Here is a 57,080-nt window from a genome sequence, read left to right on the forward strand (position 1 = left end):
ATCGACATAGCGCCCCCCGGTCAGGCGCTCGGCCAGTGACGAAGTCACTCCCGGAATGCCCTTGGCGACCTGCTCGACTTGGGCAGCGATCCCGTCGATCACCTTCAGGTCGTTGCCGGTCACCTTGACCCCGATGGGACTCTTGATGCCGGTGGCCAGCATGTCAATCCGGTTGCGGATGGGTGGAATCCAGATGTTGGACAGGCCAGGAATCTTGACGGCCTTGTCCAGCTCCTCGATCAGACCCTCGGGCGTCATTCCTGGACGCCATTGGTCTCTGGGCTTGAGCTTCACCGTGGTCTCGAACATTTCCAGAGGCGCTGGATCGGTGGCGGTCTCGGCCCGGCCCGCCTTGCCAAAGACGCGCTCAACCTCGGGAACCGTCTTGATCATGCGGTTGCTCAGTTGCAGCAGTTCGGTGGCCCGCTGTGCCGAAAGGCCCGGGAGCGCCGAAGGCATGTACAGCAGATCGCCTTCGTCCAGCCTGGGTAAGAACTCGCCGCCTAGCCGGGAGAGCGGCCAAATCGTGGTCGCCAGCGCCAGCACGGCGATAGCCAAGGTGGATTTGGGACGATGCAAGACCCACTCCAGGCAAGGTCGGTACACGACGATCAGCGCACGCGTGATGGGGTTTTTCTGCTCGTCAGGGATACGCCCCCGGATCCAGTAGCCCATGAGGACCGGGATCAGCGTGACCGAGAGTGCCGCAGCTGCGGCCATCGCGTAGGTCTTCGTGAACGCCAGCGGTCCAAACAAGCGGCCTTCCTGTGCTTCCAGCGTAAAAACGGGCACAAAGGACAACGTGATGATGAGCAGCGAGAAGAAAAGCGCAGGCCCAACTTCCTCGGCAGCTTCGGTGATCACTTTCCAGCGCTCTTCACCGACCAACTGCTGGTCGGGATGCTTGTGCTGCCAGGCCTCCAGCTTCTTGTGGGCGTTCTCGATCATCACCACAGCTGCATCGACCATGGCGCCCACGGCGATTGCAATCCCGCCCAGGGACATGATGTTGGCGTTGATGCCCTGGTAGCGCATCACCAGAAACGCCGCCATGATCCCCAGCGGCAGAGAAATGATGGCGACCAGCGCAGAACGCAGGTGCCAGAGGAACAAGACACAGACCACCGCCACCACAATGAACTCCTCTACGAGTTTGGTGCTGAGGTTCTGGATCGCCCGCTCGATGAGTGCGCTGCGGTCGTAGGTGGTGACGATCTCCACGCCCTGGGGCAGGCTGCTTTGCAGCTCGCTGAGTTTGGCCTTTACGGCCTGGATCGTTTCCTGGGCGTTCTTGCCAGATCGCAGCACGACCACGCCTCCAGCCACTTCCCCCTCGCCGTCGAGTTCAGCGATGCCGCGCCGCATTTCCGGCCCGATCTGGACGGTGGCGACATCCCCCAGGCGCACAGGCACCCCTGCGCGCGACACCAACGGGATGGCGCGGAAGTCGTCCAGCGTCTTGAGATAGCCGCTGGCGCGCACCATGTACTCGGCGCCGGACAGTTCCAGCACCGATCCACCCGTTTCCTGGTTGGCATTCATGATGGCCTCGCGCACCTGCCCCTGAGTGAGGCCTTGGGACGCAAGCTTGATGGGGTCGAGCACGACCTGGTACTGCTTGACCATGCCCCGACCGATGCCACCTCGGCCACGTTGGGTAAGCTCTTGAGTTCGAACTTCAGGAACCAGTCCTGCAAGGCGCGAAGCTGGGCCAGGTCGTTTTTGCCGGTGCGATCTACCAGGGCGTACTGGAAGATCCAGCCCACCCCGGTGGCATCTGGGCCCAACGACGACTTGGCCGTAGCGGGTAGACGTCCCTGCACCTGGTTCATGTACTCCAGTACCCGCGAACGCGCCCAGTACAGGTCCGTGCCATCCTCGAACAGGATGTAGACGAATGAGTCGCCGAAGAACGAGAAACCTCGCACCGTCTTGGCGCCCGGGACGGACAGCATGGTGGTGGCCAGCGGGTACGTCACCTGGTTTTCCACGATCTGCGGCGCCTGGCCGGGATAGGAGGTGCGGATGATGACCTGGACATCCGACAAATCGGGAAGTGCATCCACGGGGGTGCTGCGCACGCCCCACACGCCCCAGGCCGTGAGCATCACGGTCGCCAGCAGAACCAGGAGTCGGTTCGCCACCGACCAGCGGATCAGGCGCGCGATCATGGCTTGATCCTTTCCACGGCAGTGATCACGAAGTCCTTGCCTTGCTGCTGGAAGGTGAACCTGACCTGCTGCTCGGGTTTCAATGTCGTGGCCAATTCAGGACTCGCCAGCTTGAAGGGCATGGTCATGCCAGGCCACTTCAGTTCAGGCACGGCATCATGGGTCAGAGTCAGCTCAGTCGGTGTGACCTCATCGACCACTCCCCGCACGGTAAAGCTTTTGGACGCCGGAGCAGCAGAGGTCGAAGGACCCTGTTCACTGATTGGTTGTGCGCTGCTGCCTTGAGACTGTGCAGGCAAGATTCCTCGCAGGCTGGCTTCCGAGTCGATCAGGAACTGTGCCGAGGCGACCACCTGTTGTCCTGCGGTCAGCCCGCCTTGAACGACGAGGCGGTCATCGATTTCCGCGCCGAGTTGGACCTCGACGGGGTGGTACTTGCCGGGGCCATCCACCACGTAGACCAGCGCCCGCTTGCCGGTGCGGATCACCGCTTCGCTGGGCACCAGCAGCGCTGGTTGTGTCCGTCCGGCCAGAACGATCTGTCCGGACATGCCCGCCTTCAGCCGCTGGGTGGGGTTGGGTAGCTCCAGCCGCACACGCACCGTGCGGGTGTCCCGATTGGCTTCTGGGAGGATGCTCACAATCCGGGCTTTGAGGGTTTCGCCTGGAAACGCGGCCAGGCGGACCTGGGCATCCTGCCCCAGTTGCAGGGGACCGCTTTGGGCCTCGGGAACGGCCGCTTCGATCCAGACGCTGGCCAGACCGTTTACGCGGACCAGGTTGGCCCCCGCAGAGACCGTCATGCCTTGGCGCACCATCAGTTCGGCCACCATCCCAGCCTGCGGGAAGGTCACCGTGTAGCGGCCTTGAGGTTCGCCCGTGCGCTCCACCTGGGCCACCAGCGAGGCCGGCATACCCAGCAGCAACAACCGCTGGCGCGCCGCTGCCGTCAACGATTCGTCCTTGAGCGCCCGGACCGCGAGAAACTCGCGCTGCGCAGCCAACCATTCGGGCAGCAGCAGGTCGGCCAATGGCGCGCCTGCGGCCACCACGTCGCCCGGGGCGCGGGCGTAGACCCGTTCCACAAACCCAGCTGAGCGCGCCTGAACGATGCTCACATCCCGGTCATTCAGCTGGACCGTGCCCAGCACGTCCACGTCGGCCCCAATGTCGCGTTGCTCCACCGCGGCGGTGCGCAGGCCGAGGGCTTGCACCGCCTGGGCGGAGACATTCAAACCGGTGCCTTGTTGTGTGTCCTCATCGGCGTACTTGGGGACCAGCGCCATGTCCATGTAGGGCGACTTGCCGGGCTTGTCGAACTTCTGCGTCGGCGACATCGGGTCGTACCAGTACAGCACCTTGCGGTCGGCTTTTGCTGCTTCTGTCGATGCGGGACTGGCTCCCAGTGCGTGGTTGTTCGCGGTGCGCCATTGGGAGACGGTCCAGCCGAGGGCGATGCCTGCAGCCACCAGTGCTACGGCCACAGCGGTCTTCTTGAAAACGTTATTGGTCATGTGGTTCTCCCTTCAGTCGGCGATCAGGCTGTTCAAGCGGGCAATCACGGTGTCCCGCTGTGCCTGCAGATCAATGAGCCGCCAGTGCGTCTCCCGCACTTGGGCCCAAGCCGCCAGCACGGCGCTCAAGTCGCCTTTGGCGGACTGGTAGTTGGCCAGCGCGAGTTCAGCGCGCCCCTGTGCCAGGCCCATACCAGCCGACTGCAGCCGCTCGATCTGGCTGTTCAGTGACGCCAGCTCTGAGGCGCTGTCCTCCAGCTCCTGCAGGTGCCTGCGGGTCACGTCTTCCTGCTCAGCTTCCAGGCGCTGCAGCTCCAGCTGCTTGGCCTTGATCTGGGGTCCCTGGCGCCGCTCCTGTTGCCAGGGAAGGTCAAAGGTCACCTGGAAAGACACCATGTCGCCCCAGCGACGGTCGCGGCGGCTGTAGGCGACTTCCCAGGACCAATCACCCTTGGTTTCTGCCTGGGCTTCGCGCGTTTCCGCTAAGGCTATCGCCTGCATGGCCGGGTACTGCGCCAGTTCCGCGTGGCGGTGTACCTCAGAGCGCAGCTGATCCAAAGGGCGGCTCAGCGGCCCGGGAGTTCCCTGCAGCGCCTCGTCGGCTCGGGCTCCGACCCACCGCCGCAGCATCGCCCTGGCCTTGGAGCGGTCCCGCTGCAGTTCGTCCCTGCGGTCCGACAGCGCAAGCGCTTCCTGCTTGGCCATGAGAAGATCGCCCGCCTGGGCCGTCCCCCCCGCGATGCGGGCAAGCAGGCTGTCCTGCAGGCGCTGGTTCTCACTCAGTAGACCGGCGAGCACCTGGGCGCGCTGTTCAATGGCCTGGGCCATGATCCACGCTTGGCTCAGCTCCTGCCGGATCTGCAGGCGCTGGACGCCCAGGGCGGCGCGTTCGCGTTCCACCTTGGCCTCGGCGCCGGCGATCTGGGCATCCCGTTTGGCGCGGTTGGGCACCTCCTGCATCAGCGCCAGGCGCTGCATGGTCATGGACTCGCGTGTGAGGCTGAAGCGGTCCATGCCGCTGATGGGAAAGTTCTCGATACCGACCGAGAGCTTTGGATCAGGGAGTGTTCCTGCGGCCTTCAGGGTGCTGCTGGCAGCGTCAATCTGCAGCCGCTGGGCCGTGATGCGGGGACTGTGCTGCTCCGCCAGATCCAAGGCCTCGGTAAAACCCAGGGCGTGGGCCTGGTTGCCAGCCAAGCCGATGCCGGCCAGCAGGAACCCGAGAGCGCCCAGGCGCTGATGGTGGAGGTTGCGCACCTGGATGCGCTGCGAGATGGGACGAATGCGCTGGTGCGCAGACAGGCGCTCGCAGGGAGCGCCGAAGGAGATGTTGGGCATGATGGTCCTCGAAATGAAGGGGCACGAAGTCAGACTTGCGCAAACGCTGCAAGGCAGCGCGCAAGACGTGCACGATCAATTCCGAAAGACCTGATGGGTTAAGTAGATGGGGGGAGAGCCCGCTCGACTGTCCAGCTCTGCGTAGACAGCCCGAGGGTCAATATGGCGCTCGGAGTCCAGGATCACAGGCAGCACATAGGCAACCCAGATAGCGTGCGCCGCGATCGCCTGCAGATCGAGACCTTGGAGCGAGGGGGAGGACAAGCTGTCGCCGTCACAATGGGCTCGGCACAGCTGAGGATCCTGCTCATCCATGGTGCCCGCCATCGCGTGGCAATCGGGCATGGAGGGCATGCCGACGGCATCTCCCATGGCCATGCCCGCTTTTTGCATCGATGCCGCATGGGCTGCGGAGTCCAGCTTGGGACAGGCATAGGCCGCCAACGCGAACTGCATCAGAAGCAACACCGCGACCAGAACGCTGGTTATCCAGCGTCTTTGGCGCAACACGGTGTTCCTGACAGCGATCATGGTGCGAATGGTATCCAGAATGCCAGTCACGGACTTAACCCAGATCAAGTCCGTGCAAGCGGCCCCTCCTCAGCCCTTGCGCAGCCGCAGCGCGTTGGTGATCACCGACGCAGAACTCAGGCTCATCGCCAGGGCCGCAATCATTGGCGACAGCAGCCATCCGGTGAAGGGATACAGCAGCCCTGCGGCGATCGGGATGCCCAGCGCGTTGTAGAGGAAGGCAAACATCAGGTTCTGCTTCATATTGCCCACCGTCGCCTCCGACAATTCCCGCGCAGTGGAAATCCCTCGCAGATCGCCCTTGACCAGGGTGACCTGTGCGCTGTTCATCGCCACGTCGGTGCCGGTGCCCATCGCGATCCCCACATCCGCCTTGGCAAGGGCGGGCGCGTCGTTGATCCCGTCCCCCGCCATGGCGACAACACGGCCTTCGGCCTGCAGCCGCGACACCAGGGCCAGCTTGTCCGCAGGCTTGACTTCGCCATGGACCTCATCAATCCCCAGTTTGGCCCCCACCGCCTTGGCGGTGGTCATGCCGTCGCCCGTGGCCATGACAATGCGCAGTCCCGCCGCATGCAAGGTCGCCAGCGCTTCCGGCGTGCTGGCCTTGATGGCATCCGAGACCGCCAGCAGGCCTTGAAGCTGGCCATCGGCCGCCAGGTACATCACGCTGGCGCCTGTGGCGCGCAAGGCCTCTGCCTGCGCAAGCAGCGGGTTCGCTGAAACCCCAACTTGCTCCATGAGGACCGTGTTGCCCAGGGCGAGCTGGCGTCCAGCGACCTGTCCGCGCACCCCGATGCCCGAGCCGGACTCAAAGTCCTCGGGCTTGTCCAGGGCGAGCCCCTTGGCGCGAGCTGCCTGGACAATGGCATCGGCCAGCGGATGCTCGCTGCCTTGGTCCAGACTGGCCGCCAGGCGCAGAACCTCATCCTCGGACAGACCGGGCATGGCCACTACACGTTCGAAGGAGGGCTTGCCTTCGGTGAGCGTGCCTGTTTTGTCCACGATCAGCGTGTCCACCTTGCGCAGGTTCTCGATGGCTGCCGCGTCCCTGAACAGCACGCCGCTGGTCGCCCCCCGGCCTGTGGCCACCATGATGGACATGGGAGTTGCCAGGCCCAACGCACAAGGGCACGCGATGATCAGCACCGCAACTGCATTGACCAGGCCGTAGACCCAGCGTGGCTCCGGACCGAACAGGCCCCACGCGAAGAGTGTGAGCAACGCGATACCCACCACAGCCATCACGAAGTAGCCCGCCACCTGGTCGGCCATGCGCTGCATGGGGGCCCGTGAGCGCTGTGCCTGCGCAACCATTTGAACGATCTGCGACAGCATGGTGGCGGAGCCCACCCGCTCGGACCGGATCACCAGTGCCCCGTTGGTATTGAGCGTGGCACCGATGACGGCATCACCAGGCCCTTTGACGATGGGCACCGGCTCGCCAGTGAGCATGGCTTCGTCCACCGCGCTGCTCCCCTCGACCACCACACCATCCACAGGAACCTTCTCGCCAGGCCGCACGCGCAAGAGGTCTCCCACATGGACATGGGACAAGGGAACATCACTCTCCTGACCGTTGGCGTCAATACGCCGCGCGGTCTTGGGGGCCAGGCCCAGCAGCGACTTGATGGCGGCCGAAGTCTGCGAGCGCGCCTTCAGCTCCAGCATCTGACCCAGCAGCGTGAGCGAGATGATGACCGCTGCAGCTTCGAAATACACCGCCACGCGCCCCATGGCCTGGAACGAGGCGGGAAACACCCCCGGCGCCACAGTGGCGACCACGCTGTAGACGAAAGCTGCCCCCGTGCCCAGGCTGATCAGCGTCCACATGTTGGGACTGCGGTTCACGACCGACTGCGCTCCGCGCACAAAGAAGGGCCAACCCGCCCACAGCACGATCGGAACCGTGAGGACCAGCTCGATCCAACTCTGGGTCGCCATCTCGAACCACTGCAACCGGTGCCCCACCATGGCCAGGACAGTGACCACCACGGTGAGGGGCAAGGTCCACCAGAAGCGACGCCGGAAATCCACGAGTTCGGCGTTTTCTCCCTCATCCAGGGTGGGCAGCATGGGCTCCAGCGTCATGCCGCATTTGGGGCAATTGCCAGGATGGTCCTGCTGCACCTCTGGGTGCATCGGGCAGGTGTAGATGGTGCCGGGATGAGTTGCTTCAGGCTCACGCGCAACCTTGTCAACCTCGGAAGGATTGACAGCGTATTTGCCCGGATCGTCCACAAACTTCGTTCGGCACTTGGCACTGCAGAAGTAGTAGAGCCGCCCCTCGTGCTCTGCCGAGTGATGCGATTGTTCCGTCACGTCCATACCGCAGACGGGATCTTTCAGTCCCGTTGCTGGCGACGCATGGGCGTCGTGACCGCCATGATGCCGGTGGTCATGATGGATGTGTTCGTGAGGTTGCGCATTCGACATTGATTGCCTCCCTGAGTGTTGCAGCACTGCGAAGTTATTTTTTGCTTGAATCGCCGTGGTGGGAGCCATGTCCCCCGTGGCCGTGGAATAGGTGCATCAAAGGGCAAGCTAGCAGGAGCAGATACGGCCAATAGCCAGCGATATGCGACCAGTGCTCTCTGAGAAGAAAAAACAAGGCAATCAAAGCGAGCATGACGACGGCACCAATCAGTCTCTTGCTGTTCACTGGAGTGCTGGCTTTGTCCGAATGTCCTACACCGTGGTCATGGTTCATGGTCTTCTCCATAAATAGAGCGTCGAGAAAGTGACGCACCGTATGGAAACAATAAGGCTTAACACGGTGGGAATGTCAAACTGAAAATATACGCTCTTGACCTGAATCAAGTGTCTGAATATCTGTACCGCAGACTGAATCCGAGTGGCGCTGCCCGGACTCGTCGAGCAATGTGCCGAAGAGCCAAGGCAGCAATGCGGAGTACCGAAGGCTATTTGGCAGGTGCTGTGGTTGGCGCGCCATTACGAGCGAGAAACGCATCTAGTACAGCGATCTCTTTCTTCTGCGCAGAAATAATATCCTTCGCCATGCTCAGGAGTTGTGGGTCTTTTCCATCGCGCAATTGGCTCTGTGCCATGTCAATCGCACCTTGATGGTGGATGCGCATCATCCGAGCGAAATCCACATCAGGATTTCCGGACATAGGTACTGAGGCCATCTTGTCGTTGTTTTCCTTCATCATGGATTTCATGTCCATCTTGCCTGGCGGCATTGCCTGATCCATGACAGCGCCTTTCATGCCGGCGTGGGGTGCAGACTGGGCGTGCAGCGACAACGGCATCACCAAAGCGCATGCGAGAAAGGCGATTGCGGGGACGGCTCTAGAGGTTCGGTCAGAATATCTCATAGCGGGACTCCTTGAACGCCATCAAACTGCGGCGGCCATGGCGGCACATTCTTCAGCACATTTGTAGCAAGCAGTGGCACATGCTTGGCAATGCTCGGCTTCATGCCTGGCGCACTCGTCGCCGCAAGCCCTGCAGATCTGAGCGCACATCGCACAAATCGCCTGGGCGTACTCGCTTCGACGCGACATTGCTTCGGCAGCAAAGCTGCAAGCCGCTGCGCAGTCCGCGTCCAGCGCAATGCAGCGCGCCATCATCTTCGCGTCCTCTTCCTTGAGGCAATCTGCGAAACATTGGTTGCAAGCCGTGGCGCACAATCGGCAAGCGTTGATGCAAGACATGTATGGGTTCGGGGTGTGGCTCATCTGGATCTCCTGTTAGGTTGGATAGCTCGCGAAAGTTGCCTTGATCCTTCGCAGCAGGCTGCAAGGAGAATCCATCTTCCGCCGTGAGGGGCCTGCGGCGTTGTAGGCTCGCGCCGACGATTCACTCTGCCTTCGCGCAATTTGCCGCAAAATGAGGTGCAAGATGACGAGAAGTTTTCAGGGTCGTAATCCAGGCGTCATGCTCGCTTCAATCGCCTCCGTCAATTCTCTTGTAACGCTTAGTCAATAGGCCGGCGGATCCAACGCATCAGTGCACACGCATGAAGGGCTCCCAAAAACGCTGGATCGAGCGGCATCGCCAGGGTTTGATCGCGCAGTGAGCATGCGGCCTGCGGCATCGACTTTGACCATACCCAATCTTGGGTGGCTCCAGTAGCGCGTCTTTCCATCCTCCGGCGCCGCTTTGGCGGCCGTCGCCCCGCCGCGCACGTCCTTGTCAGCGGGCGCTGCAAACGCGGCCGCAGTCCCTAGCGACGCAATTGCGATCAACATGGACACAATCATTTCTTTGAACATGGTCTTACTTCCTCATCAGTCATTGAAACGTCAGCTGAGCCGACGGCCACACGCAGCTACAAGACATCAATGTGCAGCGCGGTGACGAGGAGTTTGGGACACATCGACGAACTAGAGGATGAAGCGCGGGTTACGTTTTTGATATGAACGAAGCGCGCGCGGAGCCTTGGATACCCCATCCCGATGAGGTGAAGTAAGCCTCATCTCCAGCTAAATCCTTCTGAATTTTTTTCGTCGCCTCAAACCTGTCAAAAGCGTAATCGGGAGGTCACCGCTTAGTAGGGGTGCGGCTTCTAGACTTCTTTCCGTGGCGCAGAAAAACGCCACCTGGATGGACCATATCGGGCATCCGGCGTCACAGGAGACCATCATGAAAGTTCGTACCGCTATCCTCGCCGCCAGCCTTGCTGCATCCGCTACAGCGTCCTTCGCCACTTCGGTCTACCACGCTAGCCCAAGCCAGGAAGAAGGTGTCAGTCTGGCTCCCGACCACCTGGGCAACGCGGTCAGCCGTCAAGCGGTTGAAAGCACTGTTCTGGCCGCGCAAAAGGACGGGTCGCTGTACTGGATCAGCCGTGGATACCCAGCCACCTATCCGCTCGTCCCCGGTCCCAAGCTCACAAAGACCCGCCAGCAAGTCCTGGATGAGTTGCAGGCCGCCAAACGCAATCCGGTGACCAGCGACGGCATGCGCGACCTGGGAGGCGAGGCAGGTTGGGTCAACGCCCGCCAACTGCCCTGAACCTGAATCCTCCACCGCCCCGCAAACCTCAGAGACCGGCCTGCGGTTGCACCCAAAGGCCACCATTTATCAAGAAGGAAATTCCATCATGAAACTCAAGTCCACCCTTATCGTCCTTTCCCTCATCGCAGCCCCCGCATTTGCTTCGGACCAAGTGGTCAGCAAGACCCGCGAGCAAGTGCTGGCTGAATTGGCGCAGGCTCAGCAAAGCGGCGACATGCTCGCCTCTGGCGAATCGGGTATGACACTCAAACAGATCAATCCTGGTGCCTATCCCGTGGCTACTTCGACTCAGGTCAGCAAATCCCGAGAGCAAGTGCGAGACGAGCTGGAGCAGGCCATCCGTACCGGGGACATCATGGTGGCTGGTGAATTCGGCGTCAAACGCAACGAACTCATGGCAAGCCGCTTTCCCATTGTGACGGGCAAGTCGCTGAAGACACGAGAGCAGGTCAGGAGTGAACTGGCACGAGCCCTTCGCGAGGGCGAAGTCGTCGCAGTGGGCGAAGACGGCCGCAAGCTCAACGAAATCTACCCGGACCGCTATCACGCCGCGCAGCACGATGCCATGGCCGCCACCTCGGACGCATCCTCAAAGGCGGCTCGGTTTCAGTGAGGTTTACCTGGCGGTCGGCGGCTGAGCTGGACGGGCCTTTGGAACGGGCCCGCCTCCAGCGAGACCGCAAGGCGCCTAGACAGTTCTTTCGCCAGGTGCGCGCGGCATCTGCTTTTGTCTCACGACTCGCTCCGAGTATCAGACCTGCATGTTCATCACATCGGTGTAGGCCTGAACAATTCGATTGCGGGTTTGCAAGGTTGCCTGAAACGCAATATTCGATTTGACTCCAGCGAACATCGCTTCTTCCAAACTGACCGTGGGATTGCCCAATGTGACCTCGCGGCTCAGGCGACCAGACGCACTCTGTAACTGGCTTGTGGTTGAAAGCGCCTGCTTCATCGCGTCCAGAAAACCGCCTTCCTGGATGCCCGGTGCTTTGGGTACAGAGTTTCCGAGCGAACTGACAGGCAACAGTGCATCCAATGGCTTTGTCGTGACGTCCATGCCGAGGCTTTCTGGGGGCGAAAAGTTTTAGAAGTTCCGCCTGGACAGCTGTACCGAGGCGAAGCCCAATCGTAGAGATTGGGCTTCGCCCTGTAGCTTTCGCAACGCAAGGCGCGACCCGTCAATCCTGCGGTTCGGGATAACAGGAATTTCATCTTGCCGACATTGCCGCCCGAGGGGCCGAGCCAAGGTGAAGCGCGCCGCATGAATAGCCGTAGCTCACAGCCGTTGCGATATTTCCATCAGCGGCTTGATGCTCGATCCAAAGCGGCTCATCGAAGCGTGGTTCTGTTGCAACTGGCTGTACGGCAGGTATCGGATTCCCAACTCCGACACCCGGGAAAAAGCAGGCCGTTGAAGCTGCTCCACCACCTTGTCTCTGCGATTGTCTGGAGCCACCAGAAACAGCGCACAGTTGCCTGCAACCGGCGTGCCAAGAGCCAGATCGAGCATGCGCACGATGCCCGAATAGATGGACGTGGTGTGCTCCACTTCAAATGCGGCAGCAACCTGTGATGTCAGGGAATCAATCCATACAACATCAATCAGCCGAATCGACTCCAGTCCCCGGTCCACACTGGCGGGCAACTGAGCCAGACATCCATCTCCCAGCAAGCCGTTGCCATGAATGCGCCCCCGATCGTTGGAGGCAATCCAGACATCGAAGCCCAAGGCTCTGCCAAGATCACGCAGCGAGGCTTGGACATCCGTGTGGGTTGCATCGCTCTCCGTAGCCTGCGACAGTTCCTTTTGCAACGCAGTCGATTGCTGTCGCACACGTTCTAAATCCTGTTGCCACAGCACTGCAGCTGCTGCATCCATCGCCAGGGGCGGTGCTACAAGTCTCCCACTGCCGATATCAAACATGAGCCCTGAGATCGCGCCCAAATCGTTCGAGAGCTTCAGGCGGTACTGAGCGTTCAAGCGCAGCAGGCGCTCTCGCATGGAGAGATAGTGGTCCCATCGCCCGAGCTTTACGCGTACGCCAGTCACGGCATTGAACCCATTGACGATGGCTGTATTGAAAGGAGAGACCAGCGTCGGGTGTATGAAGTAGAGCAAGTTGGCGACCGCTGGCCCCAGACCCTTGATGCCAACTGCATCAATTCGCTGAATAGCGGCCACCACGTCTTCCGCGCAGTCGCAGTGATCGCACATGTGAAGAAGGTCTGCAAAGGCGCGCTGATTGCTTGCGTTCTCGTAGATGTCGGGAATCCGCAATTTGGGTTTCCAGAGGAACGCGTGGTCTGCCCCCCTGAAAATCTGGCGCTGCTCCGCCACAGAACCCACGATCGTCTCCAGCGAAGAGCCACGGTAGGCATTGCCAAATGTTCCAGCGCGGATGTCTTCCACCACCTGTGCGATGCCTCGGCGAATCGAACGGAAGTTCTTGATCCGTTGGTCCCACAAGAACCAGGTGTTGTAAGTGCTGCTCGGGTCAGTCTTCCAGCAGTCTATGAGGGTTGCAAGCGGGTCATGCATCTGTCGTGAGGTGCTTGCCAATGCTTTGTGCACTGGGGAAATACATCGAAAAACAAGTCCTGCCATCGGCCGAACTCACGGAAAACCGCCCCCGGTGCGCATGAACAATCGCCTGGGTGATGGACAAGCCCAGGCCCGCGCCGTCCGAGTCCAGCTGCTTGCGCGACTTGTCCGCCCGAAAGAAGCGGTCAAACAGGCGGGGCATGATCTGCGCATCGATGGAGGGTCCAGTGTTGACGACGTCCACGGTGGTTCCGTGCAGATCCCCTTGGATGTCCACGACCACCTGCTCGCCTGGCGGGGTGTAGCGAATGGCGTTGGACAGGAGATTGCTCAGCGCCCGGCGCAGCATCAGTCGGTCGCCGGTGATCTCTGCCGCACCGATCAGCTGCAAATGGACCTGTTTCTCTTCCGCAAGGGCTTCGTAGAAATCAAAGAGAGCTTGGGCTTCAGCATGGACCTCAATCTTCTCTGTGCTGGGAAGAATGAGACCGTGGTCCGCCTTCGCCAGGAACAACATGTCCGCAACCATGCGCGCCAGTCGCTGGTACTCCTCCGCGTTGGACGCGAGGATGTCACGGTACTCGTGCGGGGAGCGTGCCTGGCTGAGGGTGACCTGTGTTTGGGTCATCAGGTTGTTGATGGGTGTGCGCAGTTCATGGGCCAGGTCCGACGAAAACTCGGACAACCGGTCGAACTCCTCCTTCAGGCGCCGGAGCATCTCGTTGAGGGTGGTCGCCAGGTCGGCCATCTCCACCGGAAACTCCTCGGTTGGCATCCGCTCGTCCAGCCGCTGCGCCGTGATCGCCATGGCGCGAGACCGCATGGTCCGAAGTGGGGCCAAGCCATTCTTTGCGGCCCACCAACCCAGTATTCCCGCCACCAGAGTGGCTAACGCCACGTAACCCACTAGCGTCTGAATCAAGGCGTACATGAAGTGCTTGTGGTGGGCAATGTCAACTGCCACCCAAACCTGCAGCGGCGGCTCGGCGGAACCTGGCAATGTCACAGATGCTGACATTCCTCGGTACTCCCGCTCTGCGGTTTTCCAGGATGCAACCCCCAGTCGGGCCTGCTGGGTCTGGGCGATGAGGTCCTCTGGAAACTGGAAATCCGGAGTCGCGTAGAGCGGATCTCTGTCACGGAAAACGCTGACAAAAAGGCCCTCATGGCTGTGCAAAACGTCGTCCAGCCGCATTTTGAGGTCCTGCGGTGACGAGGCTTTTCCTATGACCTCGCGTGTGAGGTGGATCTTGTCGCGCAGTGCATCGCGGTCGAGTTCCACAAAATGCCGGTCAATGGAAATAGCGATGAGAGTCCCCAGGCCAACGAGCACGAGCCCGGACGCCAACGTAAAGAAGGCTGTCAGCCGTGTCGTGAGCGAGTACCGGGATTTCACGCACTCTCCTGCGGCGCCTCAAGCACATACCCCATGCCTCGCACCGTCTGAATCAGTTTGGCGTCATAGGCATCGTCAACTTTGCCCCGAAGCCGGCGCATTGCAACCTCGACTACATTGGAATCGCTGTCGAAATTCATATCCCACACCTGCGACGCAATCAGAGAACGGGGCAAAACTTCCCCTTGGCGACGCATCAGCAGTTCAAGCAGACCGAACTCCTTGGGCGTGAGGTCAATGCGCTTACCGGACCTGCTGACCCGACGCCGAAGAAGGTCCAGCTCAAGATCGGCCACCTGGAGAATCGTCACCTCGGCGCCATTGCGGCCGCGCCTCAGGATCGTCCGCGCCCTTGCCAACAATTCGGCAAATGAAAACGGCTTGACCAAATAGTCGTCTGCGCCCAACTCCAGACCTTTGATGCGGTCCTGAACCTGATCCTTTGCCGTGAGAAATAACACGGGCATCTCAAGGCCACGGCGACGCATATTGGTGAGGACCTGCCAGCCGTCCATCCGAGGGAGCATCACATCCAGGATCACCAGATCGTAGTCTTCCTCTTGAGCCAGACGCAGGCCATCGACACCGTTGTGAACCAGATCTGCGTTGAATCCTGCTTCACGCAAGCCTTGACGCAGGTATTCCCCGGTTTTGAGTTCATCCTCAACGATCAGTATCTTCACAAGACCTCCTTGGCTCTGCAAGAGGTCGCCAGTGTGCCTGCAGATTTCTGCCTTTCTTGAACATGACAAATATGTAATCAAGCCGTTATGTCTTTGGAAGCCAATAACTCACACAATGCGTTGCATCAAAACGCATGGTGAATCTATGAGAAATTCTTGGCTTTCACGACTTAACTCAATCCCCTGGCTGGCCGCAGCACTGCTGGCACCTTCTCTGGCACTTGCTCAGATGCCGGACGGTGCCTCCGAGAAGGTGGATTACCAACTCTCGTACCGTTCAGCTCTCACGGGCTATGAGGTTTACAAGGAGCAATCCGTACAGCCTTGGAAGGCCGCCAACGACAAAGTGGGTGAAATCGGAGGATGGCGGGCCTATGCCAAGGAAATGCGCCAATCCGCACCCGCAGCGGGTCAGGACCAACCAGCCCAAGGCCATGACGCACACCACGGGGGCAAACAATGAGCCGCCCCCTGCGTATGCCCCGCGCCAAACTCGTGATCGCTGTTGCCGCAGTTGCGGTTTTGTCTGGCTGTGCCAGCGTGAACCTGGAGCAAAACATCTCCAGCGCCAACGCAGCAACCAGCAGTTTCACGGACGGCAAACTCACCTTGGCCCGAGCCAAGAATGAGCAAGAGGCCTTGCGCCGGCGTGCCTCGGACTTGTTGGCCAAACCGCTCAGTCAACAGGATGCCGTTCAACTCGCTCTGGTCAATAGCCCGTCCCTGCAAGCCATCGTGGCTCAAAACTGGGCAGATTCTTCTACGGCAGCCCAGTCGGGTCGCATTGCCAACCCCATTCTGAGCCTGGAGCGCGTTCGCCTGGGCAGCGAGACGGAGATCGGCCGCATCCTGTCCTTCGGCCTGCTGGACCTGCTGACCTTGCCGACACGCAAAGGCATCGCCGAGCAGCGCATCAAGCAGACCCAGTTGCGCCTGAGCAGCGACGTAGTGGACCAAGTCACGCAGGTACGTCAGGCCTGGGTCCGGGCTGTCGCCGCGCAACAGACACTGGCATACACCCAACAGGTCGTCGCAAGTGCTCAAGCCAGCGCTGAGTTGGCCAAGCGCATGCAGGCAGTGGGCAATTTCAACAAGCTCGATCGTGTGCGCCAGCAAGCGTTCTACGCCGACACTGCGACCCAGCTGGCCAGTGCGCAGCACCAGGTCACGGCAGCCCGTGAGGAGCTGGTGCGGCTGCTAGGCCTGGACGATAGCCAAGCCCAACAGCTCAAGTTGCCTGAACGCCTTCCCACACTTCCCAAGGAGCCGCTGTCTCCATCGGACGCTGGCCGTCAGGCTTCGAAGGGTCGGCTGGATCTGCAGATCGCGAAGGCCGATTACGACGCAGCCGCACGCGCGCAAGGCTGGAACACGATCACGACCTTCACGGACATTGAACTGGGAGTACGGCGCGACTCTGTCTTCGATGCGGCCGAGAACACCCACTCAACGCGACGAGGCTTTGAGATCAGCCTGCAGTTGCCCATTTTTGATTGGGGAGGTATGCGGCGCGACGCCATGAGCGCGCAGACCCTGGCTGCGGCCAACCGCCTGGAAGCTACCGCCCGCGCGGCGGGATCCAACCTGCGCGAAAGCTACTCAGCCTATCGCACGGCATACGACATCGCGCGCCACCACCGCGACGAAGTGATCCCGCTGCGTAAGAGCATCTCTGAAGAAAACCAGCTTCGCTACAACGGGATGCTGATCAGCGTCTTTGAACTACTTGCCGACTCCCGCGACCAGGTGAACTCGGTAATGGCGGCTCTGAACGCTGAACAACAGTTCTGGCTAGCGGACGCGGCCCTCCAGGCCTCCCTCATTGGCAAGCCAACCAGCACTGGCGTCTCGGGCGGTGGCGCAGCCGCTGCCGAAGCTGGCGCAGGCCACTGATCCCCTCAAGGAAACCAAACATGAATTCAAGAAGAGATTTTTTCCGATTTGCGGGCATCGCCGGAGGGGCCGTGGCCGCAGCGAGTGTGAGCCGAGTGGCGATGGCAGCACTGCCGGAACCCGTGTACCAGACAAGTCCAGACACCATGGCGCCGCTCGTACCCAACTCCGGGCGCCCCTACAACCCGGTGGTCACGCTGAACGGCTGGACGCTGCCCTGGCGCATGAATCAGGGGGTCAAGGAGTTTCACCTGGTGGCAGAACCGGTGGTGCGCGAAATGGCCCCTGGCTTCAAGGCGCACCTTTGGGGGTACAACGGCCAAAGTCCGGGCCCCACCATCGAAGTGGTGGAAGGCGACCGCGTTCGAATTTTTGTGACCAACAAGCTGCCCGAGCACACCAGCATCCACTGGCATGGCCAGCGTTTGCCCAACGGCATGGACGGTGTGGCAGGGCTGAACCAGCCCGCGATTCAGTCGGGCAAAACCTTTGTCTACGAATTCGTGGCGCGCCGTCCAGGTACCTTCATGTACCACCCGCACGCCGACGAGATGACCCAGATGGCCATGGGCATGATGGGCTTCTGGATTACGCATCCGAAGACCAAGCATCCGCTGATTGATGAAGTGAATCGAGACTTTTGCTTCCTGCTCAGTGCCTACGACATTGAGCCCGGCGCCGCCACGCCCAAGGTCGCGGAGATGCTGAACTTCAATCTGTGGACATGGAACAGCCGCATCTTTCCCGGCATCGACTCCTTGAATGTCCGGCTTAACGACAAGGTGCGCATTCGCATCGGCAACCTCACCATGACCAACCACCCGATGCATTTGCACGGTCATGAGTTTTTGGTCACCGGCACGGATGGTGGTCCCACACCCAAGAGTACCCGTCTGTATGAAGTGACCACCGACGTGGCCGTTGGACAGATGCGCCAGATTGAGTTCCTCGCGGACGAAGAAGGCGACTGGGCGTTCCACTGCCACAAGAGCCACCACACCATGAATGCAATGGGTCACGACATTCCCACCATGATTGGCGTGGACCACCGGGGCGTTGCCAAGAAGATCAACAACCTGATTCCCGACTACATGGTCATGGGCGAGCGCGGCATGGCAGACATGACGGAAATGGAGATGCCCATCCCGGACAACACCATTCCCATGATGACCGGAGAAGGCCCGTTCGGCTCGGTCGAAATGGGCGGGATGTTCAGTGTCTTGAAGGTGCGCCGCGACCAGAAACCGGGCGACTACAAGAACCCGGGTTGGTACAAGAACCCTGAGGGCACGGTGGCCTACGAGTACACCGGTCCGATGGCTGAACCGGCCCGCTTCAAGGCCGAGGGCGGGCAGTCCATGCCTCGCAAAGAGAAGTCCAGCTCGGACACTGTCGTCAAGGTCAAAAAGCCGTCTTCACACAGCGGCCACTGATCGCTACGTTCCACATCACTTCAACAACCCAAGGCAACTATGAAACGCACTCTTTCCCTGATCGCAGCCTCCGCCCTGGTGGCTCTGTCCTTTAGCAGCTTTGCAGGTGGCACTCACAGCGGTGGTCACGGCCACGCAAGCGAGGAGTCAGCCATCGGTCAACCCGGCAAGGCTGCCAAGGTGACCCGCACGATCAACGTGGACATGGCTGACACCATGCGCTTCACGCCGGCAGCAATCTCCGTCAAGCAGGGCGAAACCATCAAGTTCGTGATCAAGAACAGTGGCCAGGTCAAGCACGAGTTCAGCCTGGGTACCGAGGCCGAGCTCAAGGAACACTACGAGACCATGAAGAAGTTTCCCGAGATGGAGCATGACGAGCCCAGCAAGATCTCCCTCGCACCAGGCAAACAGGGCGAAATCATCTGGCAATTCACCAAAGCCGGTGATGTGAATTTTGCGTGCCTGTACCCAGGCCACTACGACGCTGGCATGAAGGGCCAGGTCAAGGTCTCCAAGAAGTAAATCCCGGGTTGCTGTGCCAACCCACTGAACAAGGAGCATTTATGAAGAAAACCAACACTACTATCGCCACCGTACTGCTAGCGATGGCCGCGCTGCTGCCGGTCTCGACCATGGCGCAGGTTGCAGCGGATGCCGCCAAGTCGTCCACCGCCGCAGCCTCCATGACCGATGGCGAGGTTCGCAAGATCGATAAGGACACCAGCAAGATCACCATCAAGCACGGGGAGATCAAGCATCTGGAGATGCCGGGCATGACCATGGTGTTCAACGCCAAAGACAAAGCCCTGCTCGACAAGGTACAGGTCGGCGACAAGGTCAGCTTTATGGTGGTCAGCGAGGGCGGAAAGATGGTCGTGACAGCCATCGAGCCAGCCAAGTAAGCCAAGCAATTCAGAGACACAGCCCTCAATCAGAGGGATTTACTCACTCGTGCGGCATTGCCGCGAAAGAAAACCATGAAAACTCTTCTTATTGCCCTCGCACTGACAGCCGCGTCGTCCGCTTTTGCAGCCGGTGATACCCAGGAAGCAACGCCTAATACCAACTCCAAGGCGCAAGCGCATGGAGAGGAACATAAGAAAGCCCGCCCCGCGACCCCCCTCAAGCGCGCCAATGACGGCAGCACCGCCCGGGGAGAAGGCTCTGGAATGGCCACGATGAGCAAGTCCGAATCGCGCGGGCAAGACAAGGCTAACGAGCGTGAAGCCAAGCCTCACAAGGAAACGAGCCAAGGGACCACTCCCAAGTAACGGCAGCGATTCGCTCACCAGTCGACTCCGTGGTAGGCCTGCTAAGTGTTTCGGTGAGCGAAAACTCCAGAGTTGTTGAAACCTCATTTGTTTTTCGGTCAAGCATCAGCACCCGCAAATCGGCTTCCCCATTTGACCAGAATCATCGCTGCTGACGCCTGAAGGCAATGGTGCGCTGAAGGCACTCACCATTGGCCCGCTATACACGGGTGCAAAGCCCCCGTCCACTGTACGGAAGTTGGTGGTCTGTCCTTGATACAAGCGAGCGGCCAACCAAATGACAGATCCCTCATAGGTGTACGCCCGCATATCAAACTTCATAGTCTGTCCGGCACCATCCGCGTTGACCTTGCGCTCACCTGGTGCCACCAACGCCTGCGCAACATACTCCCCGGCCAAGATCTCCCCCCAGACGCGCTTGGTCAGTTTGTCTCCACGATAGGCAGCACGGCTGCCAAACCCAGCAACTGGCTTGAAGAATAAACTCCGCCGCCCCTCCCAGAGGCGTTGTGCGTCTTCAGGCATGACAACTTCAGTGTGGGGCACATGTTCCAGCAGGACTTTCTGCGTCGCATCTGGTACACCCAGCGCGCTCATCCGCAATGCATCGCTGAACAGCGCAAGGTTGCGCTTGTCCGCGTACAGCGCGTGAGCTTGAGGGTTCGGTGTCAAAACCACTCCGTCCTGGATGTGTGCCTCACGCAAGGCCTCGCTGCCGGGCTCTTCAAGGTAGAAGTCCGTCAACCGGTTGTACACGATGTCAATGTCAAGGCCCCGGACAGTCCTCGGAGCACGACGCCACTCAGGCGGGGGGGTACCCGGCTTCGGTCAATGCTTCGGCGAGCGTCGCGCGGTCTTCAGTGCTTTGGACAGTGACGGTGCGCTTTGCCATGTCCACCTGGACCTTGCTCTCCGGGTCAGTCATCTGCAGTGTCTGGCTCACCATTCCAGCACAGTGACCGCAGGTCATGTCGGGAAGTTGGAATTCATGCATTTTTTCACCTCTTGGAGAAAAGTTAAGAGGTGTCCAGTCTCGGGTTTGCCACGGGGGGAAGGTCAAGTCCGTTGGTGGTCCGAAGCCGCGTGTTCGCCACTTGTGTCTCCCACCGTGTCAAGCCTGACAGTTCGACTGCCGGTAACTGCCGGAGCCAAACACTTCTTGGAGTTGACATGAATGCCACAGCCATCGAGGCGCTAACGTCCGCCTCTCTTTCGAACACACAGCTGAATTTCCCTATTTCGGGCATGACTTGCGGCTCCTGTGTTGGGCGGGTCGAAAAGGCTCTCAGAGCCGTGCCGGGTGTCCGTGAGGTGACCGTGAATATCGCTACTGAGCGGGCTTCAGTGGTTGTCGCGTCATCAGTGGAGGTACCCACCCTGGCGGCAGCGGTGCAAAAGGCAGGCTACGCCGTGCCAGAAGAGTTACTGGAGCTCTCGATTGAGGGGATGACGTGCGCGTCGTGCGTCGGCCGGGTCGAAAAAGCGCTGAACTCCGTGCCTGGCGTTAAACATGCGGAGGTCAATCTGGCGACTGAGCGAGCGCAGGTTCGCTTCGATGCGGGAGTCAGGCCCGACCGTTTGGTCGCCGCCGTCGTGAGGGCGGGCTACGAGGCACAGGTGGTGGACGCGAGCACTCCGTCAGAAGCCGGGAAACAGTCTGCGCCCTGGTGGCCCGTTGCACTGGCGGCCGGCCTATCCGCGCCCCTTGTGCTGCCCATGTTGGGCATGCTGTTTGGTCAAGACTGGGCACTCAACGGTTGGATTCAGCTGGCCTTGGCCACACCTGTGCAGTTCTGGCTGGGCGCACGGTTCTACCGTGCCGGCTGGAAGGCCCTGCGCGCCGGTGCCGGAAACATGGATTTGCTGGTTGCATTGGGTACGTCTGCCGGGTACGGATTGAGCTTGTACCTGTTGTTCAAGCATGCAGAACACGGCACACCTCACCTGTACTTCGAGGCCTCAGCCGTCATCGTGACCCTCGTTCTGCTTGGAAAGTGGCTGGAAGCCCGAGCAAAGCACCAAACCACGGAGGCGATCCGGGCGTTGCACGCGCTGCGGCCGGAGATTGCGCGTGTTCGCACGGAGGCTGGCGACTTTGATCTGCCGCTCGCGCGGGTGAAAGTAGGAGATACGGTGGTGATTCGTCCTGGGGAGAGAGTTCCGGTGGACGGATCGGTGATCGAGGGAGCCAGCCAAGTGGATGAGTCGCTGATTACCGGAGAGAGCTTGCCCGTCGCGAAGCATGTCGGTGACAAAGTGACCGGGGGCGCCGTCAACGCAGAAGGCTTGTTGCTGGTTCGAACTACCGCTATTGGGGCCGAGTCCACGTTGTCGCGGATCGTCCGCATGGTCGAGTCGGCGCAAGCAAAGAAGGCACCGATTCAACGGATAGTTGATGAGGTCAGTGCCGTCTTTGTCCCCGTCGTCCTCGGCCTTGCCGCAATCACGCTGGTAGGCTGGGGTGTTGCCACAGGCAATTGGGAACAGGCGATTCTCAATGCCGTCGCGGTGCTGGTCATCGCGTGTCCATGCGCGCTCGGTTTGGCGACTCCCACTGCGATCATGGCAGGCACAGGCGTTGCCGCACGTCACGGCATCTTGATTAAGGATGCGGAGGCACTTGAGGTCGCCCACCGCATCGACACCGTTGCTTTTGATAAGACAGGCACCCTGACTGAAGGCAAGCCCACGTTGGCGGCAGCGATTCCTTCTGATCAGCATGGCGAGCAGCTACTGCCATTTGCTGCGGCCATTCAAAACGGTAGCGAGCACCCGTTGGCAAAGGCGGTGATGGATGCAGCGCGTGCTAAGGGATTGATCGTCCCTCGGGCCACCGAGGTGACTGCCGTTGCTGGCCGGGGTATGTCCGCTACGGTCAAAGGACGCCAGATACGCCTAGGAAGTACCCGTTACATGGATGAGCTGGGCGTGAATACGGCAAACCTGGCGGTGGCGGCAGCACAAATGCAGCAAGAGGGACGCACCGTATCGTGGCTTGCCGATGTGACCGACGCCCCTGCCGTAATGGGTCTGTTAGCGTTCGGAGATACCGTCAAACGCAGCTCGCAACAGGCCATTGCACAGCTGCACAGCCTTGGCATCCAGACCGTTCTGATCACCGGTGACAACAAAGGAAGCGCTGAGGCGGTGGCGCGCGCCTTGGGCATCGATCAGGTCCGCGCCGAGGTGCTGCCGGAAGGCAAGGCAAATATTGTTGTCCAGCTCAAAGCGGGCGGCAGGCACGTTGCAATGGTCGGCGACGGGATCAACGATGCCCCCGCTTTGGCGGCTGCAAACGTGGGCATCGCCATGTCCACGGGTACGGACGTGGCCATGCATGCGGCAGGCATCACTCTCATGCGCGGTGACCCCGCGCTTATCGCCGATGCCATCGATATCTCTCGGCGCACATACGCGAAGATCCGCCAAAACTTGTTTTGGGCATTCGCGTACAACGTTGTCGGAATCCCCTTGGCCGCGTTTGGATTCTTAAACCCCATGGTGGCTGGAGCTGCCATGGCCCTAAGCAGCGTTAGTGTGGTGGGCAACGCTCTACTGCTGCGGTCTTGGAAGAGGTGAACCCAGTTCTCCTGACGCCGAGCCTTGTCGCTCTTCACATTAATGATGCGTTTGTGCAGTTTTCTGAACAAAAGTCAGCGCTTTGATCAAGATGGTGAACAGTCGAAACTGTCCTTTCACCATGCCCGAATCGTTGGATCGATCACACAGTTCGTCTGTCTTGTCTACATGGGACGAGGTCCTGGACGCTGACTGTGTGCCCTTCGGTGGACATGGCCCCAACCGCGGCCGAGTTGGCGTCGCTTGTGTTGGGTGAGCATCGCGGACGGATTGCAGCCCTGCGCTGCAGGAAGCGTGTTGTGCGGAGGTACGCTCCCAAAGAACCAGCGCCCTGAGGCCAGAGACTGCCTGTATATGGCGCACCCCGTCCCGCCCTCAGCGAACTTTGCGCACTGTTTGCGGTTGCTCACAGTCCCATGCGTTGAAGTAAACCTCGTCGCCTACTCCAATGCCAGAGCCCTGGTCAACTTGGGCGAAGTGCCCACGGGTCCGGGTGACTTGTCGCCATCGGATGACTGCAACCTGGTGGGTGGGACCGAGTTCCATCTGCTTGCAGCGCGAGCCGCCCGTCTTCAAGAAGTCGTCCGCCGGGATCAGCTTGGTCACTTTGCCGACCCTCCAGCCTTCGGACCAAGCGTACCGGTCCTCGTAGACAGGTGTGCTGCAGCCGGAGATCGCAAGGAATGTCAGCGCAGCAGCTGACAAGAGCATTGATTTTTTCATCATGAAATTTCCTTAGCCGCTGTCTCGGTACCGCTCAATGAGTCAATGCCTGTGCTGATGGTGCACATCGGGCGCGTGGGGATGGGCATGAGTCACCGGCTCGTGAAAGTGCACATGGCTATGGCTCCCAGTGGGCATCACGTCATGGGAGTGCGTATGGTGTCCATCGTCGTGACGGTGGGCATGCTCATGCTCCAGCGGGTCATGCGCATGTTCATGCCCGTGACTTTCAGCCAAATGCAGCAGCACCCCCGCAAGCATCAGAAGACCACCGAGCAGCATCAGCCACCCCGCAGACCGTTCACCGAAGCCGAACGCTACAGCCGCACCGATGAAAGGTGCAAAGGCGAACACGGAGCCAGTCCGCGCCGCCCCAAAAGCCCGCTGCGCTAGAAGGTAGAACCGAAGACTCAAGCCATACCCCGTGGCCCCCACGGCAAAGAGCCCTAGAGCTGCCGTCAGGGTGGGCAAAGGCTCGCCCCACGCCATGGCAAGACATGCTGTCGCAGCGGCTCCCAGCGAGGCCTTTGCCATTACGACCTGGCTGGGATCGCGCTCGGCCAGTCCCCGGGACAGGGTGTTGTCCACGCCCCAGGCCACCGTCGCCAGTAGCACGGCAAGCAGACCGAGCAGCTGCGTGCCGCCCTGCAGGCCCTGGTCCATGACCAAAGCCATGCCACCGGCCAGCAAAAGAAGCATGGCTGCCCACACACGGCGGTCCATGGTCTCGCTATACAACCACCACGCCAGAGTGGCTGTGAACAGCGCTTCCAGCGTGAGCATGAGCGACGCGCTGGCGCCACTCGTGTGTTGCAGACCCCAGGACAGGGCGACAGGACCTAGGGCAGCGCCAAACCCCGCCATGCCGATGAGGCGCCAGGCGTCGGATCTTTGCAACCTTGCCTCGTGGGCAGCGGTCCGCAGGGACAAGGCACCAACGACAGCAGCCCCTGCATACAGCAGCGCAGCCGTCGTGAACGCCCCCAGCCCAGCACCCAGCCGTTGAACCAGCGGGGTGCTGATGCCAAACAAGGCTGCGGCCAGCAAGGCCAGCAGACCGCCTCGCAGTGCAGGCAAGGACAGAGAGCCGCGCGCCATGGGCCTTACTTCACCGTGAATCGTACAGTGACGGTCTTTTTGCTGTTGGTCGTGATCAGCGCAACCACCTTTGTGCCCTTGACCAACTTCACGCCCTTGGCCTCCAGCTTGTTTGCGCCAGCTGGTTTCAGGGACACTTCGGACTTTTCTGCACCGTTGAGCACCGTCAGTTTGCCGTCGAACCGCGAGGCATCCGAATCTTTGCCGTGGTCCTGGATGTAGATCTCCGCGCCTTCGGCAGTGGCAACCAGCTCAAACGACAAGTCCGCGGCGGTCTGCACAACCCCACCGTGCATGGGGGCGGCAGAACCATGGGCCATTGCCGTAGGAGCGAAGAGTGCAGATGCGGCCAGCATCAAAGCACCCCCAGTCAGATGGGAGAGTTTGGTCTTGATGGTCATTGCGTTTCGTTTGGATGAGAAATTGCGTAATACGGCGCGCTTGGGCAGGCGGCGCACTAATGCCTACGGGAAAGGGTGAGAGTTAAATGGTCGGCGCAGCGTTCAATAGGCCTCCTGGGCCGCAGTGGCTCCCGTGGGTGCCTGGGTATCTCCTGAAGAGATCGCACTTGGGCATCAGCCAGGTCGGCCTCGGTCCTGGAGGCTGCAATGCCCCAGGCAGCTTCTCGCACCAGGCCCGCGAAATGTAGGCGCCCCGCTTGGACGGCAGCTCGGGAGAGTTCTACGTCGGCATCAACGGCGGCGCCGCGTGCATTGCGCTGTCCGGGCAACCACAACGGCCAGACAAGACCGGCCTCGGATTCCCGCCGTCCAGCCGAGGCTTGCCAGCGGTCGTCACGGTAGGACAACTCCAGTGCAGGGGGCGCCGCCCACGGGCTTGAGATAGCCACCCGTTCAGCAGCAGCCCGCTGGGTCTGCCCTTCGGCTTCTCTCGCCTGTGTGGCTCGCTGCCATGCGCCCTCCACGGCTTGCGCAAGCGCTGGGCTCGCGGTTGATACCGTGGCTGAGTGTGATGGGGGGATGTTGGCTTGCGCAAAGGCTGCGCCAACGAGGGCGCAGCTGAAAGCACAGCCAGCGGCGCAACGCACCGCAAGCCTGGAAATGACAAAACTCACGTGATTCCTGACCGATCAAGGCAGTGGTCCAGGATCGTTGACGCATCAGCGCCTGATCGAAAGGACTACCGCACCGATGAACAACCACGCTTTCGTGAAGAAGGCGTGGCGCTAAAGGTGGATCAGGAAATCAGTCGGGGAGGTCGTCGTAAACCGTCCAGATAGGGGGACGGGCTGACGGTTTCAGCGTTTACAGCCGGTGTGGGCGAGCGGTCAGCAGGAAGCGACAGCTCCGGAAAATGGAAAAGTGCTGCCGTCCCTAGACCTGCTTCCGCAAGCATGTGCTGGACCGACTCCTGGGAATTGTCCTGGTGCATCACACCATCTTCGTCATGGTGGTGCGCAGCACCTTCCAAATGCATCTCAGCGTGCTCCACATGAAACCCTCCCTCGTGGTCGTACGCAACCACCTGACGGGCCGTTGCGAAGGCCTGGCAGAAAAAGGAGAGCAACAGGATGACTGCGAGCAGTCGGCGCATGAAATGGGCAGACACTTGAGAAGTGGTCGCATGATAGCCGCAGACTCCCTTCAACCACATAAATCACTTTTTTAGGTCTACCCAGCAACAACAGGCAAATAACGAGAATTCTTCGCACAAGGGAACTGTACCGGAGCAGTATCGATACCGATGACATTAGTGAACACTGGAGTCAATGCTACGCTGATTGATTCGCTCAGTGCTCCAATGCGCGGGCCGTAGCCAGTGGACTAGTCTTGTTTCATTGCCTTTAATAAAACGAAAAGAGATTTCTCGACAGCGACACGGTCCCCATCACTCAGGTGGGCAAGCAAATGCTCTGCGTGGTTATCCAGGGCAGCGTTCCAAGCATTGACTGACTGCAAACCTTCGTCGGTGAGCGTGACCAGCCACTTCCGGGAATCGGCGGCATTGTTCACCTTGACGACTAGACCATGGCCCGCCAAAGCTTCCACGGAACGGGAAACCCAGCTTTTTTCACGCCTGAATCGGACGCCGAGTTCAGACAATGCAAGCGGACCGGAGCGTGCCAGTTCGGCCAGCAGATTGCATTGGCTGTTGGTAGTGGTGTTGCATTGAATCACCACACTCTGCGCTTGTGTGAACAAGCGAACAACCTCGCGAAGAAGTCTTCCCGAATCAGCAGTTCTCATTTTGGTACTTATTGCAACGACTAGCCCAGGAGTTATTGGGCTGCCAACTTCTTTGCTCCAGCGACGTAGCTGCCGACCATAGAGTGCGAAATCGCTTAATGCGAGTGTGCATGTTTCACTGGTTTTGCACTCACCTTCTTATAGGTTGGATCAACTCGCGTCCCCCGAAGCAGGCGCAGCCCATTACCCACCACCAGCAAGCTCGCTCCCATGTCCGCGAAGACGGCCATCCACATCGTTGCGGTGCCTACCACCGCCATGACCAAGAACACGCTCTTGATACCCAAGGCCAGGGTGATGTTTTGCCAGAGCACGGCATGGGTACGTTTGGACAGACGCACTGTCTCTGCGACGCGTTGCAGGTCATCGTTCATGATGACCACATCCGCCGCTTCCATGGCAGTGTCGGTTCCCGCTCCCCCCATGGCAAAGCCAATGTCGGCCTGCGCCAGTGCCGGCGCATCGTTGATCCCATCGCCGGTCATGCCAGTGGTGCCATAGCGCTTTTGCATTTCCTTGATCGCGTCGAGCTTGGCTTCAGGAAGCAGATCGCCGCGTGCATCATCAATACCGGCCTGCGCAGCGATGGCTTTTGCCGTCGCTGTGTTGTCGCCAGTCAGCATCACGGATGTCACACCCAAAGCCTTGAGATCGACGATGGCCTGTTTGGATGTTTCTCGGATGGTGTCTGCTACCGCGAACAACGCCAGGACGCGCGATTCGTCCGCCAGGAGGGTGACCGTGCGGCCTTGTTTTTCATGGGTGGCCAGCTCCGCCTCCAGCTCCGGACCGCACAGTCCTAGCTCATGTATCAGTCGGTGATTGCCCAGCATCAAGCGCACACCATTGACCATGCCTTCGACGCCGCGCCCAGGCAAGGCCTTGAAGCTTTCTGCTTCTGGACCCTTTACATCCAAGCCCTGGACAATCGCCTTGGAAACCGGGTGGTCGGAACGAGCCGCCAGGCTGGCAGCCATCTGCTGGACTGCTGCCTCGTCACCGGCACCCCACACCTTCCACTTCACCAGCTTGGGTTTGCCTTCGGTGATGGTGCCGGTCTTGTCCAGCGCCACCGCCTTCAGAAGCCGGGCATCTTCCAAGTAGGTTCCGCCCTTGATCAAGATCCCACGGCGCGCTCCTGCGGCCAATCCGCTGACCACCGTGACCGGCGTGGAAATGACCAGAGCGCATGGGCAGGCGATCACCAGCAGGACCAGGGCCTTGTAGAGCGCCTCCAGCCAGGTAAGTCCCATCAGGAAAGGAGTGAGGACCGCCACCGCCACGGCAATGGCGAAGACTGCGGGGGTGTAGATGGAGGCGAACCGATCCACAAAGCGCTGCGTCGGAGCGCGCGTGCCCTGCGCCTGCTCAACGGCTTGGATGATCCTGGCCAGGGTGGTGTTGCTCGACAAGGCTGTGACCTCGAACTCCAGCTCACCAGTCTCGTTGATCGTGCCGGCGAACACCTGGTCGCCAGGTGCCTTGTCCACGGGGATGCTCTCGCCAGTCACGGGGGCCTGGTTGATGGCGCCATTGCCCTTGGTCACCTTACCGTCCAGCGGCACGCGTTCGCCCGGCTTGATGCGCACGGTCGCTCCAATGGCCACCGAGGCCACCGGTGTAGCGGTCCATGCTCCGTTGGTGCCCAGTACCAAAGCCTCTTCGGGCGCCAGTTCCAGCAAGCCCTTGATAGCGTTTCGGGCCCGGTCCACTGCCTTGGCTTCGATGAGCTCCGCAATCGCGTACAGAGCCATCACCATCGCGGCTTCTGGCCACTGACCAATGAGGAATGCGCCGGTGACGGCCACCGACATCAGCGCATTGATGTTCAGCTTGCCGCGCAGCAGCGCCGCAAGGCCTTTCTTGTAGGTGTCGATCCCGGCCAGCCAGATAGCCAGCGCGGCGATGGCCATGCCCACCACCTTCCAGGCCATCTGGTCTGGAGCAAAGAACGAGAGGACCTCAGCCCCCGTGGCGAACACCAGCGCGGCCACCAAACGGGAGATGCCGCCTGCAAAACCATGTCCATGGTCGTCGCCTTCGGCTGGTTCGCCCGCCTGTCCGCCCTCGGAGCCATTGGCGCCGGCCACTGGCTGCGGATCGAAGCCCGCTTTGCGGATGGCGTCGAGGGCCAGCGGGTAGGTGCCTTCGTCGGCATCGATCTTCAGCGTCCGCGCACCGAGCTGAAAGCCCAGAGAGCGAATCCCATCCAGAGGCTCCAGCGCCCGGCGAATCTCCGCCTCCTCGGCGCTGCAGTCCATGGTCGCAATGCGAAACACCCGGCCCTGGCTACCCTGGGTGTCTACCGCAGCGACCACCGGCTGTGGATCGAAGCCCGCCTTGCGGATGGCATCGAGCGCCAGGGGCAAGGCGCGATCCTCCGCATCGATCTTCAGCGTGCGCGCGCCGAGTTGGAAGCCCAACGAGCGGATTCCCTCCAGAGGTTCCAGCGCCCGCCGGATCTCCGACTCTTCGGCACTGCAGTCCATGGTGGCGATTCGGAACAGCTTGCCCTGGCCCGGGCGGCTTGTGGCGGCAGGGACCACTGCTGCGGAACTGGAACAGCCCGAGGAGCAGCAGGTGTCAACAGTGGTGGGAGGTATGCTTGTTTCTGATTTCATAGCGCAATTGGAAACCTTGAAGTGACTTTAAAGTCAAGCGGCAATGAAAATATCGCTGCTTCGTCCTACGTAAATCGGATCGCTTGTGACGCGCCGCGCTCCGTGGCCGCGTCACAAGCGATCCCAGTCTGTCGAAATCGCCATCAGTTAGGACGGATTTCGATTCCTACATTTGTCACCCCGTTCTCTGACGATGCGACTGGCTTGCCCTGATGCATGCGTGCAATAGCAGCGACTATGGCCAGCCCGAGGCCATGGTTGCTCTGCCCATGGCTGCGAGCAGGATCTGCACGGAAAAATCGGTCAAACAGCTGCGGGAGTAGCTCGGGATCGATAGTGCTGCCGTAGTTGGTGACACTGATCAACACACGGCCCTCATCGATAGTTCTGAGGTTGACTTGGACGATTGAGCCAGGGTTCGCGTATCGGGTGGCGTTGCCGAGCAAGTTCGACAGGGCCCGACGCAACAACGGCACGTCGAAAGCGCCATGCGCATCGCCGACCACCTTAGCGGTGAGACCAGCCTCGGCCAGTGCCGCTTCGTGGTAATCCAGTACGTCAGCAGCCACCGATGCAAGAGTCGCAACGGGGGCCCGACGTGCTCCCACACCCCGATCCGCCTGGGACAGGAACAGCATGTCATTGACGATGCCCGTCAGGCGGTGCAGCTCCTCCAAATTGGACGCCAGCACCTCGCGAATATCCGCCTGCTCAGGGCGCAGCAAAGCCAGTTCATTATTGGCAATGAGCGTGGCCAAAGGCGTGCACAACTCATGCGCCACGTCCGCATTGAAGCCTTCCATCTGGGAGTAGGCCTTCTCAATGCGAGCTAGGAGCGCGTTGAACTGGTCGATCAGAGGCACGAGCTCAAGGGGCTGCTCGGCGCTGTCGAGACGTTGATGCAGATTGTCAGCCGATACTGCACGCGTCTGGCTGGCCAGTCTTCGGACAGGCGCCAGGCCCAAGTTGACCAGGGAGAATCCGCCCAGCGATACAACGATGGCCCCACCGATGGCTGCGACCAGCAAGGTAAGAGCAAGTCGGTGCAACAACTGGTGGTCGGTTCGAATGTCCAGCGACAGCTGAACGCGCAAGTTCTTTGAGGGAGTCTGGTCCGCAGTCTGTGCTACTTCGAACTGCCGTTGGCGCCATACCGTCTTGGCACTCTGGTTGCGGGCGTGGGCGTAGATAACCATCCCGTCCGCCTGCGCGACTTCGAGCGATAGATCTCCGTGCCCAACAAGGAAGTCATCGAGTTTGTGCGCAAGGTCTTCCGAATCCCCATGCTCCTTGCCATCCTGCAGCAAGTGCCGAATGACGGTTTCTTTTTGTGCCAGCGTTTCCTCTTGCCGATCACGAAAATTGAACTCGGTCACCAGATACACCGCCAGACAGACCACCCCGAGTCCGGCAAAGCTCTGCAGCGCCAGCCACCAAGACAACCGCTGGCGCAATGAGCGATGTTGGGCCAGCTCCTTCATCCGTTGCGGTCCTCCATCACGTATCCCATGCCGCGAATGGTGTGGAGCAGCGCAGTGCCAAACGGAACATCGATCTTGGTACGGAGGCGCCGGATCGCGACTTCCACTACGCTGGTATCGCTATCGAAATTCATGTCCCACACCTGCTCAGCGATCTCAGTGCGAGAAAGCACTTCGCCTTTTCTTCTCAGAAACAGAGTCAGCAGCAGAAACTCCTTCGCAGTCAACTCCAAGCGCTGGCCACACCGGGACGCTTTGCGCCGTACCAGGTCTAATTCCAGGTCGCCCAACCGCAGTTGCGTGGGCTCTGCGGCATCCCGCGCGCTATGGGTCCGCCGCAGCAGCACCTGGATGCGGGCGCTCAGTTCGGAAAACGCAAAGGGCTTGACCAGATAGTCGTCGGCACCGGTCTTGAGTCCCAACACCCGATCCTCGACGCTGACCCTTGCTGTCAACATCAAGACCGGGGTCTGCTTGGTCTTGCGAAAGGCCGTTAGAAGGCTGAAGCCGTCGATCCCTGGGAGCATCGCGTCCAAGACCAGCAGATCGTGCACGCCTTCCAGAGCCATGTGCAGGCCATCCACCCCGTTGTGCGCAATGTCCACCACGTAGCCGGCCTCTCCCAGGCCCTTGCGCAGGTACTCAGCCAGCTTGACTTCGTCTTCGATGAGCAGAATTTTCATGCTGCCATTCTCGAAGAATGCGGTCAGTTCGTAGTTTACAAATTTGTAATCTGGCTGTTGGCGCCGTGTCGCGCGCGGATTTTTACAGTGTCTCCGTGTCGAAAGGCATAGTCCCGGCAGATCGCCGAGGGCTAACTGATATCAAGGGACAACACCATGACTGCTCGCAAACCCCTCGCACTCACTCTGATCGCCTTCGCAATTGCGGCTCCAGGATTTTCATCTGCCTCGTCGCTGTACCATCCGGCTGGTGGCGAAGTGGGCATGACCACACATCCCGACCACATGCAGAGCGCGATGTCCCGTGGCGATGTGCTTCAGGCTGTCGAAGTAGCGCGCAAGGATGGCACGCTGGCAATCCTTTCGCGCGGAGGTGCGCTGCCAGTCAAAGCAACAGGCTCAACAAAGACGCGTGAGCAGGTTCAACAGGAGTTTCTCAACATGTCGGCAGCTGAAAAGAAGGCGCTTCTGGACATGAACGGCGGCGCTCGCTGATTTCCCAACCCAGTGCCCTTCAGCGGCCATCAAAGCCTCAGTGCGCCCTTCATGACGCATGCTAGACTTCAAAAATGCGCCGATTGATCGCCGTTCTTATGCTTGCATTGCTTCCGTTCCAGTTCAGCTGGTCTGCGGTGGCTGCCTATTGCATGCATGAGAGCTCAGCCGCGCAGTCTCAGCACCTTGGGCATCACGAACACAAGCATGAAGCCAAGGGCGGGAATGGTCAGGCCGAAAAGTCCAGCCAGGGAGCCGATGCATTTGATGTTGACTGCTCAGTCTGTCATGGCGCGGGTATCGGGGCCTTGAACTGGTCAGATGCAAAGCCAGTCTTCATCCATGAAAGCCGCGTGGAGCCTCCTTCAGGCAAGCGCCTGCTGGCTGTAACCCCCACGCCCCCAGACCGCCCTCAGTGGTCCGTCCTCGCCTGATCGGCGGGGGCATCTCACTTTTCTTTTTCAGTCTTGTCCGCCATCGCGGCCGAAGCAGTTGCGTGTGTTGCAGCTGGAGTGACTGACGAGTTGCCAGGCAGCTGCACGGTTGCCAGTCCGCCGATTCCCTCGTGTTTTGAAATCACTGGAGAATCGGATGTTCAAGGGTACTTACCTTCAAGAGATGCCGCACGCATGGCGCGGCGGTAGAAAGATCAAGCTCGCGGCAGGCGCCGCAGCTATATGGCTGAGCGCCTCGGGCGGTGCCTTTTCCCAGGGCCTGCCACCAGGGCCAGCCGTTGGCGAACGAGCACCTCAGTCTGCTGCAGCGGCCGCAGCTGAGCCTTTGTCGCTGGCCAAGGCCATCGAACTGGCCCTGGAGGGAAATCCGGAGGTGGCTGCGGCAAAGCGCCAATGGGAGGCAACCGAAGGACAGGTTCTTCAAGGACGCTCGCGCCCCAATCCAGAGCTCGCGTACTCGCTGGAAGACACACGCTCCAAAACACGTACGCAAAGCTGGCAACTCAATCTTCCCGTAGAACTGGGTGGAAAGCGTGCGGCACGCACTAAGGCGGCCGAAAAAACGCGCGAGCAAGCACAAGCCCAACTCGCCGAGCTGCAAGCCACCGTGCGGGCCAATGTCGCTGCCGCTTACTTTGATGTTCTGACTGCGCAGGATCGATTGGTACTGGCCAGAGACAGCGCAGCGCTGGCCAAATCCTCAACGGATACCGTCTCAAAGCGTGTAGCCGCTGGCAAAGTATCCCCTGTGGAAGAGTCCAAGGCCCGGGTTGCAGAAGCCGGCGTTCGCGTCGAACTCGCCCAGGCCGCGAGCGAACAACGCAATGCTCTGTCCCGCCTGTTCGCGCTGTTGGGACGGATCGATGCGCCTTACACCGTGCTGGAGGGCAAGGCCGAGAACCTGCCCTCGGTCCCGAGCATCGCCGATCTCCAGCCCCTGATTTCTTCTGCGCCAGGCGTGGTACTTGCGCGGATCGAGGTGGATCGGCGCAAGGCATTGACCGCCCTGGAACAAAGCAAGCGCGTCCCCGATGTCACCGTCAGCTTCGGCATGCAGCGCAGCAACGAGACGCAGCGCAACGTCCTTCTTTTCGGGGTCTCTGTGCCTCTTCCCGTCTTCGACCGCAACCAAGGCAACCTCCTGGAGGCGCTGAAACTTGAGGACAAGGCCCGCGATGAGCTGCAAGCAGCCACCGTGCGCCTGCACAGCGAAGTGGCGCAGGCACGAGAGCGCCTTTCCACGATCACCGCAGAGGTTCAGTCACTGCAGCAGGAAGTTCTGCCCGGTGCGAAGTCGGCCTATGACGCCGCCACCATTGGGTTCGAGAACGGTAAGTTCAATTTCCTGGAAGTGCTCGATGCCCAACGCACTTACTTCACCGCCAAATCCCAGTACCTCAAAGCCCTTGGCGAAGCACACCGTGCAGCGGCTGATATCGACCGCCTGCTCGGGGCCAGCATGGTTCCCGGCCTGATCGCAACGCAACACTGAGCATGACCATGAACATGAACTCCAGCAAATCCACCATCAGTAAAAAACACCTGATCGCCATTGCAGTAGTCCTCGCAATAGGGGTCGGTGCGGGAACCTTCATCTTGCAAGGTGGCGGCAAGCCCAAAGCCGCAGCCACCGAGGACGATGGCCACGGTCACGGCGGCCACACCGAGGCCAAGGGGCACGGCGACGGCGAGCACCATGGCAAGGGTGGCGAAAAGGGCCACGACGATGACAAGGGGCATGCCGATGGTGAACACCACGAAAAGAGCGAAGCCAAGGGCCCACATGGAGGTACCGTGTTCAAGGAAGGCGACTTCAGCTTGGAAGCGTTGTTGTCTGAAGACGGTGGCGAGCCTCGACTGCGAATCTGGCTGTCCGACAAAGATAAACCGCTGCCCCTGAATGCTGCAACGGTCACGGCAACTGTGACCCGCCCGACAGATGAAAAGCAGAAACTGACGTTTGCCGCTGAAAAAGACAGTCTTGTCAGCCGAGAGATCGTTGCTGAACCCCATGCTTTCGACATCGAGATCATTGCGCAGACTGCCACAGAGCCTTTCATGTTCGTGATGAGCAAGGAAGAAGGAAAGATCGAACTGACCGATGCCCAGATAAAGGCTGCATCCATCAGCCTGGACGCTGCTGTGAAAGCCAACATCAAGACGGCGTTGCTCCTTCCCGGGGAGATACGCTTGAACGAAGATCGCACGTCTCACGTTGTTCCCCGGCTTGCGGGAGTCGTGGAAAGCGTCAATGCCAGCTTGGGCCAAGTGGTCAAGAAAGGGCAAGTTTTGGCGGTGATCGCGAGCCCGACTGCTTCCGAGCAACGCAGCGAGCTGCAGACGGCCCAAAAGCGCTTATCGCTGGCAAAGACCACCTACGAGCGAGAAAAAAAGCTGTGGGAGCAGAAGGTGTCTGCCGAGCAGGACTACCTGCAGGCCAAGCAGGCCTTGAGCGAAGCAGAGGTCGCAGTAGCCAACGCCAATCAGAAACTGAGCGCGATGGGCCTGTCCGCTTCGTCGGTAGCAGGACTGAACCGTATCGAGTTGCGAGCGCCCTTTGATGGCATTGTCATCGAGAAGCACCTTAGTCTCGGCGAAGCCGTGAAGGAAGATGCTGCGGTTTTCACCATCTCGGACCTTTCTCAGGTTTGGGCTGAGATCAACGTTCCGGCGAAGGATCTGCCATCGGTGCGCGTGGGCGAAAAGGTCACGATCAAGGCCACCGCCTTTGACGCCTCCGCTACAGGCACTGTCGCTTTTGTAGGAGCGCTCATTGGCGAGCAAACCCGCACGGCAAAAGCCCGCGTGGTTCTTGACAACCCCAAGGGCGCTTGGCGCCCCGGCCTGTTTGTCAATGTTGAGGTGGTGTCCGAAGAAACGGCAGCGCCTGTAACCATCTCGGCCGACGCCGTCCAAAACGTCGGGGAAAAGCCGGTGGTCTTCCTCAAGGTTGATGGAGGCTTTATCGCTCAACCCGTGAAGCTGGGCCGAAGCGATGGCAAGCGGGTCGAAGTCCTCTCGGGTCTCAAAGCCGGTATGCCCTACGCCTCGACCGGCAGCTTCGTCGTGAAGTCTGAACTCGGCAAGGGATCTGCCGAACACACGCACTGATCGCGGAGCGCATACATGTTTGAAAAACTCATTCGATTCTCGATCGAACAGCGATGGTTGGTGCTTCTAGCGGCCCTGGGCATGGCGGCGCTTGGCGTCTTCAGCTACCAAAAGCTGCCTATCGATGCGGTCCCTGACATCACGAACGTCCAGGTTCAGATCAACACACAGGCCGCAGGCTACTCGCCTTTGGAGACTGAGCAGCGGGTTACATACCCCATTGAGACGGTCATGGCTGGCCTGCCAAACCTGGAGCAGACCAGGTCGCTTTCGCGGTACGGTCTGTCGCAGGTGACCGTCATTTTTAAAGACGGAACCGACATCTATTTTGCTCGGCAGCTCGTCAACGAGCGTATCCAGGAGGCGCGCGACAAGCTGCCTGCCGGCATCACGCCAGCGCTGGGGCCCATCTCGACCGGGCTGGGCGAAATCTATCTCTGGACTGTCGAAACCAAGGACGGGGCGAAGAAGCCCGATGGCTCACCCTATACCGCAACAGACCTGCGCGAGATTCAGGACTGGATCATCAAGCCACAGCTGCGAAATGTTCCTGGCGTGACCGAGATCAATTCCATTGGCGGCTTTGCCAAGGAATACCAGATCGCGCCCATCCCTGAACGCCTGGCTTCTCTGGGCGTGACACTGCAGGATGTGGTTACTGCGCTGGACCGCAACAACGGCAATGTGGGCGCGGGCTATATCGAAAAGCGTGGCGAGCAGTATCTGATTCGTGCACCTGGTCAGGTGAAGTCGCTTGAAGACATCGGTAACGTGATCCTCAGCAGCGCCAACGGTGTTCCTGTGCGCGTTCGCGACGTGGCAGAAGTTGGCATTGGCCGGGAACTGCGCACAGGTGCTGCAACAGACAACGGACGCGAAGTGGTCCTCGGCACGGTGTTCATGCTGATCGGCGAGAACAGTCGGACTGTCTCGCAGGCGGTGGACAAGAAGATGTTGGAAGTCAACAAGAGCCTCCCAGAGGGGGTACACGCGGTGACAGTCTACGACCGTACCGTGCTTGTTGACAAAGCCATCAGTACGGTGAGGAAGAACCTGCTGGAAGGCGCGGTTCTGGTGATCGTGATCCTGTTCCTCTTCCTGGGCAACATTAGGGCCGCAATCATTACCGCGATGGTCATCCCCTTGTCGATGCTCTTCACGTTCACCGGGATGGTTCACTACAAGGTGAGTGCCAACCTGATGAGCCTGGGAGCCCTGGACTTCGGCATCATCATCGACGGTGCTGTCGTGATCGTGGAGAACTGCGTGCGGCGACTTGCCCACGCACAAGCGCACCACGGTCGGCCACTGACGCGGGCCGAGCGCTTCCATGAGGTGTTTTTGGCATCCCAGGAGTCAAGGCGTCCATTGCTGTTCGGACAGCTCATCATCATGGTGGTGTACCTGCCCATCTTCGCGCTGACAGGCGTTGAAGGGAAGATGTTCCACCCCATGGCATTCACGGTGGTCGCGGCACTGCTGGGCGCCATGGTTCTGTCGGTGACATTCATCCCCGCAGCGGTGGCCCTGTTCATCGGCAATCGGGTCAGCGAGAAGGAAAACTTCCTGCTGGGCCATGCCAAGCGCTTGTATGGTCCACTGCTCGACCGTGTCATGGCCGCCAAGGCGGTCGTACTGACCGCAGCTGCAGTTGCGGTGATCTTGTGCGGGTTGATCGCCACGCGTATGGGCAGCGAGTTTGTACCCAATCTCAATGAAGGCGACTTTGCAATTCAAGCGCTGCGAATTCCGGGCACCAGTCTTTCGCAGTCGGTTGCGATGCAAAAGCAGATTGAAAGCACTCTGAAGGAGAAGTTCCCGGAGATCGAACGCATCTTCGCCAGAACAGGTACTGCGGAAATTGCCTCCGACCCTATGCCACCGAACATTTCGGACGGGTACATCATGCTCAAGCCGGTGGATGAATGGCCTGAGCCTCGCAAGACCCGTGATGAACTGCTCGCTGCGATTCAAGAGGTCTTGGGGAAAATTCCTGGCAACAACTATGAGTTCTCCCAGCCCATCCAGCTGCGCTTCAACGAACTGATCTCGGGTGTGAGAAGTGACGTGGCAGTGAAGATCTTCGGCGACGACATGGACGTGCTGAACAAGTCAGCGGAAGAGGTTTCTGCAATGCTACAGAAGATCCAGGGATCGTCTGAGGTAAAGGTTGAGCAGACTACCGGGCTTCCAATGCTCACTGTGAACATCGACCGTCAGAAGTCTGCGCGGTATGGCCTGAACGTTGCCGACGTTCAGGACACCGTGGCGACTGCAATCGGTGGCCGCGAGGCCGGTACCATGTTTGAAGGAGATCGCCGATTCGACATCTTGGTACGCCTCCCCGAAGCGCTGCGCAATGACCTGGAAGGAATGAAGCGACTGCCCATACCTCTGCCGCGTTCTGCGAATGGCACCGAAGCCAGAACCAACTTCATTCCGTTGGGTGAGGTCGCCACTTTCGAACTTGCCCCCGGACCAAACCAGGTCAGCCGCGAGAACGGGAAGCGACGCATCGTGGTGAGTACCAACGTGCGTGGTCGCGATGTGGGTTCCTTCGTAGCAGAAGCTGAGAAGGGCTTGGCTCAGATCAAAATTCCTACTGGCTACTGGACAAGCTGGGGCGGAACTTTCGAAAACTTGCAGTCGGCCACGCAACGTCTGCAGATCGTCGTACCGGTGTCTCTACTGTTGGTCTTTGTACTGCTGTTCGCAATGTTCGGCAATGCCAAGGATGGAGCGCTGGTGTTCACCGGCATCCCATTCGCATTGACCGGGGGCATTCTGGCGCTTTGGCTTCGCGACATCCCGATGTCGATCTCAGCAGCCGTTGGCTTCATTGCGCTCTCGGGAGTGGCCGTGCTCAACGGGTTGGTGATGATTTCGTACATCCGCAGTCTGAGGGAAAGCGGCGTCGGGCTGGATGAGGCAATTCACGAAGGCGCGCTGACGCGACTACGCCCTGTGCTCATGACCGCGCTCGTGGCTTCGCTCGGGTTCATTCCCATGGCAATTGCCACCGGCACGGGAGCCGAGGTTCAACGGCCTTTGGCAACAGTGGTGATCGGGGGCATTCTTTCCTCCACGCTGCTGACCCTGCTCGTGCTTCCCATCCTCTATCGCCTGGCCCACAAGCCGGATGAAGAAGTGGAGGACGTGTCTGCTGAGCCCTCTCACCCGGACGCACCGAAGCCCGTGTAGACGTATACGGTCCCGCTGATCGCGGGACCTTTCTTTCTCTCCAACCCCAAAGGAACTGTTATGAAACTCTCACACTTCATTCTCGCCGTCTCGGTGTCGATCTCCGGCGCAGTCTTCGCTGCTGACAACCACGGCCACGACGCAAAGCCAATGCACGGAGGGGCTGTGGCCGAAGCCAAGGAGGTCGAATACGAACTCGTCGCCGGCGCCGACAAGCTGCAGCTGTATATGCGCGACCATGGCAAGCCGGTTGCCGTGGCGGGCATGACCGCCAAGGTCACTTTGCTGGCAGGCACAGAAAAGCAGGAGGCTCAGCTCCTGGCCGGTGACGGCAAGCTAGAAGCGTTGGGCAGCTTCAAGGTCCCCGCAGGTACCAAAGCCGTCGTCGCTGTCTCGAAGGCAGGCAAATCGGTCGCTTCCGTCCGCTTCACGCTGAAGTAACACGAACGCCGCCGGCTTGTGCGCTTGCCCACGCGGCGCTCCGGCGGCGATTGCACTCTTCTGCGACAAGGGCTTTCGTGCAAACGAACGACAACTTAGTGGTGGGCTTGGATCGCCCCCGACGCAGTGCCTGAGCTCCACCAGGGCGCAAAAGGAGCGATCCATGTCAATGCCGGCGGACCAGGGAGGACTCTTTGCCAAGCTGTTCTGGATTTGGATCGGCTTGTTGACGTCTGTGTTTGTGTTCTGGCGGCTGCGGCACATGTGGCTCAAACGCCATCCGCCGATAGACGGTAAAGCCAAGTACAGCCGGCGCCTGGCTAAGCGATTGAGAGAGCAGCAGTCAATGCGCACGAAGCGTCCAACCACGAGGAAACCGCGACGCCGGCATCGACCTTGAGAGCCTGTTGGGTGGACATGAATCGTGAACTGACCAGAGACGAGCGGCATAACGAAATGCAATCAGAGGAGACAGGTCATGGGTAATAGTTCTGGCCACACCTTGCCAGCGGCGGGTAAAGAAACGGCATTGCGCTATGCGCTGATGTTGACCGGTGGTTTCATGCTGGCCGAGGTCATTGGCGGGGTCATGCTCAACAGTCTGGCACTGCTGTCAGACGCCGCACACATGTTTACCGATGTGGCGGCGCTGGCCATTGCGCTGGCGGCAATTCGCGTCGGGCGAAGAGCCGTGGACGACAAACGCACGTTCGGCTACCACCGATTCGAGATCCTGGCCGCCGCGTTCAACGCATTGCTCTTGTTCGGTGTCGCGGCCTACATTCTTTATGAGGCATGGCAACGTTGGAGCAATCCGCCTGCAGTTCAAACCACAGGGGTGCTGGTGATCGCTGTACTTGGCGCGATCGTCAACCTTGTGAGCATGCGTCTTTTGTCCTCTGGCAAGGATTCAAGCCTCAACATCAAAGGCGCCTACTTGGAAGTTTGGAGCGACCTGCTCGGCTCTATTGGGGTCATCGTAGGAGCGCTCGTCATCCGATTCACGGGATGGAATTGGGTAGACACCGTCATTGCGGTGGCCATAGGTCTGTGGGTGCTGCCACGCACTTGGATCCTTCTGAAGGAGACGCTCAACATCCTGCTGGAAGGTGTCCCAGAAGGCATCGACCTCCCTCAGCTGAAGCAGGCACTGCTGGACTTGCCAGGGGTAGTGTCCGTACATGAGCTGCATGTTTGGGCTGTGAGCAGCGCCAAGACAAGTCTCAGCGCGCACGTTGCGTACGACCCGCAGACCGCAAATCCGGGAGCTATTCTGGAGGCCGTCAATCAGTTGCTCGAAAAGCAATTCGAGATCACGCACACCACCATCCAACTGGAAGCCGAAGTCAGTGGCAAGGGTGTGGCCGATGCCCCGAGTGCAGGTGCGGATCACTGGAAGGCCACCGTGTGAGCTCCGCACGGCTCAGGAGCCGCTCCGCAACAGCGGCACAACGGTCAATGCGAGCACGTTCAGACGATCGGAAGGAAGCATCGTGCTCCACGCATGCACTGCAAGGTGCTCGCCTTGCTTCTGGGCTGCTCTGTGACAACCAGGTATTGGCTGCGGTTGGATGTGCCGGAAGACGGCAAGTCTTATTCTGGAGAACGTCCATGGCACCCCTCTTGCGCTTGCTAGCTCTAAGTGCCGCCGCCGTCCTGGCTACAGGCTGCGCTACCCCCGTGTATGAAAACTACCTGCCATGGTCCGAAGGCTGGCGATTGGGCAAGGTCAGCAGGCCTGAAGCCACAGCAGACGACTTTGCGTTCTACAAGCGCCGTTGCAGAGCCAATCAGCTCGAAGGAACGCCTGCGCGTTTCGCCATCGTTCAGTGGCGCGATGTGAGTCGTGCACGCTGGACCATCGCACTTCTCCCTGAAGATGTGGCTGTCGCTGCGGGGGACTTGGTCTATGTCAAGGTGTGGGATTGCTCGACGGCCCTGGTGAAGCGCGAAAAAAGCTGAAGCATAAGCGCACTGCAGTTGGCAACCCGTAGCAGCGCTGACACGACTCACTGGTTGGTCACCCCCCCACCTGACAACTTGACCATCTGCGTGGCCCGAACATGCTTGCAGCCTGCCTTGCCGCTATTGCGCGCGGCATCCAGCTGTGATGTCGAGTTTGGGTTCGTAGGCGTTGGTCGTAACCTGCAGCATTCCCAGAACCGAGTGGAACAGATTGTCGTGAGAGAGTGCATCTGTACTCGTCTCATAGAGGCAATCTCGTTTCAAGCCCATGCTTTGCGTGAATCCTTCAGAGAGCCACCAGACCATCGGTACCTGCGTCTGTTCACTCGGCGCAATGGCTCTTGGCAAGCCATGAAGGAACAGACCTTTCTCGCCCAATGATTCACCATGGTCGGACACGTAGAGCATTGCCGTGTCGAACTGGTTCTCCTGGCTCTTGAGGAAGCGGACCGTCTGACTCAGAACATGGTCGGTGTAGAGCACGGCATTGTCGTAGGCATTCACGATACTTTCGCGATCACATTTGCGAAGCTCAGCAGTTTCGCAAGTTGGCTCGAAACGCTTAAAGGAATCGGGGTAGCGCTTGTAGTAAGCAGGGCCGTGGTTGCCCAGCATGTGAAGGACAACGACCACACTGCCCTGAGCGTTGCCGGTGAGCGACTTCAGGTCCTTCAACAGTACCTCGTCGAGGCATCGACCGTCTGAGCACAACTGCGGCGATGTGGCCGTATCGACTCGTTGCTCATCCAATCCATCGCAGACGCCTTTGCAGCCAGACTGGTTGTCCCTCCAGTGGACCGAGAATCCGGCACGCGAGAGAACGTGCAGCAGGGATTCACTGGAGCGTATCCGGCTCTCGTCGTAGTCCCGACGGCCAACCGCAGAGAACATGCATGGAAGTGACGTCTCGGTGTTGGTTCCGCAAGCTGTCACGTTGCTGAAGTTCAGCGCTCCCAACGCCTGCATATTGGGTGCTGTCTGGCGCTCATACCCATTCATTCCCCAACTGGCTGCTCGAAGAGTCTCGCCCACGACCAGAATTACCAGCGCTGGCTTTTTGCCAGCCCACGATGCGGCCATTTTTGCGTCAAGACCCACCGATGTTCGTGCCCGCGCCACCGCCTGCGTGTCCGCCGAAAGGACTCGCGCGGTCGAATAGACCAGGTTCGCAGGCGTGATGAGATATCTCAACTCCTTTTGGTTTCTCATCAGCGCAGAGAAGTCCTGGAACACAGCCAGAATTGCAACGACGCTCAGGACTACAGCGCACCCAACGAAGATGAAACGTCGAACGAGTGTCAGGACTATCGGCCGGTGATCGATGCGGACCCGCCATATCCACCAGACAGGCACTACTGAGTACGCGAGTACATGAGCAAGCATGCTCCAGGAGATTAGCTCGCTTGCCTCCGTTAGGTCCGTGCGAATCACGTTGCGCAGCATGCTAGGGTCGAAGTACACCCCATAGCGTTGCATGTAGAAGGTAGCGAACCCTGTAGCAATGACGAGCAGACTCAGGATAGGACGCGCGGTCCAGCGAGACAGTACGACACCAAGGATCATCGCGTGTACCGCAATCAAAGACAGCACAAGGGCAGTCGCAAAGAGCCAAGTCTGGGGGGCTGCCCAATCGCGATTTGCAGTAGTCGCGCTAAGGAATGAGCTGTTGCATACCAGCGCGAAGTACAGACTGAGGCACAGCACCAGCGACTCTATAGTTAGCCTGGGGCGGTGCAAAAGCCAACGAAGCCACGGTGTGGCAATGTGCTGCGGCTTGATGAGCCGTTCCTGTCTCTGGTTCATCTGGCTCTTCAGGCGTTTGCTCAGTACATGAATTCGACCCACAATAGGTCCGCTGGTACTGATACCAAGGGGTGACCACCTCAATCACCCGAGCTGCGTGGCGCGTCTCAATGGCAACTGGTCGATTGCAATCGCGGCGGAAATTACCTTCCGTGCAGCCTTTGCAGACGTACCCGTTCTTCCACCGACATGTTCAGATACTCTTGGCGCACCTCGTCTCGGGTTTTTGCAGGGCCGGTGGCGCTTACGGGCGGAACACCACCTTTGGAAAGGATGGCCAACGTTCCGTCTTTGCGGGCCGCATCCAATGCCTGTAGAACGTCGCTGCGCGAGACTTGGCTGGTGACGTGGCTGGGGTTGGTCGAAGAGCCCATCTCGCCACCAGTCTCGTGATAAAGGGAGGACGCAAATGAAGCGCTCGGGGCGAGCACTGCAGCGGCCACTAGTGACAGAAGAATGTTGTGTTGCTTGTTCACTGGGGTCTCCTCGTTTAAGTTCGGTCACCGCGATGTGCAACGACCTTGAAGCGAACTTTAGAAACCCATCCTCGACATAGCGCCAACAGTGAGATTACGAATTTGTAATCTGGAAAGATGCTATTTTTTCTCGGAAAATGGAGCCATGAAAATTTTGCTTATCGAAGACGAGGTCAAGCTGTCTGAGTACCTTCGCAAAGGGCTCGGAGAGGCGGGTTACAACGTCGATGTGGTGCACAACGGCGTTGATGGTCTTCACATGGCCATCGAGGGTTCCTACGACTTGCTGGTGCTTGATGCCATGCTTCCTGGAATCGACGGCTTCACGTTGTTGAGTGCGTTTCGAAAGACGAAGCAAACTCCTGTGTTGATGCTGACTGCCAGGGTGAGTGTGGAAGACCGCGTACTAGGTCTGCAGACGGGGGCCGACGACTACCTGGTCAAGCCGTTCGCATTTTCCGAACTTTGCGCACGCATTCAGGTACTTCTTAGGCGCGGTCACGGCTCACGCGATGCAGGTGAGCCTACGGTGCTTGGGATTGCTGACCTTGAGCTGGATTTGATTCGGCGCAAAGCAACCCGAGGCGGGCAGAGGCTCGAGCTCACCGCTAAGGAGTTTCTGCTTCTGACACTTTTTCTTCGCAGAAAGGGCGAAGTGCTTTCGCGTACGGAGATCGCCGAACAGGTGTGGGACATGAACTTCGACAGCGACACCAACGTTGTGGAAGTCGCCATCCGCCGACTTCGCACCAAGATGGACTTGCCGTTTGACAAGGCATTACTCCATACAGTGAGGGGTATGGGGTACATCATGGAAGAGCGCCTCGGATGACGCTGCTGCGCCCACGATCGCTGCGCCAACGACTGTCTCTGTGGCTGGCGGTGCAGAGTTTTATCGGCCTTGGCGCAGTGTGCCTGGTCGTCTACCTCGTCACTGCGTCGAATCTCGCTGAGCGACAGGATGAGACGCTCTCGCAGAAGGAAGCCATCGTGCGTCACCTGCTGACAAGCACGACGGAGCATGCGCAACAGACTCCCAGGGATCATCCGCTCAAGGACTTTCTGATAGGGCACGAGAACTTCCGCTTGATCGTCCGCACCCAGGATGGACACCTGTATTTCCCCTCTGTTGAGCCGCCGCCTGACGCGATCAAACGCACTGCGAGGCTGTTCGAGGTCCGGCCTAGCGAGGGTCTGAGCGAGCCTCTCCAGGTCACGCTCTCGATGGATGTCACGGCCGACATACTTCACCTCCAGCGCCTTGCGTTAACGCTAGCGGTGGCTGCTATCGTGGGCACTCTGATAGTTTCCCTGGGCGGGCTGTCGATCGTGCACTTTGGACTGGCCCCGGTTCGCAAATTGGCTTCGCAGGCTCAGTCCCTGTCCGTTGACAATCTTCGCCAACGACTCGATGGCGCCGGTCAGCCCGCTGAACTGGCACCGCTGGTTGAACAGTTCAACGGACTTCTCGGCCGATTGGATCAAGCCTATACGCAACTGGAGGGCTTCAATGCCGACGTCGCCCACGAGCTGTGCACGCCATTGGCAACTTTGCTTGCAAGCAACGAATTGGCATTGCGCAAACCCAGCAGCTTTGACATGGGGGAAGTGCTTTCGTCCAACCTCGAGGAACTGCACCGCCTGACGGGAATCGTTAACGACATGCTATTTCTTTCCCAGGCGGACCGCGGAGCGGTGGCCAGGCGCGCGTTCACCCAGAGCTTGGCAGGTGTCGTCGAGCAGGTCGCGGACTATCACGAGGCGGCCCTCGCGGAAGCCGGGTTGGAACTCACGATTTCAGGCGATACATCAGGCTACTTTGATGAGCCACTTCTGCGAAGAGCGCTGTCAAATCTCATCGGCAATGCCACCCAGTACGCGCGCCCTGGCACACGAGTGCTCGTGAAGATCTCTGCCGTATCAAAAGACAAGGTTAGCGTTGCCGTCGCAAACGTGGGAGACACCATTCCTCCTGATGTGGTTGAGCGCATCTTTGATCGATTTTTCAGAGCATCTGCCTCCCGCACCCATGGTCAGAAGAACCATGGGTTAGGGCTTGCAATCACGGCAGCCATTGCTCGAATGCATGGTGGTCGCACCACCGCGCAAAGCAGGGATGGGATCACAGAAATTGGGCTGGAGTTGGTTCACACGCGTGCGTAAGGTGCATACAAGGCCGAAGATCAGTTCAGGGATCTGCACCGCGCAATTGAGGACTGTGGTCCGCCCTTTCGGCTGAACTGGGAGGCAGTTTCAGTGAGTGGGAGTGCTTTTGGGGTACTGGCATGGGCCCATGCATTGCTCAAAGTCAACGTGGCTACGTTGGCCTTGGCCATCGCACTGGCGACCTTCACCCTGGTGACTTTGGGTGTGATGATGGGCCGTGTGCTCAATGAAGTCGTGGGCAGTTGATCCGAGGGGCTGGGCGGAGTGCTGCTTATGGGTATTGCCAGCTTGATCCTGGTTGAGCGCCAGAGTGCCGTGTGAGGACTGGGGGTGCTCCATTGCGCACGGGCGGCCAGTGATCAACAAGTCATTCCTAGAATGGAAGTGCCAATTGCTGATTGCCAACGAGCCTGGCAGCACAAGGTCTCTAGATGGAAGCTATCCGACCAAGCTGGGTATCGACCAAAGTATTCCCTGCAGGTAGTCCACCAGTTTTCCGATCATCCATGGGCCCGCAACAATCAAGGCCACGACTGCGGCCACAAGCTTTGGAATGAACGAGAGAGTTGGTTCGTTAATCTGCGTAGCAGCCTGCAGGACGCTCACGATAAATCCAACCAGTAGTACAACTAACACGATGGGGGCCGCCAACAATAGCAACATGTAGAGTGCATGCTGCCCTGCTGTGAGGACTTGTTGGGAGTTCATGAATACAGGCCCCGCGGTGGGAGTTCAGATGTCTGAAGCGACGCTTCATGGGGTCTTCGTTCTGATACCGGCCCTGTGCGTAGTCGCAATGCCTGGGCCTGCGTGCGAACTCGGTTGTGCAGTCTCACACCCTATCGAACAGCCTCGCGCGGGGCTAAATTAAGTCTTGCGTGGCCAATTCAAGGAGCTGGCACGGCAGGGACTGGAGCACCAACGCGGCGCGCTGCCCAGCTGGGATGTTTTTGCGAGCGCTCCAAATCTGCCAGGACCTCGTTGCGCGTTGCTGCTGTGCCCTTCACCGGTACTGGTGCGCCAAAGCGGTGGTATTGCCACAGCCCGTCCTGCTTTGCCTTTTCCATCTCAGCGATCACTTGATCACGCGACTTCCCTCGTTCAGCATGCTCAGGGTGCGTTGTGTATCCCATTTCTGTCGGTGCGGGATGAATCACGCTGCTGGCCATGGCCGGGCCTACAACCGCAGCAAGGGTCAAGGCAGTGATAAAGGTGCGAGCAGTCATTTGGTATCTCCTTAGGTGTTAACAACGTGCCCGGAGAACTGCCCCGACATTTGGACAGCCGACGAGTCACATGTGACAGTTTGCTGACCGCATGCCGACAACTTGCGCACTGCTGGATTACAAGTTTGTTATGTGAAAGTCAGGCTTGCATCAACTCTTGGGTTGCCCGCATCCACCGCAGAATCGCGCTCCGGGCGCAAGGGTTGCAGAGCACTTTGCGCACTGTGCTGCAACCATGCCTCCACCGCATTGATGGCAGTACCGCGCGCCTGGAACGTTGGCAGTTCCGCACGATGGGCAAGGGATCTGGTTCACCTGGGCTGGAGGTTGTTGAGGCACTCGATCATCGCGATAGCCTCGGTGGTGATCGTCATTCCGATAGCCACTATCGTGGTGGCTCCTCTTTCCATGGTGGCCGCTAAAAAGTCTTTCGAACATTCCCATAAAAATCTCCCTTTGATGAAGTGATAGGAAGATTGGAATGCTTGAAGTGACTTCAGGGTCAAGCAAAAATCAGAGATTTGCACCTTGATTACAGAGATGTAATCTAGGAGCAATCAGACTGTTATCTGAAGATAAGTAAGCACGGCAACCAGCTCTCGAGGAGGTCCTAGTATTTGGCCCCGCATCAGGTTGACGACCGCTCTTTAAGCGTGCCGCAGGCTCAGGCGGTCTGGGATTTCAAGGCGGTGAGTCGGGAACTTCAGGACCAACTTGAATCCATGAACCCCGTTGGCGACTAACAATGCGTTCCAATGCAAAGCCTTCAATTATTCCTCGCGGACCTCAATGTTGCTAGGCAGCATATTTTCCGCTCGCAACCTATTCATCTCCTCCAGTAGTTTGTGCCGGCTCTCGGGCGACATCTGGGACGGATCTACTTCGCTCTCCGAGAAGCTGTTCGGCGCGAAGTTCACATGCAGCTGGCGAGCTATGTGCGTATTTCGGCTCTCCTGGACATCCAGTTCGGCACGGTGGACACCGAGTTCGGCACCGTGGGCAGATGGCAAGCAGGCTAGACCATCGCGGAGGAACAATTGGGTCGGTGGACTAGACTTCCGCTATCCGCCAGAAGCGGTCGTCCATGACCGAGAAGGATTGATCTATGAAGCGAACCTTTGCAATCTTGTTTTTGGCTGCACCTTTGCTGGCCGCTGCCGGAACTCTTTCAATCAAGTGCATTGGGCCGGAGTCTGATAACTGTCCGGTCTCAATCGACGTCTCTCTCGTCGATGAAAAATTTCAGGCTGAATATCTCATCAAGTCCTCGGTGGGTTTTGAGGTCGGATCGCTCGGCTGGTGTGAGCGTATTCAGGGCACCGGTAGTCGTTCGGTGGGGTGGGAACCACATGCGTGTTATACAACCGGGAACTTCCGTGTGGTGAATGGCGAACTGACCATGAGGCAGCTTGCAGCGGGCTCAATTTCTTTCACCATGACGAAGCTCAAAGCCTTCTGCGCAGATTCATCTGGAAGCGCAAAGTGCTACATGCCTCCTCCCTGAATAAATGGTATTCGGTGGTGGACACGAGCCTGCCATTCTATTGGGAGGTGACCTGCCGCGGCCAGACATGAAGCCGCCATCCCTACCACCGGTCTGCTGGCCCAGGTGCTGGCGGGCAAGTACGCCAACCACCTCCCGCTGTACCGCCAGGAGGCGATCTTCGGGCGTGCCGGGCTGGCCATTCCACGATCGACCCTGGCTCAGTGGGTGGGCACGTGTGGTGTGCGTCTGCAGCCGCTGGTGGATGCACTCAAGGCTGAGATCCTGCAACACCGCGTGCTTCACGCGGATGAGACGCCGGTGGCGATGCTCAAACCGGGTGACGGCAAAACGCACCGCGTCTACTGCGTGCACCGGACATCATGTATCACTGAACCAATTTAGGCCGAAGAACCCCGCCGCACCTGGTGATCATCTGAACGACGAAGCAGCTTTCTCTTGCGTTCTACCTCTGTCCACACTGGCCGCTGGCGGTCTGGAGAGCCGCGCGGCCTTCGTGATAATCGTTCGATGCCTTGCACCGCCACCCTCCCCAGAACCGTCGTTGCCACCCGGTATGTCACCCCGTTACGCGAAGGCAGCTCGCTGCCAGCCCTCATTGAGGCCGATGACGCCGGCATGTACGTGCTCAAGTTCCGCGGCGCGGGCCAAGGTCTGAAGGCGCTGGTGGCTGAACTGCTGGCAGGCGAGGTGGCACGCATTCTTGGCCTGCCAGTGCCCGAGATCGTTCTCGTCGAACTGGACGCCGAGCTGGCCCGCCATGAGCCCGAAGCCTTGATCCGCAACCTGGTCCATGCCAGCAGCGGGGTGAACCTGGCGCTCGACTACCTTCCGGGTTCCACGATGTTCGGACCCCGGTCGGCCAAGCCCGATGGCACGCTGGCGTCACGCATCGTCTGGTTCGACGCCTTCGTCTCTAACCCCGATCGCACGCTACGCAATACCAACATACTCGTTTGGCATGACAAGGTTTGGCTCATCGATCACGGCGCCGCGCTCTACTTCCACCATCAGTGGGACGGCTTCCTTGATCGGGCCCAAAGCCCTTTCACGCTGGTGAAGAACCATGTGCTGCTGCCCTTGGCCACCCAGTTGCACGAGGTGGACGCCGAGATGAGCGCCCGCCTCACACCCGAGGTGCTCCACGCCCTGGTCGCCTTGGTTCCCGACGACTGGATGACCTCGGACCCCGCCTTCTCGGACGTGGCGGCGCGGCGGCAAGCGTATGTCGACTACTTCGTTCGGCGCGTGCAGGGGCCTCGCCCTTTCATGAAGGAGGCCGCCTGCGCCCACTACGCTATCGGATCGGGCGTCACCGAGTGCGGCATCTGATGCGCGAGAGCAGGCTGCTGGCCCTGTGGCGGCGGAGCGCTTGAGAGTTGGACCCAGAGATTACGAAGGTCCACCAAATGCTCGCGAAACAGAAGGTATGCAGGAAACCCAGCAAGGTCTCCTTTTGGACTTTTCTTCATAAATAGTAGTCGCTGTCGGTGAAGCGATACTCACATGAGAACCGTGGTCTACGACTTCTGTGAGTCGCGTGCCGGCGAGCACGCCCGGACATTCCTGGGGGCATGGAAGGGCAGCCTGACCTGTGACGACTTCAGCGGCTACAAGCCGTTGATCGCCAGTGGGGTGACGGAGGTGGGCTGCCTGGCGCATGCGCGCCGCAAGCTCTTCGACCTGCACGCAGCCAAGAAGAGCCAGATTGCCGAGTTCGCCCTGCAGCAGTTCGCCCGGGTCTACGACATCGAGCGCGAGGTCAGGGATCTTGATTCCACGCAGCGCCGGAACATCCGGCAGCGGCAGACAAAACCGGTGCTCGACACGTTGCGCCAATGGATGCTACTGCAGCGCCAGAAGGTGCCTGAGGGATCGGCCACTGCCAAGGAGCTGGACTATAGCCTGCGGCGCTGGGAGGCGTTGACCCGATTCGTCGATGACGGCCAGCTGCCGGTGGACAACAACCGGATCGAGAACCAGATCCAACCGATCGCCATTGGTCGCAACAACTGGCTGTTTGCCTGCAGTCTGCGCCCCGGCCAGCCGGCCAGCGGGCCGCCGCCGTCATGAGTCTGATCCAGCCAGCGCGCATGAACGGTCACGACCCGTATGCCTACCTCAAGGATGTGCTGACGCGTCTGCCAACCCAACGGGCCAGCTTGATACATGAGCTGATGCCGCATCGCTGGCGACCTCAGATCTAGCCACGGCGCGCACCACGAGATGGTTCATTGCACCGCTTGGAACGCTCGGTGATAGGTGACCTCGCCCTGCGGGGTACTTGAGTCCCATACGATAGCTTGAAAATACTCCGCCGGCACGCCCGGCAGCACCAGGCCTGCGACATTCGAAAAGCCAAATCGGCTGTAGTAGCCCGGGTCACCCAGTACAACGCACCCCTTCGCGGATGTTGCCCGCAGTTGCTCGAGTGCCGCTTGCATAAGTTGGGTGCCGATACCCTTTGCCTGATGCGCAGGAAGCACGGAGATTGGCCCCAGTCCAAACCATCGGTCAACGCCACTGCTGATATGGATAGGTGAAACCGCCACGTGGCCGATAACCTGCCCGTGAGCTTCAGCCACGATGGATACCGTAAGGGCATTGGCAAGCCGCAACTCGCGAACAATGAACTGTTCCGTGTGGTCCGTGTGAGGCGCATTCTCGAATGCTTCAACGGTTACGCGCTCAATGGCCAACGCATCCCGTGGTTCTTCGGGACGAATGATTGTGGACATCTTGATGGGCGGGCGGCGCTACATGCGTGGTTCGCCAGCATGTTATTGCCTTCCTGCTCTACTCGCGCGCTGCCAAACAGTCAATATGGGATTGCCAATCGCTTACGGTGATGTGTTCAGCGCACGCAGTGACGATCCATACGTCACGCTGACGCGCTGACATATAGCGAAAGGCATCTTGATCTAGCTGCCACGCTCAATGATGTCGATCGGCATGTGTGCGCCGGGTCGCGACTGGAATCCGCATTAATGCCGAGCACCAGTCTGCCTGCCGTAAAGGCAACGGAGACGTATCTGGCAACAGCTGTTCCAAGGAATCGTGCAGGGCTGCTACGCCCTGCGCGTTGTCTTATTGCGGCTGCGGGGGTGAATCTCTTGGCATAAATCAATTGACGATCAGATCGTTCGGGCCTATGTACTCAAACCGAATCTTGTCGATATCACCAGTTGCGGTTGCTAGCGTCAAACCTATCGCATTTTGATTAAACGGGTAGGAAACTCTGCCAACCTCTTTGTAGTCGCTTGTGAAAATAAGTCCGGCGCTCGGTCCAGAGGCTGCTATGCGTAGGGGCGCACCAGGCGGCATTGGCACAGAATGCCATTTGACCTGTCCCGTGTACGCCATCGCCGTCCAAGGAGCGGAACTACCGGCACCGTGCGGAGCGATGAAGTCCTTCCACAATTCATGCGACTCAGCAGTTGGCCATGTGAGCAACTCACCCCACAGTCTGACGGGCGCAGAAGCCAACCACGCCCTCATTTCGGCCGCGTTATCGAACGTTGCGCCAGTTGTGGCAACTGCGTTGATGGCGCCAAGCCGGGACGCAAATCCTTGCTTGATGAGCATCGCAGCAGGCACCGATAGCGTTCCCGTTTCTACTGCAGCAACCGCGTTCGCGTTGCCATAGCTTGCTAGGCTGGCGACCTCGTCGAACGGGTCTTTGTGGGCCTCGGCCCGAACGCGCACAGCTTCCATGGCCCAAGGCAGGTTATAGACAAATGCATGCTCAATCAGTGTGATCGCATCATCAGCATCCTCGGCGCCTAACTCAGCAATAGGCGCTCCTCGCAACCATTTCTCCAGGATCTGACGCCAATCACCCGGTAGCGTCTTCGGTTTGAATGGCGTAATCCCAAAAGCAATCTCTGCGAACTTCACGATCGATTGGACAGCCTGGTCAGCATCTTGGACATCCACGGAAACGTTTGCTCCAAGCAAAAGCAACTCAAGCTCCGCAGCCTTTTCATCAAGTTTGCGCCCTGTTTCCAGACCAACGCCAGCGAGGAAGTACCCTCTTCGCTGAATGGCAGTTGAACTAGCCCAGATGAATTTGGCACGCGCCTTCAGCCCAGCGAGAACCTCGGTTTGAACTTTTTCGCTTTTTCTGGCCAGCCGACGCAGAAGTAGCGATGAGGAAAGCACCTCGTCTATCTTCGCCTCAACGGTATCCTCTGTCACCTGCGAGTCCCCAAGCAGGCTGAATATGGCTGTATCCAGGCTAGTCAAATGCCGAGGCCATTCATCTATAGCCGCGGCCGCTTCTCCCGTGCTTTCTCCCAACACTACCGGAAAGTCCCATGCACCTTGACCTGCCACATACGCCAGCAACGCATTCAAATCTGCGGTTCCCAACCTCTTGGCCATTCGGCCGAGCAGCCAAGCAAGCAGACTGAAGAGCCCACTTTCCATCTCGCGGCCCTTTTCGCTCTTGATCAGCGCTTTCCAAACTGCGCGGCGCTTTAAGTGGTCGTCGAACATGGGATACAACACCAAGCCTTCGATGTCCACATATGCACGGCCAGCGCGGCCAACTACGTTGCGGAACTCAGACTCCTCGATTGCCTTGCGATTCCTAAAATGCCCATGGAAGATGAGGCAGGTAGCGGCTAAATTGAGGCCCTGTGCGAGCGTAGGTGACGATATTGTGAGCCGCAGTATTCCGTCTCTAAGCAATCGCTCAACTTCCTTGCGAAAGTCTCTTGGAAGCTCGCCGTGATGAACCGCCACGCCCATGCGCAAGCACGACAAGATAGGATGGTCGGCACCAAACCATTCAGCCCCGACAGTCAAAGCGGACGCAATGGCAGTCGGTGGCGGAGTCATGATTGGAGGGAGTAGCCCGAGGTCGGTCAACTCCATGATGCGCTTGGCGAATGCTTTCACCGAAACCCTCAGTGGGCAGAAGACCAGGACAGACTGGCCGTCCTCAATCAAGCGCCAAGCGGTGAAAATACAGAGGTCGGTCTGCGATGCCGGATAGACCTTGGCATTCGCTCTCTTGGAAACCCTTTTCCCGATTACATACTTTGGGACGCACGGGCGTTCATCTCCGACGACGATATTGAGTTGTGCGATCTTGGTTTTGGCGTTCCAGTCGACTTCACCGAACCTCAAACGCGTAGGTCGCCAACTGTTCTTGATGAGTCCTTCAGGACGGTCCGATGTTAGCCAAGCCGTGAAGTCGGCTAACTGCTCGCCCTCTGGAAGGATCGCGGAAAGGCACACGATCCTACGCGAGGCAGCATCGGGCCTGCGAAGCAGTCGCTGGATCTGAGCCTCGTAGCGGACCTCACGCTCACCGAGACCAATCATGTGTCCTTCATCGAGTACGACGAGTCCCACGTCGTCGAGCAGTGTTGGGTCGCTTCGAAGCGCGAAGTCGAGTTTCTCCGGAGTCGACACCACGATATCACGCGATTTCAGAGTATCCACGTCGCTGCCACTAACGCCGATGCTGCCGTAGAGGCTCGAAACGGTCTTCCCCAATGCGCCGAAAGTACGACGCAGCGACACTTCAGTTTGAGCTGACAGTGCGCGCAGAGGCGTCACGAACACAACACGTTTCTCCGCAGCTAAGCAAGCGAGGATGCACAACTCGGCTATGCGGGTTTTACCCGCGCTGGTGGGCAAAGAGAGGACTAGGTTTCTATCGAGCTCAAGCACGCGCTTCGCAGCGTCTACTTGGGACGGCCAGAGCTCAATTTCCGAGCGGTTGCGGCACATCAGGGACGCGATGAATTGCTTGCGCAACGCGGCCCAATCGCCGACTTCTGTCCCGTTCGGTCCCTGCATGGGCAAGATAGCGTGGAAGCTACTAGTCCAGAGGCCGTCAACGATGTAGAGCGCCAATCTGTGCACCCACCATTGACTGACAAAATTCATCTCACCTGCGACTGAGAGCCCTCGTTTAAGACGTTCCTGGGCTTGAGCAATCAAACCTTGCTCACCTCGCTCCAGGGCAAGAAGCGTCTGCGACAGAGCCGATAGGAAGTTCCCTTCCAATCCAAGCAGTAAGGCTTCGACTACCCCCTCGTCATATCGGGAATTAGTCCCCGGATCATCCGCGCCGAACAGTGGCTCTATTTGAGCCATCAGGTTGACATCAGAGCCCACGCCAGACTCGAACCAATTGGTGATCGCACGACTGACACCGCTCAGATCTCGCAGGATCAGCATTGCAAGACATCGTTCAACAACGGAAAAATTGGCCTCGACAAGGCTTGAGTGGAGGAGCGAATATGCCCGTGCCGAAAAGCGTCCTAGGTGATAGGCACTTCCCGCGATCAGACGGTGAAAGTCACGCGATTCGTTGCGCTCTCCCCTTGCGATCACAGCCTCGATAGACTCTGCCGCAACCTCGAATGCGACTCTTGCGGTTGGAAAATCTCCACCAAGATCCAGGTAGCGCAGACCGTGAAGGAGTAGTGAGTATCCGAAGGAGAGAAGGTCTTCAGACAACTGTGGACTAAAGCCGGGTGCGTCGATTGGCAACAAGCCAGCCTGCCAAATCATTCCGCGCGCTTGACCTCTGGCCAGAAGTTGCTGCCGATAACCCGGTTGCACTGCCTCCTGGATGTTGGAACGCAGCTCCTCAAGCGTCGCGGCCATCAGGGCCCCACGGCCGAAAAAACGGCACCGATGAACTTTTGATGCTCTGCAACCTTCAGACCGACATAGATTTGAGCAGATCCACCAGCGTAACTACTCAAGTTGACTTGAAGAATCTTGGTAGTGTCGTTGCCGCTCATGGCGAACAGAAGATGTGTGACATCTGCAGGCTGCAGTGTGTGCTTCAGTTGCGCATCGTCGATCGCATTTCTCAACTGAATGTCGCCGGGCTCGGTGAGCCGATCGGCCACGAAGCTCATAGCATGCGGCGATGGAAGTTCGCCGAAATCGGAGAGAGCCGCGCGAGCGCGATTCACCGTAGTCGCGCTCATGATCTGACCGCTTTTTGACTCCGCCTTCAGCACTGTCAAATGTCCAGTCGCTGGATTCAGATTGAAACCCAGCACATCGTCGCCTCGCATCGACATATTGCGGTGGTCTTTCCATCGTAGGCGTTTGATACCCTGAGTAAAGGGCGTGTGTTCATGAACGAACGTGGTGCACAAGACTTCGCCTAAGGTCCCTCTGCACGAATCCCTGCGCTGTGTGCTCGGACATGGCTGAAGCCCAGACAATAAGGCCATGAAGCAAAGCAGCCTGGGCCTGAGCAACACCACCAAGCGCACGCGCAAGCGTGAATTCCTTGATGCCATGGAACTGGTGGTGCCCTGGGCTGAGTTGGTCTCGCTGATAGAGCCCTACGCACCCGAAGGTGGGCGCAGGGGCCAGCAGCCTTTTTCGGTGCAGACCCTGCTGCGCATCCATTTCATGCAGCAGTGGTTCAAGCTCAGCGACCCAGCCATGGAAGAAGCCTTGCACGACGTGCCCGCCTTTCGGGACTTTGCGGGCCTATCGCACTGGGACGAGAGCATCCCCAGTGAATCGAGCATCTTGCGCTTTAGGCATCTGCTGGAGCGCCACAAGCTGGCCGAACAAATACTCGCTACCGTCAATGCGCTGCTGCAGGCCAAAGGGCTGCAACTCAAAGCGGGCACGGTGGTGGATGCCACGCTCATTGCCGCACCCAGCTCCACCAAAAACCAAAGCGGCGAGCGCGACCCCGAGATGCACCAAAGCAAGAAGGGCAACCAGTGGTACTTCGGCATGAAAGCCCACATTGGCGTAGATGCGGATTCAGGCTTGGTGCACAGCGTTCGGGGCACCAGCGGGAATGTGAACGATGTGGTGGAAGCAAACAGTCTGCTCCATGGGCAAGAAACTGATGCCTTTGGTGACGCTGGCTACCAAGGGGTGGACAGGCGGCCCGATGCCAACAAGAACGTGCGTTGGCATGTGGCCATGCGCCCGGGATTGCGCCGGGCTCTGGACAAAGACAAGCCTGTGGATGCGCTGACTGACCAACTTGAACGGACCAAGGCCAGCATCCGGGCCAAGGTGGAGCACCCGTTCAGAGTGCTCAAGCAGCAGTTCGGGTATGTGAAGGTGCGCTACCGTGG

At 59.3% G+C, this 57,080-nt stretch carries 51 protein-coding genes and 3 pseudogenes (2 of these 54 only partly in view); 25 read left to right on the plus strand and 29 right to left on the minus strand.

The features are described 5' to 3' along the window. From CLU85_RS06120 to CLU85_RS06150, 7 genes and pseudogenes are all read right to left on the minus strand, one after another. Positions 1–2,171: pseudogene (locus CLU85_RS06120) on the minus strand (efflux RND transporter permease subunit) (it extends 975 nt beyond the left edge of the window). Continuing rightward, on the minus strand, positions 2,168–3,685 hold the full coding sequence (locus CLU85_RS06125; RefSeq protein WP_100409512.1) for an efflux RND transporter periplasmic adaptor subunit: 1,518 nt from the start codon (positions 3,683–3,685) through the stop codon (positions 2,168–2,170). The pseudogene CLU85_RS06120 and the gene CLU85_RS06125 overlap by 4 nt, the downstream one beginning before the upstream one ends. Before the next feature lie 12 nt (positions 3,686–3,697). Beyond that, entirely contained in the window at positions 3,698–5,023 is a 1,326-nt protein-coding gene (locus tag CLU85_RS06130; protein ID WP_100409513.1) for a TolC family protein, read from the minus strand. Positions 5,024–5,098: 75 nt separating this feature from the next. Beyond that, positions 5,099–5,584 (minus strand): hypothetical protein, encoded by a 486-nt coding sequence (locus CLU85_RS06135; RefSeq protein WP_232727742.1) that lies wholly within the window; start codon positions 5,582–5,584, stop codon positions 5,099–5,101. Between the two features lie 39 nt (positions 5,585–5,623). Then, complete coding sequence (locus tag CLU85_RS06140; protein ID WP_255409638.1) at positions 5,624–7,990, minus strand: heavy metal translocating P-type ATPase; 2,367 nt, start codon at positions 7,988–7,990, stop codon at positions 5,624–5,626. A gap of 34 nt (positions 7,991–8,024) precedes the next feature. Further along, positions 8,025–8,264 carry a DUF2933 domain-containing protein gene (locus tag CLU85_RS06145; RefSeq protein ID WP_100409514.1) on the minus strand — a complete coding sequence of 80 codons (240 nt, stop codon included), beginning with the start codon at positions 8,262–8,264 and terminating at the stop codon, positions 8,025–8,027. 211 nt (positions 8,265–8,475) lie between these two features. Further along, complete coding sequence (locus tag CLU85_RS06150; protein WP_232727743.1) at positions 8,476–8,892, minus strand: DUF305 domain-containing protein; 417 nt, start codon at positions 8,890–8,892, stop codon at positions 8,476–8,478. Between the two features lie 1,270 nt (positions 8,893–10,162). Here CLU85_RS06150 and CLU85_RS06165 point away from each other — a divergent pair. Next, positions 10,163–10,534 (plus strand): hypothetical protein, encoded by a 372-nt coding sequence (locus tag CLU85_RS06165; protein ID WP_100409518.1) that lies wholly within the window; start codon positions 10,163–10,165, stop codon positions 10,532–10,534. Between the two features lie 88 nt (positions 10,535–10,622). After that, complete coding sequence (locus CLU85_RS06170) at positions 10,623–11,150, plus strand: DUF4148 domain-containing protein (protein ID WP_100409519.1); 528 nt, start codon at positions 10,623–10,625, stop codon at positions 11,148–11,150. A gap of 138 nt (positions 11,151–11,288) precedes the next feature. Here CLU85_RS06170 and fliE read toward each other — a convergent pair whose 3' ends face one another. The 4 genes from fliE to CLU85_RS06190 all read right to left on the minus strand — a co-directional run bounded on the left by fliE (position 11,289) and on the right by CLU85_RS06190 (position 15,161). Next, positions 11,289–11,597 carry a flagellar hook-basal body complex protein FliE gene (gene fliE / locus CLU85_RS06175; protein WP_100409520.1) on the minus strand — a complete coding sequence of 103 codons (309 nt, stop codon included), beginning with the start codon at positions 11,595–11,597 and terminating at the stop codon, positions 11,289–11,291. 219 nt (positions 11,598–11,816) lie between these two features. Further along, entirely contained in the window at positions 11,817–13,079 is a 1,263-nt protein-coding gene (locus tag CLU85_RS06180; protein WP_100409521.1) for a type II restriction endonuclease, read from the minus strand. Next, complete coding sequence (locus tag CLU85_RS06185; RefSeq protein WP_100409522.1) at positions 13,072–14,478, minus strand: heavy metal sensor histidine kinase; 1,407 nt, start codon at positions 14,476–14,478, stop codon at positions 13,072–13,074. The genes CLU85_RS06180 and CLU85_RS06185 overlap by 8 nt, the downstream gene beginning before the upstream one ends. Further along, on the minus strand, positions 14,475–15,161 hold the full coding sequence (locus CLU85_RS06190; RefSeq protein ID WP_100409523.1) for a heavy metal response regulator transcription factor: 687 nt from the start codon (positions 15,159–15,161) through the stop codon (positions 14,475–14,477). Before CLU85_RS06190 ends, CLU85_RS06185 begins: the two co-directional genes overlap by 4 nt. A 229-nt stretch (positions 15,162–15,390) precedes the next feature. Here CLU85_RS06190 and CLU85_RS06195 point away from each other — a divergent pair, with 229 nt between their 5' ends. From CLU85_RS06195 to CLU85_RS06220, 6 genes are all read left to right on the plus strand, one after another. Beyond that, complete coding sequence (locus tag CLU85_RS06195; protein WP_232727744.1) at positions 15,391–15,624, plus strand: hypothetical protein; 234 nt, start codon at positions 15,391–15,393, stop codon at positions 15,622–15,624. After that, positions 15,621–17,054: a TolC family protein gene (locus tag CLU85_RS06200; RefSeq protein WP_100409525.1), complete on the plus strand. Its 1,434-nt coding sequence runs from the start codon at positions 15,621–15,623 to the stop codon at positions 17,052–17,054. The genes CLU85_RS06195 and CLU85_RS06200 overlap by 4 nt, the downstream gene beginning before the upstream one ends. A 20-nt stretch (positions 17,055–17,074) precedes the next feature. Beyond that, positions 17,075–18,487: a multicopper oxidase family protein gene (locus CLU85_RS06205; protein ID WP_100409526.1), complete on the plus strand. Its 1,413-nt coding sequence runs from the start codon at positions 17,075–17,077 to the stop codon at positions 18,485–18,487. Positions 18,488–18,526: 39 nt separating this feature from the next. Then, positions 18,527–19,012 (plus strand): plastocyanin/azurin family copper-binding protein, encoded by a 486-nt coding sequence (locus CLU85_RS06210; RefSeq protein WP_100409527.1) that lies wholly within the window; start codon positions 18,527–18,529, stop codon positions 19,010–19,012. 41 nt (positions 19,013–19,053) lie between these two features. Continuing rightward, positions 19,054–19,392 carry a copper-binding protein gene (locus CLU85_RS06215; protein WP_100409528.1) on the plus strand — a complete coding sequence of 113 codons (339 nt, stop codon included), beginning with the start codon at positions 19,054–19,056 and terminating at the stop codon, positions 19,390–19,392. 75 nt (positions 19,393–19,467) lie between these two features. After that, positions 19,468–19,761: a hypothetical protein gene (locus tag CLU85_RS06220; protein ID WP_100409529.1), complete on the plus strand. Its 294-nt coding sequence runs from the start codon at positions 19,468–19,470 to the stop codon at positions 19,759–19,761. Between the two features lie 105 nt (positions 19,762–19,866). Here CLU85_RS06220 and CLU85_RS06225 read toward each other — a convergent pair whose 3' ends face one another. Together CLU85_RS06225 and CLU85_RS06230 are read right to left on the minus strand one after the other, a co-directional pair. After that, positions 19,867–20,517 carry a hypothetical protein gene (locus CLU85_RS06225; RefSeq protein ID WP_198509144.1) on the minus strand — a complete coding sequence of 217 codons (651 nt, stop codon included), beginning with the start codon at positions 20,515–20,517 and terminating at the stop codon, positions 19,867–19,869. Between the two features lie 46 nt (positions 20,518–20,563). Further along, complete coding sequence (locus tag CLU85_RS06230; protein WP_100409530.1) at positions 20,564–20,755, minus strand: heavy-metal-associated domain-containing protein; 192 nt, start codon at positions 20,753–20,755, stop codon at positions 20,564–20,566. 176 nt (positions 20,756–20,931) lie between these two features. Between CLU85_RS06230 and CLU85_RS06235 the strand changes: the two genes are divergently transcribed. Next, positions 20,932–23,340, plus strand: a complete 2,409-nt coding sequence (locus tag CLU85_RS06235) for a heavy metal translocating P-type ATPase (protein ID WP_100409531.1) — start codon at positions 20,932–20,934, stop codon at positions 23,338–23,340. Between the two features lie 375 nt (positions 23,341–23,715). Here CLU85_RS06235 and CLU85_RS06240 read toward each other — a convergent pair whose 3' ends face one another. The 8 genes from CLU85_RS06240 to CLU85_RS06280 all read right to left on the minus strand — a co-directional run bounded on the left by CLU85_RS06240 (position 23,716) and on the right by CLU85_RS06280 (position 32,153). Further along, positions 23,716–24,063: a hypothetical protein gene (locus tag CLU85_RS06240; RefSeq protein ID WP_232727745.1), complete on the minus strand. Its 348-nt coding sequence runs from the start codon at positions 24,061–24,063 to the stop codon at positions 23,716–23,718. A gap of 42 nt (positions 24,064–24,105) precedes the next feature. Beyond that, positions 24,106–25,161 (minus strand): DMT family transporter, encoded by a 1,056-nt coding sequence (locus tag CLU85_RS06245; RefSeq protein WP_015013010.1) that lies wholly within the window; start codon positions 25,159–25,161, stop codon positions 24,106–24,108. Positions 25,162–25,166: 5 nt separating this feature from the next. Next, positions 25,167–25,562 (minus strand): hypothetical protein, encoded by a 396-nt coding sequence (locus CLU85_RS06250; protein ID WP_015012994.1) that lies wholly within the window; start codon positions 25,560–25,562, stop codon positions 25,167–25,169. A 796-nt stretch (positions 25,563–26,358) separates the two neighbouring features. Further along, positions 26,359–26,715 (minus strand): hypothetical protein, encoded by a 357-nt coding sequence (locus CLU85_RS06260; RefSeq protein ID WP_043565197.1) that lies wholly within the window; start codon positions 26,713–26,715, stop codon positions 26,359–26,361. 230 nt (positions 26,716–26,945) lie between these two features. Continuing rightward, entirely contained in the window at positions 26,946–27,368 is a 423-nt protein-coding gene (locus CLU85_RS06265) for a MarR family winged helix-turn-helix transcriptional regulator (RefSeq protein ID WP_083871585.1), read from the minus strand. Positions 27,369–27,463: 95 nt separating this feature from the next. Further along, complete coding sequence (locus CLU85_RS06270; RefSeq protein ID WP_015012996.1) at positions 27,464–29,914, minus strand: heavy metal translocating P-type ATPase; 2,451 nt, start codon at positions 29,912–29,914, stop codon at positions 27,464–27,466. A gap of 218 nt (positions 29,915–30,132) precedes the next feature. After that, the gene (locus CLU85_RS06275) at positions 30,133–31,470 is read right to left on the minus strand and encodes a heavy metal sensor histidine kinase (RefSeq protein ID WP_015012997.1); all 1,338 of its coding nucleotides are present in this window, start codon (positions 31,468–31,470) and stop codon (positions 30,133–30,135) included. Beyond that, positions 31,467–32,153: a heavy metal response regulator transcription factor gene (locus tag CLU85_RS06280; protein ID WP_015012998.1), complete on the minus strand. Its 687-nt coding sequence runs from the start codon at positions 32,151–32,153 to the stop codon at positions 31,467–31,469. Before CLU85_RS06280 ends, CLU85_RS06275 begins: the two co-directional genes overlap by 4 nt. Before the next feature lie 156 nt (positions 32,154–32,309). Here CLU85_RS06280 and CLU85_RS06285 point away from each other — a divergent pair, with 156 nt between their 5' ends. The 8 genes from CLU85_RS06285 (at position 32,310) to CLU85_RS06325 (ending at position 41,818) form a co-directional block, all read left to right on the plus strand. Then, complete coding sequence (locus tag CLU85_RS06285) at positions 32,310–32,648, plus strand: hypothetical protein (RefSeq protein ID WP_015012999.1); 339 nt, start codon at positions 32,310–32,312, stop codon at positions 32,646–32,648. Between the two features lie 74 nt (positions 32,649–32,722). Next, positions 32,723–33,082 (plus strand): cation efflux protein, CzcI family, encoded by a 360-nt coding sequence (czcI, locus tag CLU85_RS23290; RefSeq protein ID WP_100409533.1) that lies wholly within the window; start codon positions 32,723–32,725, stop codon positions 33,080–33,082. Positions 33,083–33,239: 157 nt separating this feature from the next. Then, the gene (locus tag CLU85_RS06295; RefSeq protein WP_015013001.1) at positions 33,240–34,595 is read left to right on the plus strand and encodes a TolC family protein; all 1,356 of its coding nucleotides are present in this window, start codon (positions 33,240–33,242) and stop codon (positions 34,593–34,595) included. A 2-nt stretch (positions 34,596–34,597) separates the two neighbouring features. Next, complete coding sequence (locus CLU85_RS06300) at positions 34,598–36,214, plus strand: efflux RND transporter periplasmic adaptor subunit (protein WP_015013002.1); 1,617 nt, start codon at positions 34,598–34,600, stop codon at positions 36,212–36,214. Between the two features lie 15 nt (positions 36,215–36,229). Then, positions 36,230–39,415 (plus strand): CusA/CzcA family heavy metal efflux RND transporter, encoded by a 3,186-nt coding sequence (locus CLU85_RS06305; RefSeq protein WP_100409534.1) that lies wholly within the window; start codon positions 36,230–36,232, stop codon positions 39,413–39,415. Positions 39,416–39,475: 60 nt separating this feature from the next. Then, the gene (locus CLU85_RS06310) at positions 39,476–39,856 is read left to right on the plus strand and encodes a hypothetical protein (RefSeq protein ID WP_100409535.1); all 381 of its coding nucleotides are present in this window, start codon (positions 39,476–39,478) and stop codon (positions 39,854–39,856) included. A gap of 478 nt (positions 39,857–40,334) precedes the next feature. Beyond that, positions 40,335–41,267, plus strand: a complete 933-nt coding sequence (locus CLU85_RS06320; RefSeq protein ID WP_100409537.1) for a cation diffusion facilitator family transporter — start codon at positions 40,335–40,337, stop codon at positions 41,265–41,267. Between the two features lie 200 nt (positions 41,268–41,467). Next, positions 41,468–41,818: a hypothetical protein gene (locus CLU85_RS06325; RefSeq protein WP_157803926.1), complete on the plus strand. Its 351-nt coding sequence runs from the start codon at positions 41,468–41,470 to the stop codon at positions 41,816–41,818. 123 nt (positions 41,819–41,941) lie between these two features. On the opposite strand, the gene CLU85_RS06330 is transcribed toward CLU85_RS06325, so the two are convergent. Further along, entirely contained in the window at positions 41,942–43,624 is a 1,683-nt protein-coding gene (locus CLU85_RS06330; RefSeq protein ID WP_100409539.1) for a phosphoethanolamine transferase, read from the minus strand. A gap of 143 nt (positions 43,625–43,767) precedes the next feature. After that, positions 43,768–44,100 (minus strand): DUF4148 domain-containing protein, encoded by a 333-nt coding sequence (locus CLU85_RS06335; protein WP_100409540.1) that lies wholly within the window; start codon positions 44,098–44,100, stop codon positions 43,768–43,770. 145 nt (positions 44,101–44,245) lie between these two features. On the opposite strand from CLU85_RS06335, the gene CLU85_RS06340 reads away from it, so the two are divergent. The 3 genes from CLU85_RS06340 to CLU85_RS22915 all read left to right on the plus strand — a co-directional run bounded on the left by CLU85_RS06340 (position 44,246) and on the right by CLU85_RS22915 (position 46,512). Beyond that, positions 44,246–44,932: a heavy metal response regulator transcription factor gene (locus CLU85_RS06340; RefSeq protein WP_100409541.1), complete on the plus strand. Its 687-nt coding sequence runs from the start codon at positions 44,246–44,248 to the stop codon at positions 44,930–44,932. Next, positions 44,929–46,263: a heavy metal sensor histidine kinase gene (locus CLU85_RS06345; RefSeq protein ID WP_100409542.1), complete on the plus strand. Its 1,335-nt coding sequence runs from the start codon at positions 44,929–44,931 to the stop codon at positions 46,261–46,263. The genes CLU85_RS06340 and CLU85_RS06345 overlap by 4 nt, the downstream gene beginning before the upstream one ends. A gap of 93 nt (positions 46,264–46,356) precedes the next feature. Further along, complete coding sequence (locus CLU85_RS22915) at positions 46,357–46,512, plus strand: hypothetical protein (RefSeq protein WP_157803927.1); 156 nt, start codon at positions 46,357–46,359, stop codon at positions 46,510–46,512. Positions 46,513–46,704: 192 nt separating this feature from the next. Here CLU85_RS22915 and fliQ read toward each other — a convergent pair whose 3' ends face one another. From fliQ to CLU85_RS23600, 3 genes are all read right to left on the minus strand, one after another. Further along, on the minus strand, positions 46,705–46,974 hold the full coding sequence (gene fliQ / locus CLU85_RS06350) for a flagellar biosynthesis protein FliQ (RefSeq protein WP_100409543.1): 270 nt from the start codon (positions 46,972–46,974) through the stop codon (positions 46,705–46,707). A gap of 179 nt (positions 46,975–47,153) precedes the next feature. Next, positions 47,154–47,492: a DUF4148 domain-containing protein gene (locus tag CLU85_RS06355; RefSeq protein ID WP_100409544.1), complete on the minus strand. Its 339-nt coding sequence runs from the start codon at positions 47,490–47,492 to the stop codon at positions 47,154–47,156. Positions 47,493–47,642: 150 nt separating this feature from the next. Further along, on the minus strand, positions 47,643–47,936 hold the full coding sequence (locus CLU85_RS23600) for a zinc ribbon domain-containing protein (RefSeq protein WP_100409545.1): 294 nt from the start codon (positions 47,934–47,936) through the stop codon (positions 47,643–47,645). 661 nt (positions 47,937–48,597) lie between these two features. Here CLU85_RS23600 and CLU85_RS22920 point away from each other — a divergent pair. From CLU85_RS22920 to CLU85_RS06375, 4 genes and pseudogenes are all read left to right on the plus strand, one after another. After that, positions 48,598–48,996 carry a hypothetical protein gene (locus CLU85_RS22920; protein WP_157803928.1) on the plus strand — a complete coding sequence of 133 codons (399 nt, stop codon included), beginning with the start codon at positions 48,598–48,600 and terminating at the stop codon, positions 48,994–48,996. Positions 48,997–49,065: 69 nt separating this feature from the next. Then, positions 49,066–49,341: pseudogene (locus tag CLU85_RS06365) on the plus strand (transposase); the annotation flags it as partial. 165 nt (positions 49,342–49,506) lie between these two features. Beyond that, positions 49,507–50,328: a HipA family kinase gene (locus tag CLU85_RS06370; RefSeq protein ID WP_100409546.1), complete on the plus strand. Its 822-nt coding sequence runs from the start codon at positions 49,507–49,509 to the stop codon at positions 50,326–50,328. 174 nt (positions 50,329–50,502) lie between these two features. Further along, positions 50,503–51,203: pseudogene (locus CLU85_RS06375) on the plus strand (IS66 family transposase); the annotation flags it as partial. Between the two features lie 24 nt (positions 51,204–51,227). Here CLU85_RS06375 and CLU85_RS06380 read toward each other — a convergent pair. From CLU85_RS06380 to CLU85_RS06390, 3 genes are all read right to left on the minus strand, one after another. Then, positions 51,228–51,734: a GNAT family N-acetyltransferase gene (locus CLU85_RS06380; RefSeq protein ID WP_100409547.1), complete on the minus strand. Its 507-nt coding sequence runs from the start codon at positions 51,732–51,734 to the stop codon at positions 51,228–51,230. Positions 51,735–52,119: 385 nt separating this feature from the next. Next, positions 52,120–55,623 (minus strand): DEAD/DEAH box helicase, encoded by a 3,504-nt coding sequence (locus CLU85_RS06385; RefSeq protein WP_100409548.1) that lies wholly within the window; start codon positions 55,621–55,623, stop codon positions 52,120–52,122. Further along, positions 55,623–56,276, minus strand: a complete 654-nt coding sequence (locus CLU85_RS06390) for a Hachiman antiphage defense system protein HamA (RefSeq protein ID WP_100412398.1) — start codon at positions 56,274–56,276, stop codon at positions 55,623–55,625. Before CLU85_RS06390 ends, CLU85_RS06385 begins: the two co-directional genes overlap by 1 nt. Between CLU85_RS06390 and CLU85_RS06395 the strand changes: the two genes are divergently transcribed. Beyond that, positions 56,206–57,080, plus strand: the 5' portion of a protein-coding gene (locus CLU85_RS06395; protein WP_100409549.1) for an IS5 family transposase. 112 nt of this gene lie beyond the right edge of the window; 875 of the gene's 987 nt are visible here — the first part of the coding sequence; its start codon is at positions 56,206–56,208; the stop codon falls past the right edge of the window. The genes CLU85_RS06390 and CLU85_RS06395 overlap by 71 nt on opposite strands.

This window comes from Acidovorax sp. 69, assembly GCF_002797445.1.
GTDB lineage: Bacteria > Pseudomonadota > Gammaproteobacteria > Burkholderiales > Burkholderiaceae_C > Acidovorax.

What these genes read in the sequence shown, in the direction of transcription:
- CLU85_RS06125 (WP_100409512.1), bottom strand. Translation starts at nt 3,685, where the DNA reads ATGACCAATAACGTTTTCAAGAAGACCGCTGTGGCCGTAGCACTGGTG.
- CLU85_RS06130 (WP_100409513.1), bottom strand. Translation starts at nt 5,023, where the DNA reads ATGCCCAACATCTCCTTCGGCGCTCCCTGCGAGCGCCTGTCTGCGCAC.
- CLU85_RS06140 (WP_255409638.1), bottom strand. Translation starts at nt 7,990, where the DNA reads ATGTCGAATGCGCAACCTCACGAACACATCCATCATGACCACCGGCAT.
- CLU85_RS06145 (WP_100409514.1), bottom strand. Translation starts at nt 8,264, where the DNA reads ATGAACCATGACCACGGTGTAGGACATTCGGACAAAGCCAGCACTCCA.
- CLU85_RS06150 (WP_232727743.1), bottom strand. Translation starts at nt 8,892, where the DNA reads ATGAGATATTCTGACCGAACCTCTAGAGCCGTCCCCGCAATCGCCTTT.
- CLU85_RS06165 (WP_100409518.1), top strand. Translation starts at nt 10,163, where the DNA reads ATGAAAGTTCGTACCGCTATCCTCGCCGCCAGCCTTGCTGCATCCGCT.
- CLU85_RS06170 (WP_100409519.1), top strand. Translation starts at nt 10,623, where the DNA reads ATGAAACTCAAGTCCACCCTTATCGTCCTTTCCCTCATCGCAGCCCCC.
- fliE (WP_100409520.1), bottom strand. Translation starts at nt 11,597, where the DNA reads ATGGACGTCACGACAAAGCCATTGGATGCACTGTTGCCTGTCAGTTCG.
- CLU85_RS06180 (WP_100409521.1), bottom strand. Translation starts at nt 13,079, where the DNA reads ATGCATGACCCGCTTGCAACCCTCATAGACTGCTGGAAGACTGACCCG.
- CLU85_RS06195 (WP_232727744.1), top strand. Translation starts at nt 15,391, where the DNA reads ATGCCGGACGGTGCCTCCGAGAAGGTGGATTACCAACTCTCGTACCGT.
- CLU85_RS06200 (WP_100409525.1), top strand. Translation starts at nt 15,621, where the DNA reads ATGAGCCGCCCCCTGCGTATGCCCCGCGCCAAACTCGTGATCGCTGTT.
- CLU85_RS06205 (WP_100409526.1), top strand. Translation starts at nt 17,075, where the DNA reads ATGAATTCAAGAAGAGATTTTTTCCGATTTGCGGGCATCGCCGGAGGG.
- CLU85_RS06210 (WP_100409527.1), top strand. Translation starts at nt 18,527, where the DNA reads ATGAAACGCACTCTTTCCCTGATCGCAGCCTCCGCCCTGGTGGCTCTG.
- CLU85_RS06215 (WP_100409528.1), top strand. Translation starts at nt 19,054, where the DNA reads ATGAAGAAAACCAACACTACTATCGCCACCGTACTGCTAGCGATGGCC.
- CLU85_RS06220 (WP_100409529.1), top strand. Translation starts at nt 19,468, where the DNA reads ATGAAAACTCTTCTTATTGCCCTCGCACTGACAGCCGCGTCGTCCGCT.
- CLU85_RS06230 (WP_100409530.1), bottom strand. Translation starts at nt 20,755, where the DNA reads ATGCATGAATTCCAACTTCCCGACATGACCTGCGGTCACTGTGCTGGA.
- CLU85_RS06235 (WP_100409531.1), top strand. Translation starts at nt 20,932, where the DNA reads ATGAATGCCACAGCCATCGAGGCGCTAACGTCCGCCTCTCTTTCGAAC.
- CLU85_RS06240 (WP_232727745.1), bottom strand. Translation starts at nt 24,063, where the DNA reads ATGAAAAAATCAATGCTCTTGTCAGCTGCTGCGCTGACATTCCTTGCG.
- CLU85_RS06245 (WP_015013010.1), bottom strand. Translation starts at nt 25,161, where the DNA reads ATGGCGCGCGGCTCTCTGTCCTTGCCTGCACTGCGAGGCGGTCTGCTG.
- CLU85_RS06250 (WP_015012994.1), bottom strand. Translation starts at nt 25,562, where the DNA reads ATGACCATCAAGACCAAACTCTCCCATCTGACTGGGGGTGCTTTGATG.
- CLU85_RS06260 (WP_043565197.1), bottom strand. Translation starts at nt 26,715, where the DNA reads ATGCGCCGACTGCTCGCAGTCATCCTGTTGCTCTCCTTTTTCTGCCAG.
- CLU85_RS06265 (WP_083871585.1), bottom strand. Translation starts at nt 27,368, where the DNA reads ATGAGAACTGCTGATTCGGGAAGACTTCTTCGCGAGGTTGTTCGCTTG.
- CLU85_RS06275 (WP_015012997.1), bottom strand. Translation starts at nt 31,470, where the DNA reads ATGAAGGAGCTGGCCCAACATCGCTCATTGCGCCAGCGGTTGTCTTGG.
- CLU85_RS06280 (WP_015012998.1), bottom strand. Translation starts at nt 32,153, where the DNA reads ATGAAAATTCTGCTCATCGAAGACGAAGTCAAGCTGGCTGAGTACCTG.
- CLU85_RS06285 (WP_015012999.1), top strand. Translation starts at nt 32,310, where the DNA reads ATGACTGCTCGCAAACCCCTCGCACTCACTCTGATCGCCTTCGCAATT.
- czcI (WP_100409533.1), top strand. Translation starts at nt 32,723, where the DNA reads ATGCGCCGATTGATCGCCGTTCTTATGCTTGCATTGCTTCCGTTCCAG.
- CLU85_RS06295 (WP_015013001.1), top strand. Translation starts at nt 33,240, where the DNA reads ATGTTCAAGGGTACTTACCTTCAAGAGATGCCGCACGCATGGCGCGGC.
- CLU85_RS06300 (WP_015013002.1), top strand. Translation starts at nt 34,598, where the DNA reads ATGACCATGAACATGAACTCCAGCAAATCCACCATCAGTAAAAAACAC.
- CLU85_RS06305 (WP_100409534.1), top strand. Translation starts at nt 36,230, where the DNA reads ATGTTTGAAAAACTCATTCGATTCTCGATCGAACAGCGATGGTTGGTG.
- CLU85_RS06310 (WP_100409535.1), top strand. Translation starts at nt 39,476, where the DNA reads ATGAAACTCTCACACTTCATTCTCGCCGTCTCGGTGTCGATCTCCGGC.
- CLU85_RS06320 (WP_100409537.1), top strand. Translation starts at nt 40,335, where the DNA reads ATGGGTAATAGTTCTGGCCACACCTTGCCAGCGGCGGGTAAAGAAACG.
- CLU85_RS06325 (WP_157803926.1), top strand. Translation starts at nt 41,468, where the DNA reads ATGGCACCCCTCTTGCGCTTGCTAGCTCTAAGTGCCGCCGCCGTCCTG.
- CLU85_RS06330 (WP_100409539.1), bottom strand. Translation starts at nt 43,624, where the DNA reads ATGAACCAGAGACAGGAACGGCTCATCAAGCCGCAGCACATTGCCACA.
- CLU85_RS06340 (WP_100409541.1), top strand. Translation starts at nt 44,246, where the DNA reads ATGAAAATTTTGCTTATCGAAGACGAGGTCAAGCTGTCTGAGTACCTT.
- CLU85_RS06345 (WP_100409542.1), top strand. Translation starts at nt 44,929, where the DNA reads ATGACGCTGCTGCGCCCACGATCGCTGCGCCAACGACTGTCTCTGTGG.
- fliQ (WP_100409543.1), bottom strand. Translation starts at nt 46,974, where the DNA reads ATGAACTCCCAACAAGTCCTCACAGCAGGGCAGCATGCACTCTACATG.
- CLU85_RS06355 (WP_100409544.1), bottom strand. Translation starts at nt 47,492, where the DNA reads ATGACTGCTCGCACCTTTATCACTGCCTTGACCCTTGCTGCGGTTGTA.
- CLU85_RS23600 (WP_100409545.1), bottom strand. Translation starts at nt 47,936, where the DNA reads ATGGGAATGTTCGAAAGACTTTTTAGCGGCCACCATGGAAAGAGGAGC.
- CLU85_RS22920 (WP_157803928.1), top strand. Translation starts at nt 48,598, where the DNA reads ATGAAGCGAACCTTTGCAATCTTGTTTTTGGCTGCACCTTTGCTGGCC.
- CLU85_RS06370 (WP_100409546.1), top strand. Translation starts at nt 49,507, where the DNA reads ATGCCTTGCACCGCCACCCTCCCCAGAACCGTCGTTGCCACCCGGTAT.
- CLU85_RS06380 (WP_100409547.1), bottom strand. Translation starts at nt 51,734, where the DNA reads ATGTCCACAATCATTCGTCCCGAAGAACCACGGGATGCGTTGGCCATT.
- CLU85_RS06385 (WP_100409548.1), bottom strand. Translation starts at nt 55,623, where the DNA reads ATGGCCGCGACGCTTGAGGAGCTGCGTTCCAACATCCAGGAGGCAGTG.
- CLU85_RS06390 (WP_100412398.1), bottom strand. Translation starts at nt 56,276, where the DNA reads ATGGCATCAAGGAATTCACGCTTGCGCGTGCGCTTGGTGGTGTTGCTC.